Below are 57,671 nucleotides of genomic sequence, written 5' to 3' on the forward strand. Positions count from 1 at the left end.
GACAATGCTCCCGCCAACACAGCCCTTCTCAATCGCCTCGCCAGAAACATCCTTCAGGCCGCCGATGCTGCCAAAGTTCCCATCAACCATCGCATCAAGAAATGCGCCTGGAACGACGACTATCTCATCAATGCCATCACTCATATGCGATAGCCCTGCCTTACAGGGGGAGAAGGGAAGATCGCGTTCGTTCACGCCTTGGCCGCCTCTTCGATCTTGGCGACGTCGATCTTGGTCATCTGCATCATCGCCTGCATCACGCGGCCGGCCTTTTCCCTGTCGGGGTCCAACAGCAGTTTGGGCAGCTGCTCGGGAACGACCTGCCAGGAGAGGCCGAATTTGTCCTTCAGCCAGCTGCACTGGCTGGGCTCGCCACCGCCCGCGATGAGCCTGTCCCAGAAATAGTCGACCTCTTCCTGCGTCTTGCAGTCGATGGAGAGCGAGACCGCCTCGGTGAACTTGAATTGCGGGCCGCCGTTGAGGGCCTGGAACGGAACGCCGTCGAGCTCGAATGAGACCATCAGCACCTTGCCCTCACGATCGCCGCTGCCCTTGGGCCAGCGCATCACGCTCAGCACCTTCGAATTCTTGAAGATGGAAACGTAGTGGTTCATGGCCTCCTCGGCCTGGTCGTCGAACCACAGGCAGGTGGTGATCTTTTGCATTCTCTTGCTCCTCGGGCTGGTTTGTTTGCTTTCGAAACGGCCGGCTGGTGATTGATGCCCCGCTCCTGCCGTCTGCCCAAGGACGCTCGAGTAAAACACGATCCGACAGCACCTCTGACTTTTTGCGGTCTGGACCGGCTGCGTCTTTGGCTGGCCGTTCGTTCCGCTACCTGGCGCAGCGCAAAATTGTGGCCAGACCAGAGCGTGGCGTCTATAAGGCCTGCGGCTCAATTCCGGTTTTCCGCACCTTTGGGTGCGACGCAGACAGCAAGGACAGTTCAATGCCCGCCTACCGTTCCCGCACCACCACCCATGGCCGCAACATGGCCGGCGCCCGCGGCCTGTGGCGCGCCACCGGGATGAAGGATTCGGATTTCGGCAAGCCGATCATCGCCGTGGTCAATTCCTTCACCCAGTTCGTGCCGGGCCACGTCCATCTCAAGGACCTCGGCCAGCTGGTTGCCCGCGAGATCGAGAAGGCCGGCGGCGTCGCCAAAGAATTCAACACCATCGCCGTCGACGACGGCATCGCCATGGGCCATGACGGCATGCTGTATTCGCTGCCGTCGCGCGAATTGATCGCCGATTCCGTCGAATACATGGTCAACGCGCATTGCGCAGACGCCATGGTCTGCATCTCGAATTGCGACAAGATCACGCCGGGCATGCTGATGGCGTCGCTGCGCCTCAACATCCCGACTGTCTTCGTCTCCGGCGGACCGATGGAGGCCGGCAAGGTGGTGCTCGCCGGCAAGAGCCAGGCGCTCGACCTAGTCGACGCCATGGTCGCCGCCGCCGACGACAAGATCTCCGACGAGGACGTCAAGATCATCGAGCGCTCGGCCTGCCCGACCTGCGGCTCGTGCTCGGGCATGTTCACCGCCAATTCGATGAACTGCCTGACCGAGGCGCTCGGCCTCTCGCTACCCGGCAACGGCTCGACGTTGGCGACGCACGCCGACCGCAAGCGCCTGTTCGTCGAGGCCGGCCATCTGATCGTGGATCTCGCCCAGCGCTATTACGAGCAGGACGACGACACCGCGCTGCCGCGCAGCATCGCCTCGAAGGGCGCCTTCGAGAACGCCATGACGCTCGACATCGCCATGGGCGGTTCGACCAACACCGTGCTGCACATCCTTGCCGCAGCACATGAGGGCGAGGTCGACTTCACCATGGAGGACATCGACCGGCTGTCGCGGCGGGTACCGGTGCTTTGCAAGGTGGCTCCGGCCAAGGCCGACGTCCACATGGAGGATGTCCACCGCGCCGGCGGCATCATGGCGATCCTCGGCCAGCTGGATAGCGCCGGGCTGATCAACCGCGACCTGCCGACGGTGCACACCGCGAGCCTCGGCGAAGCGCTCGACCACTGGGATATCTCGCGCACCACCAGCCAGAATGTCCGCGATTTCTTCCTGGCGGCACCCGGCGGCGTGCCGACGCAAGTCGCGTTCAGCCAGGACCGCCGCTGGGATGATCTCGATCTCGACCGCGAGAAAGGTGTCATCCGCTCGGCCGAACATCCTTTCTCAAGGGATGGTGGCCTCGCCGTGCTGAAAGGCAATCTCGCATTCGACGGCTGCATCGTGAAGACTGCCGGCGTCGATGAATCGATCCTGAAATTCACCGGTCCGGCAAGAGTGTTCGAAAGCCAGGACGCCAGCGTCAAGGCGATCCTGTCGAACGAGGTCAAGGCCGGCGATGTCGTCGTCATCCGCTATGAAGGGCCGCGCGGCGGCCCCGGCATGCAGGAAATGCTCTATCCGACCAGCTATCTTAAATCGAAGGGTCTCGGCAAAGCCTGCGCACTGATCACCGACGGGCGTTTTTCCGGCGGCACCTCCGGCCTGTCGATCGGCCACGTCTCGCCGGAAGCGGCGGAAGGCGGGCTGATCGGGCTGGTCAGGGAAGGCGACACGATCGAGATCGACATCCCCAACCGCACCATCCGGCTGGCTGTCGACGACGCGGAACTCATCGCCCGTCGCGCGGCGATGGAGGCGAAGGGAACAGCCGCTTGGAAGCCCGAGGAAAAGCGCAAGCGCAAGGTAACGACGGCCTTGCGCGCCTATGCAGCAATGGCAACCAGTGCTGCCAAGGGTGCGGTGCGGTACGTGCCGGAATAGGCATCATTCTTCAACGAGGTGGCGATAAATGGATTTCGACCTTGTGGTGCGCGGCGGGACGCTGCCCGACGGCAGGATCGCCGATATCGGCATCGTCGGCGAGACGATCGCGGCGATCGAGCCTGAGCTCAACATCAGCGCCGGCACGGCGATCGATGCCCATGGCAATCTGGTCTCGCCGCCTTTCGTCGATCCGCATTTCCATATGGACGCCACGCTTTCGCTCGGCATTCCCCGCATCAATGTCTCGGGCACGTTGCTCGAAGGCATTTCTCTGTGGGGCGAGCTGAAGCCGCTTCTGACCCACGAGGCGGTGCGCGACCGTGCGCTTGCCTATTGCGACTGGGCGGTGTCGATGGGCCTGCTCGCCATCCGCACCCATGTCGATGTCTGCGACGATCGCCTGCTGGCGGTGGAAGCGCTGCTCGACGTGAAGAAGACGGTTGCGCCGTATATCGACCTGCAATTGGTCGCCTTCCCGCAGGACGGGTTTTACCGCTCGCCGACGGCGCGCGACAACACCACCCGCGCGCTCGACATGGGCGTCGATGTCGTCGGCGGCATCCCGCATTTCGAGCGCACCATGGCCGACGGTACGCGCTCCGTCACCGAGCTCTGCGAGATCGCGGCCGAGCGCGGCCTGATGGTCGACCTGCATTGCGACGAGACCGACGATCCGCTGTCGCGCCACGTCGAGCAGCTTGCCTATGAGACGCAGCGGCTTGGATTGCAGGGCAGAGTGGCCGGCTCGCACCTCACCTCGATGCATTCGATGGATAATTACTACGTCTCGAAGCTGTTGCCGCTGATCGCCGAGGCCGGCGTTTCGGCGATCCCCAATCCGCTGATCAACATCATGCTGCAGGGCCGCCACGACACCTTTCCCAAGCGCCGCGGCTTGACGCGGGTCAAGGAAATGCTGGCGCACGGGATCCGCGTCGGCTGGGGCCAGGATTGCGTGCTCGACCCCTGGTATTCGCTGGGCACCGCAGACATGCTCGACGTCGCCTTCATGGGCCTGCATGTCGCGCAGATGTCGAGCCCAGCCGAGATGGCGCGCTGTTTCGACATGGTCACCAACGTCAATGCCGCCATCATGGGTCTCGACCACCTTGGCCTGGCCATCGGCAAGCGCGCCAGCCTGGTCGTTCTCGATGCCGGCAACCCGCTCGAGGCGCTGCGCCTGCGCCCCGAGCGGCTCTGCGTCATTGCCAAAGGCAAGGTGGTGGCCGAGCGGAGCCGGCAGGACACGCGGCTTTCGATCGCCGGAAGGCCGGGCACCGTGAATCGGCGCCACGCTTAGACCAGCCGATTTCCGGCGCTGGTCTTACCGAATTCTCGATTTTCGCCTCGTCACGGCCGCTGCTAGCGACTACGACGCGGGTCACCGTAGCCACGGCGAGGAACCGGTAACGGAATGGCGCAGCCCGCAGCCCAGAACTCGACGATCAGGAACGTGCTGCTGGCCGGCATCCTGCTGATGCTCGCCGGCGATTTCCTGTTTGCCTTGAACGACGCGATGGGCAAGTGGCTGGTCGCCAGTTTTTCCGTCGGCCAGGTCGTGCTGATCCGCTCGATCGGCGCCTTTTTCATACTCGGGCCGATGATTGCACATCAGGGTGCGGCCAAGCTGTTTCGCATGGAGCGGCCGGAGCTGCAGCTGCTGCGCGTGGTGATGACGACGCTCGACACGGCGCTGTTCTACGCGGCGGTCGTCTATCTGCCGCTCGCCGACGTGATGAGCTTCTACATGGCCGGGCCGATCTATGTCGCGGCGCTGTCGCACTTCTTGCTTGGCGAAAGGGTCGGCTGGCGCCGCTGGGCGGCTATCCTGGTCGGTTTCTGCGGCGTGCTGATCATGCTGAAGCCGTCTTCGGCCGCGTTCTCGCTGTCGTCGATGTTCGCGCTCGCCGGCAGCATTTCCTTTGCCTTCGCCATCATCCTCAACCGGCGACTGCGCGGCACCAGCGACACCTCGCTGGTCACCTGGCAAACCATCGGCACGCTGCTGGTCGGCGCTGCGTTGACCATCGGCAGTTGGAAGACGCCGTCCTCGCTCGATTTCGGCGCCATGCTGCTTCTCGGCATTGTCTCCTGCGGCGCGCATCTGATGATCACCAGGGCATTGAAGCTTGCGCCTGCCTCGACCTTGGCGCCGCTGCATTACAGCCTGCTGTTGTGGGCAGTGGTCTTCGGCTCGGCCTTCTTCGGCGATGTGCCTGGGCCACGCATCCTGGTCGGCTCGGCCATTGTCGTGCTGGCCGGCCTGTTCATCTTCCACCGCCAGAAGGTGGTCGACACGGTGCCGCCCGAAAACGTGCCGAAGGGTGTGAACTAACCCTGGCGCACCGCCGCGAGATGCCGTGAAAATTCGGGCGTCTCCATCAGTGCCTTGCAGCGCGCGAAGCGGCCGTCGGCGTAGGCGCGGAAATCGTCGACCGGATTGCCGTTGGCAAGCTGGATCAAGCCCCACAGCGTCCACAACAGGTCGCACATCGCCTTGTAGATGACGATGCGGGCGCGCTCCGCCGGTCTCGGCTCGCCGCCGAAATAGGCCAGCATCATCTCCTCGTCCTGCGCGGCGTCGAATTGCCCTTCGACGCTGAGGTCGCCGAGATCCCAGAGCGGATCGTTCATCCCGGAATATTCCCAGTCGACGATCCACATCCTGTCGCCCGTATCGAGAAAGTTTTCGCAGAGCGGATCGCAGTGGCAGGCGACGATTGGCAGAGGATGAGCCGCAAGTGCCGAGCGCACGGTTTCCGCTTCGCGGACCCCATCGTGGTAGCCGGCAGGCAGGGCGACGTCCTTGGTCGACAGCACTTTCAGATAATCATCGATCATCGCAAACAGTTCAAAGCGGAAGGGGAACACCGCGCCGGATGTGTGCAGTTTGCGAAAGGCCTTGCCGGCGCGTGCCGGGCTGCCCGGTCGGGTCTTGAATTTTTCCGGCGACATCGTCTCGGCGCTGGCGATGAAGCGGGTCACCAGCACGCCGGTCTCGGCATCGACATGCAGCACTTCCGGGCTGACGCCGGCCTTCGCCGCTTCCCGCGCCGCCACTGCCTCGTTGGCGCGGTTGATGTATTCCTCGGTACCCTTGCCGGGGATACGCAGGCAGAAATCCTTACCCCTGAAGACGAGGTTGGTCAGGCCGCCGAGCCGTTCCAGCGGGCCGTCATAACCGGCCAGCATCGGAATGGCCGCAAGTGCGGCGCGTGCCTGGTCGTCCGCCATGGCTTTCGCTCCTTTCCAGTCTTTATTGTCGCGACGACGGTTCCACAGTTTTCGCCGTTTGGCTATGATCGCGTCGCAGATCGATACCAGGCGACGGAAAGCGATGACGGACAGCAAACAGCAGAGCGCGCTCGCCGCAGCCTATGCGGCGAAGCGACCGGAAGACGTCGCGGCGCTCTACGACAGCTGGGCCGGCACCTATGACGCCGACATGTCGGCGGCCGGCTATCGCCATCCGACCATCTGCCTTGTCTTGCTGGCCCGCCATCTGCCGCGCGGCGCCGCTCCTCTCCTCGATGCTGGCGCAGGCACCGGGCTCATCGGCGAATGGCTTGCCATCACCGGTTATCCGCAGGTCGAGGCGCTCGACATTTCGGAAGGCATGCTGGCGCAAGCCGCGCGCAAAGGCGTCTATTCGGCCCTTCATTGCCTGGCGCTTGGCGCGCCGCTGCCTTTCGTGGACGATGCCTATGCCGGGATCATCTCAGCCGGCGTCTTCACGTCCGGCCATGTCGGGGCCGAGGGTCTGGACGAGCTGATCCGCATCTGCCGGCCGGGCGGGGTGATCGTGCTGACGGTGAAGAACACGCTGTGGGATGCGGGTTTTGCCGCGCGGATCGCCGAGCTCGAGGCGCAAGGCACCGTCACCCGCGCCGAGGAGACGCCGCCCTATGTCTCGATGCCAGGCGAGGCCGATACGGTGCCCAGCCGGGGGCTGGTGCTCATCGTGAACTGAGGCTGAAACCGGAAGGCTCTAGGCCTTCACCTTTGCTCCCGCCGGATCGTAAAGCGGCTCGAGGTGGATTTTAGCCGGCGTCCGTTCCATCGCCACCACCAGCTCGTAATCGCCGGAGGTGAGGAAATCATCGCCGACGCCATCGGCATTGCGCACATAGCCGTAGCCGATGTTCTTGCCGACGGTGTAGCCATAGCCGCCGCTGGTGAGATAACCGACGGCCTCGCCATTGCGCAGGATGGTCTCACGCCCGAGCAGCACGATATCCGGATCATCGACTGTGAAGCCGGCAAAACGTTTCCTGAGCGCCGCGCCGTCGAGCTTTTCAAGCGCCCGCCGGCCGAGGAAATCGGTGTTCTTCCTGAGCTTCACCGCCCAGCCGAGGCCGGCCTCCTGCGGCGTGTCGTTGGGCGTGATATCGGCGCCCCAGGCGCGGTAACCTTTTTCCAGCCGCAGCGATTCTAGCGCCCGATAGCCGACCGGGCGAATGTTGTGGACAGCGCCCGCCGTCATCAGCGCGTCGAAAACCTCGCCCGTCGCCGCGATCGGCGCATGCAGCTCCCAGCCGAGCTCGCCGACATAGGTGACGCGCAGTGCCCGAATGACGTGGCCGGCAATGGCGATCTCGCGAACATGGCCGAACGGAAAGGCGGCGTTCGAGACGTCAGCATCGGTCACCGCTGACAGCACGTCGCGGGCGCGCGGCCCCATCAGCGACAATGTGCCGAACTCCTCGGTGACGTCGGTCAGCGTCACGTCGAACTCGCTGCCGATATGATCGGCAATCCAGGAGAAATCATGCGTGCGGAAACCGGTGCCGGTGACGATGTAGAATTTCTCCTCATCGAGCCTCGCCACGGTCAAATCGGCCTCGATACCGCCGCGCGTGTTGAGGAGCTGCGTGTAGGTCAGCCGGCCGACCGGCTTGGCAACGTCGTTGGCGCAGATCCAGTCCAGCGCCTTCAGCGCGTCGGCACCGGTCATTTCGTATTTGGCGAAAGACGACTGGTCGAAAATGCCGATCTTTTCGCGCACGTGGCGGTGCTCGTCGCCGACGGGTGAAAACCAGTTCTGCCGGCCCATCGAATAGAGGTCCTTCGGCTCGATGCCTTCCGGCGCGAACCAGTTCGGCCGCTCCCAGCCAAGTTTCGAGCCGAACACGGCGCGATGTTTTTGCAGCCGTTCGTATAAAGGCGAAACGATGCGTGGCCGGCCGCTGACATATTCCTCGTGCGGGAAGCCGATCGTGTAGTGCTTGCCGTAGGCTTCCAGCGTGCGGTCTCGGACCCATTGCCGGTCGCGGTGCAGATCGGAAAAGCGGCGGATGTCGACCACCCACAGATCGAGCGGCGCCTCGCCGTCGACCACCCATTGCGCCAGCACCCAGCCGGCGCCGCCGCCGGATGCAATGCCGAAGGCGTTGAAGCCGGCGCCGACGAACATATTGGGGCATTCCGGCGCCACACCGAGGATGAAATTGCCGTCCGGCGTAAAGCTCTCCGGACCGTTGATCATCTGCTTGACGCCGACATTGGTGAGCGCCGGGACACGCTCGATCGCCTGGCTCATATGCTGCTCGAAATGATCGTAATCATCGTCGAACAGCCGGAACTCCCAATCGTCCGGCACATCGCCGCCGGGCAGACCGGTCGTCCAGGCCTGCGGGTTCGGCTCGTAGCCGCCCATCACCAACCCGCCGACCTCCTCCTTGAAATAGGTGCGGCGATCGGGGTCGCGAATCGTCGGCGCATCGGTCGCCAAGCCGTCGATCCTCCCGGTGATGATGTACTGGTGCTTCACCGGCTGCAGCGGCACGTTTATGCCGGCGAGCGCACCCACCTGCCGCGCCCATTGCCCGGCGCAGTTCACCACCTTGTCGCAGGCGATATCGCCCTTGCTGGTCTTCACCGCGGTGATGCGGCCGTCTCTCATTTCGAAGCCGGTGACCCGCACCTCCTCGAACAATTTTGCGCCGTGCATGCGCGCGCCCTTGGCCAGCGACTGGGTGATGTCGGAAGGGCTTGCCTGACCGTCGCTGGGCAGCCAAGAAGCGCCGACGAGGTCGCCGGTTTCCAGCAGCGGCCACATTTCCTTGACCTCGGTCGGCGACAGCAGATGCATGTCCATGCCGAAGCTCTTTGCCGTCGTTGCCAGCCGCTTATACTCAGTCCAGCGGTCGGCATTGGTGGCAAGCCGCAGGCAGCCGGTCATCTTCCAGCCGGTGGCAAGGCCGGTTTCGGCTTGCAGCCCTTTGTATAGATCGACCGAATATTTGAGCACCCGCGTGATCGACGCCGACGAGCGCAGCTGGCCGACCAGCCCGGCAGCATGCCAGGTCGAGCCCGAGGTCAGCTTGCCCTGTTCGAGCAGCACGATTTCGGCCTTGTGGTCGCGCGCCAGATGATAGGCCGTCGAACAGCCGATGATGCCACCGCCGATGACGACGATGCCGGCCTGGGCGGGCAAGGTCATGGCCGCATCCCGTATTATGTCCTGTAGTTTTCCAGGGCGGCTTCGAGCCGCGCCAGGTTTTCGTCGGCGTAGGCGGCGTAGTCGACGCCGGGCGCATCGAGGTAGAGCTCGGAAACCATGCCCCACATCGCCTCGCGCAGCAGCGACGCGCATTGCATGGCGGCGTGCGAGCGCCGTATCGCTTCGTCCGGCTCCTTCATGAAGTAGGCGGTCAGGAAGGCGAAGGATTCCTCGTCGCTCATGCCGGCATTGGAAGCCGCGCCGGCAAGGTCGAACATCGCGGTGTTGAAGCCGGCATATTCGAAATCGATGAGCCATAGCCTGTGACCGTCATCGATTATGTTAGCCGGCAGAAGATCGTTGTGGCCGAAGACGATCGGCAGCAGTTTTTGCGCGCGCTCGAGCTCGTCCGCCAGCGTCAGCAGGCGTGGCAATTCGCCCAGCTTGCGGCTGCCGCCTTCCTCCAGCGTGCGCGCATAGTCGCGAATGACGTGGAATACCCAGAACATGAAGCCGGCGCCGGAGACATGACCGGGCATCTCCCGGTGGAAACCGCGCAGCAACGCGGCGACGCGGCCGAGATCGGCGCGCACGTCTTGCGCGACATAGGCCTTGGCGCCGAGATACTCCGTCACCATGACGCCGGGTCCGGTGTAGCGGACGGCCGGAGCGAAGCCTGCCGCGTGTGCTGCCCGCGCGGTCATCATCTCGCGCTCGCGAAAGACATGGTGGAACGGATAGTCCTGCCCGATGCGCACGACGTGCCGCCCGGCCGCGTCCTTGACCAGGTAATTGGCATTGCTCAACCCGCCCGGCAGCGGCGCAATGTCGATGCTGCCGGTCCAGCAAGGCAGCGCGCGGATGCGGTCTTCGACAGTCACGATCTCGTCCAACATTGGGTCAATTTTCCACGCATGTCATGGCTGGCCAGCGATGACAATCGGACGGAGGAATGGAGGCAACGCGAAGATCTCGTCGGTGCAGATCTCGGGATCGGTATCCCGCACCGCACCGACGAGCCCCTTTGTGCCGGGTTCTTCGACGCCGGCATCCGCCCCCGCGGATCCTAATTTTCGGTTCCCTCGCACCCGAGGATTTCCCAGGCGTTCAGGCAAGCAATTTTTCGTGCGGCTCAGCCGTCGGCCTCCGTTCCGAGCCTGTCACAGCGATAATGTCGCGCCAGGCTGGAGACGTTGTCAACGCGAAATTGTGGTGTTTTCTGCTTTTTTGCCCGAATTTTGCGAAATATCTTGGAGTAAGTGGCATTTATGCTGTAGAAACGGTCAATGGTGCAACAATTCGACCGGTTGGAACCGATGGGCCACTCGAAGCGGCATGGCGAAATCCTGCGCCTCCTCAAGGAGGAAGGCACCGTCACCATTGCCAGCCTGGCTGACCGGCTGGGCGTCTCGCTGGAGACGGTACGCCGCGATGTCAAGCCACTGACCAGCGATGGTTCCATCCTCAAGATGCATGGCGCCGTCGGCCTGCCGTCGATTGCCGGCGAAGCGCCGTTCGAGCGGCGCATGCGTGAGAACGCCGATGCCAAGCGGGCAATTGCCCGCATGGTCGCTGCCACCATCCGCGACGGCGAGTCGATGATGCTCGACACCGGCACGACCACGAGCTTCCTGGCCCGCGAGCTGCTCGGCCACCGGCGGCTGACGGTCGTCACCAATTCCTCCGACATCGCCCGCACGCTGGCCACCGTCAACGGCAACAAGGTCTATATGGCCGGCGGCGAGCTGCGCAGCGATTCCGGTGCTGCTTTCGGCGTCTCAGCCATCGAATTCGTCAGCCGCTTCTCCGTCAGCCACGCGGTGATTTCGACCGGCGCGGTCGATGCCATCACGGGTGTCATGGACTATGACCTCGAAGAGGCTGAGTTCGCCCGCATGGTGCTGTCGCGCGGCCAGCGTTCGCTTGTCGTCACCGACCACAGCAAATTCGGCCGGCAGGGTCTGGTTCAGGTCTGCGGCTTCGACGGCTTTTCCGAACTCGCGACCGACCGTCTGCCGCCGCATGACATCGCCGCCGCCCTTGCCCAGGCCGGCGCGCGGCTCAGCATTGCGGATGGCGGAAGCGAGGACTGAGCTCTATCGGGAGAACGGCACCAGCACCCACTTCCCAGCGCCGCCTCTGCCGTGTTTAGTCCGGCCATGGCTTTCACCATCCGCCAATTGCAGTTCTTCATCGCCGTCGCCGAGCAAGGCACGGTGTCGGGCGCCGCCCAGAATCTGTCGATCTCGCAATCCTCGGTCACCGAGGCGATCAAGGAGCTGGAGCACGATCTCGGCGTCGAGCTGTTCGAGCGCCACCCGCGCGGGCTGAACATCACCCACAAGGGCCACCAGTTCCTGCGCCATGCGAGGAAGATCCTTGCCGACGTTTCCGATGCGCGCCGCGCCTTCTTCGGCGAACAGATCGCGGCAAGCGGGCGGCTGCAACTTGGCGTCACCTCGCTGGTCGCCGGCTATGTGCTGTCCGATCTTCTTGCCCGCTACCGCCGCGCCTATCCGGGTGTCGAGGTCTCGGCGATCGAGGACAATGGCGACTATCTCGAGCACCTGTTGATCGGCGGCAAGCTCGACATTGCGGTCATGGTCACCTCGAACCTGCGCGACCGCACCGCGCTGCAGTCCGAAATCCTCGAAGTCTCGGCCTACCGGCTGTGGCTGCCGCTCGGCCATCCGTTGGCCGGTGCCGACATCATCGGCATCGGCGATATCGCCTCGGAACCGCTGATCATGCTGACCGTCGACGAGATCGAGGAGAATACCGGAAAGCTGCTGACGGCGATCGGCGCCAAACCGCACGTCGCATTCCGCACCCGCTCGGTCGAAGCGGTGCGCAGTCTCGTCGCCACCGGCGCCGGCGTGGCGCTGCTGCCGGACCTCGTCTACCGGCCATGGTCGCTGGAAGGCGACCGCATCGAATCGCGCGATATTTCGGGATCGTTGCCGGTCGTCCAAGTCGGCATGGTCTGGCGGCGCGGCTCCGGCCTGCCGCAGGCGGCGCGCGACTTCATCGGACTTGCCCAGTCGCAGCGCATGGTGCGCCAACGGCCCGAGAAGATCGGCCGGTGATGTATCGGAAAAACCGATATCGGCTTTCTGATAAATGAATTTGCGAAACCGGAAATTTCGCAGCACTTTTGAGCCAGGGAACAAAGCTGCCGCAGGAGCACGGCCCCTTAGAGCCGCGCTCCAACGTTTGAACGGGCGCATGACCTTTTCCGAAAACCGAAACCGGTTTCGAGGTCATGCAAAATGGGAGATCGACGATGAATTCATTGCTGAAATCATGCACTGCCTTGACGGTCGCGCTGACCTTCTCCGGCCAGGCCATCGCCCAGGTCAAGGAGCTGGGCAAGGGTGAAGGCGAGGTCAATATCGTCGCCTGGCCGGGCTATATCGAGCGCGGCGAAACCGACAAGGGCTATGATTGGGTCACCTCGTTCGAGAAGGAAACCGGCTGCAAGGTCAACGTCAAGACCGCCAACACCTCCGACGAGATGGTTTCGTTGATGAACGAAGGCGGTTTCGACCTTGTCACTGCCTCCGGCGACGCCTCGCTGCGCCTGGTTGCGGGCAAGCGCGTCCAGCCGATCAACACCGACCTCATCCCGAGCTGGAAGACGGTCGACGACCGGCTGAAGGATGCGCCCTGGTTCACCGTCGGCGGTGTCCATTACGGCGTGCCGTACCAATGGGGGCCGAATGTGCTGATGTACAACACCGAAGTGTTCAAGGAGGTGCCGAAGAGCTGGAACATCGTGTTCGAGGAAATGAAGCTACCCGACGGCAAGTCGAACAAGGGCCGCGTCCAGGCCTATGACGGGCCGATCCACATTGCTGATGCCGCCAACTACCTGATGGCCCACAAGCCGGAGCTCGGCATCAAGGATCCGTACGAACTGACTGAGGACCAGTACAAGGCTGCGCTCGACCTGCTGCGCGTCCAGCGTACGCTGGTCGGACGCTACTGGCATGACGCTGCCATCCAGGTCGACGATTTCCAGAACGAAGGCGTCGTCGCCTCCGGTTCATGGCCCTATCAGGTCAACACGCTGATCGCGGCCAAGAAGCCGGTCGCCTCGACCATTCCCGAGGAGGGCGTCACCGGCTGGGCCGACACCACCATGATGGAGGCCGATGCGGCCCACCCGAACTGCGCCTACATGTGGATTGAGCATTCGCTGTCGCCGAAAGTGCAGGGCGACGTCTCCGCCTGGTTCGGCTCGCTGCCGGTGGTGCCCGCCGCCTGCAAGGGCAACGAACTGCTCGGCGAAGAGGGCTGCAAGACCAACGGCTACGACAATTTCGACAAGATCAAGTTCTGGAAGACGCCGGTCTCGAAATGCGCCACCCAGAACGACCAGTGCGTGCCCTATTACCGCTGGGTGTCGGACTATATCGGCGTCATCGGCGGACGGTGAGTTCGTCTCACCTACGAAGCTCGGCGCTGCCCCTCACCCTTACCCTCTCCCCGTGAAGAACGGGGGGTCGCCAGCGTTGGAGCGCCTCCCTTCTCCCCGTCCACTACGGGAGAAGGTACCGGCAGGCGGATGAGGGGCAGCGCTACCCTGAATTTGATGAGCCTGACAGATCAGGACAACCCATGACCCCCGCCGTTTCTTTCCAAAAAGTCTCCCGCCATTTCGGCAGCGTGCGTGCCGTCGACGCGGTCGATCTCGACATCGTGCCGGGCGAGTTCTTCGCCATGCTCGGGCCTTCCGGCTCGGGCAAGACGACGTGCCTGCGCCTCATCGCCGGGTTCGAGCAGCCGACGGGGGGCTCGATCTCGATCTTCGGCGAACGCGCCGAGGGCGTGCCGCCCTATCGCCGCAACGTCAACACCGTGTTCCAGGATTATGCGCTGTTCCCGCATCTCAACGTGCTCGACAACGTCGCCTATGGGCTGATGGTCAAGGGCGTCGGCAGACCGGAGCGGCAAAAGGCGGCGGAAGAAGCGCTGGCGCTGGTGCGGCTTCCCGGCTACGGCGCGCGTCGCCCTGGCCAGCTTTCCGGCGGCCAGCGCCAGCGCGTCGCGCTCGCCCGTGCGCTGGTCAACCAGCCCAAGGTGCTGTTGCTCGACGAGCCGCTCGGCGCGCTCGACCTCAAGCTTCGCGAGAACATGCAGGAGGAGTTGAAATCGCTGCAGAAGGCGCTCGGCATCACCTTCGTGTTCGTCACCCATGACCAGGGCGAGGCGCTGTCGATGGCCGATCGCGTCGCCGTCTTCAACGACGGCAAGATCATGCAGATCGGCACGCCGGAAGACATCTACCAGCGCCCCAAGACCCGCTTCGTCGCCGATTTCGTCGGCTCGTCCAACGTACTGCCGCCGGATTTCGTCCAGCGCTATGCCGGCCAGCATCGCTGGGGCAGCCTGCGCCCTGAATCCATTCGCATCGGCCGGGCGGCCAAGGGCGACGGCGTTGCGGCTCGCCTGGTGTCGACCAACTATCTCGGCGCGACGATAAGACTGGCGCTCGATGCCGAAGGCTTGCGGCTGCATGCCATCGTGCCGGCGGGTGCTGCCTTGCCCCGGGAAGGCGAGGCGGTGGTGCTCACCTTCAACCGCGAGCATTTGCATCTGATGGACGAGCTGGGATGAGCCTGGACGCCGCCATGCCGCGGGCCACGACCCCCGCCATCCTGCCGGGAAGCGGCGGCCTGCGCGGCGCGCTCTCCGACCTCTTCTGGCGCCGGCCCCAACTCCTGCTTCTGCTCATGCTGCTGCCGCCGGTTCTTTGGCTCGGCATCGTCTATATCGGCTCGCTGTTCGCGCTGCTTTTGCAGAGCTTCTTCTCGATCGACGAGTTCTCCGGCCTCATCAACCGCGAGTTCACGCTGAAGACTTATGGCGACCTGCTGCAGGCCGCCAATCTCGACATCATCCTGCGCACGGTAACGATGGCGGCGCTGGTGACGTTTGCGTCGGCGGTCATTGCCTTTCCCATCGCCTATTACGCGGCGCGCTATGCGCGCGGCCGTTGGAAGGCGTTGTTTTATCTCGGCGTCATGCTGCCGCTGTGGTCGAGCTACCTGGTCAAGATCTATGCCTGGAAGCTGATCCTCGCCAAGGAAGGCATCCTGACGTGGCTGCTGACCAAATTGCATCTTCTGTGGCTGCTTGATGCCTGGCTGTCGCTGCCGATCGTCGGCGGCAACTCGCTGTCGGTATCGTCCACCGGCACCTTCATCGTCTTTGTCTATGTCTGGCTGCCGTTCATGATCCTGCCGGTGCAGGCGGCCCTCGAGCGCGTGCCGGGCAATCTGGTCGAGGCTTCTTCCGATCTCGGCGCGTCACCCGGCCAGACCTTCCGCAACGTGCTGTTCCCGCTGGCATTGCCGGGTATCGTCGCCGGTTCGATCTTCACCTTCTCGCTGACGCTCGGCGACTACATCATTCCGCAGATCATCGGCACCTCGCGGCTGTTCATCGGCCAGGCCGTCTATTCGCAGCAGGGCACCGCCGGCAACATCCCGCTCGCCGCCGCCTTCACTGTGGTGCCGATCGTCATCATGGGCTTCTATCTCTGGGGCGCCAAGCGCATGGGGGCCTTCGATGCGCTCTGACCGCGGCCAATCCGCGCCGATCGGCCTGAAGCTCGCTGCCACCGGGGGCCTGCTTTTCCTGCACCTGCCGATTCTGCTGATCTTCGTCTATGCCTTCACCACCGAGGAGAAGAGCTTCGTCTGGCCGCCGCCGGGCCTGACCACGCAATGGTTCGCCGTCACCTGGAACCGCCCCGACGTCTGGCAGGCGCTGTCGCTGTCTGTACGGGTCGCGGCGATCTCGACCGCCATCGCGCTGGTCCTCGGCACGCTCTGCGCCGCCGCCGTGTCCCGCACAAAATTCTTTGGCCGCGAAACCATATCGCTGCTGGTCATCCTGCCGATCGCGTTGCCCGGCATCATCACCGGCATTGCGCTGCGCTCGGCCTTCGCGCTGGCCGAAATCCCGTTCTCGTTCTGGACGATCGTCCTCGGCCACGCCACCTTCTGCGTGGTCGTCGTCTACAACAATGCGGTCGCCCGTTTCCGCCGCACGTCCGGCTCGATGATCGAGGCGTCGATGGATCTCGGCGCCGACGGTTTCCAGACCTTTCGGCATGTCGTGCTGCCCAACATCGCAACCGCGCTGCTGGCCGGCGGCATGCTTGCCTTTGCGCTGTCCTTCGACGAGGTCATCGTCACCACCTTCACCGCCGGCCAGCAGCAGACGGTGCCGATCTGGATGCTCGAAGAGTTGATCCGTCCGCGCCAGCGTCCGGTCACCAATGTCGTGGCCATGGTGGTGGTGCTGGTGACGCTGCTTCCCATCCTCGCTGCCTATTACCTGACCCGCGACGGCGACCAGATCGCCGGTTCGGGCAAATGATCTCGTTCATAAGGGAGAGACTTCCATGGACACGCAGATGCTGATCGGCTCGAAATTCGAAAAAGGCACCGAGACCGAGGAACCGATCCTCAACCCGAAGACCGGGGCGAGCATCCTCAATCTGCCCGAGGCCAGCCCGGCGCAGATCGAGGCGGCGGTGCTTGCCGCCGAAAAAGCCTTCGTCACCTGGTCCCGCACAACGCCGGCGCAGCGCGCCGGCTATCTCCTGAAGATCGCCGATCGCATCGAGGCCGCGGCACAGGATTTCGCGGCGCTCGAGGCGCTGAACTGCGGCAAGCCGATCAATGCCGTGCTTAATGACGAGATCCCGGCGATCGTCGACTGCTATCGCTTCTTTGCCGGTGCGGTCCGCTCGATGCCCGGCCAGGTCGCCGGCGAATACATTCCCGGCCACACCTCGATGGTCCGCCGCGACGCCATCGGCGTTGTCGCGTCGATTGCGCCGTGGAACTATCCGCTGATGATGATGGCCTGGAAGCTGGCGCCGGCGATTGCCGGCGGCAACACCGTCGTCTTCAAGCCGTCGGAACAGACGCCGCTGACCGCGCTGAAGCTTGCGAAAATCCTTGCCGAGATCCTGCCGGAAGGCGTCGTCAACGTCGTGCTCGGCCGCGGCGACAGTGTCGGCAACACGCTGATCAACCACCCGAAGGTCAACATGATCTCGATCACCGGCGACGTCGCCACTGGCAAGAAGGTGCTGCAGGCCGCCGCCAAATCGGTCAAGCGCACACATCTCGAGCTCGGTGGCAAGGCGCCCGTCATCGTCTTCGACGACGCCGATCTCGGTGCAGTGGTCAACGGTCTGCGCGCCTTCGGCTATTACAATGCCGGCCAGGACTGCACCGCCGCCTGCCGCATCTATGCCGGCAAGAAGATCTACGACAAGCTTGTCGCCGACCTCTCCGCTGCGGTCTCGACCATCAAGTATGATCGCCCCGACGATACCGAGAACGAGATCGGCCCGCTGATTTCGCGTCGCCAGCGTGATCGCGTCTCGAGCTTCGTCGAGCGCGCGTCTGAGCTCAAGCACATCGAGATCACCACGGGCGGCAAGCCGGGCGAGGGCTCCGGCTTCTTCTACCAGCCGACCGTCGTCGCCGGCGCGCTGCAGGAAGACGAGATCGTGCGCCGCGAAGTGTTCGGCCCGGTGGTTTCGGTCACCCGTTTTTCCGAAGTCGACGAGGCGGTGAACTGGGCCAATGACTCTGACTATGGCCTGGCGTCATCGGTGTGGACCAAGGACGTTTCGCGCGCCATGGCGACGGCCGCCCGCCTGCAATATGGCTGCACCTGGATTAACACCCACTTCATGCTGACAAACGAGATGCCGCATGGCGGGTTGAAACAATCCGGCTACGGCAAGGACATGTCGCTCTATGCGCTGGAGGATTACACAGCCGTCCGCCACGTCATGATTGCGCACGGGTAGGGTCCAGATGCGGGAGAAGGTGGCCTGAAGGCCGGAAGTGGCGGCGCGACTATTCTTCCGCCTCGTCCGTCCCGTCCGCCGCCGGCGCCACCAGCAGCACGGTGGCGCCGAGGAGCGCGGCGATGAAGGAGCCGGCGAGGATGCCGACCTTGACCGCGTCCTGCAGAGCGACGTCGCTGGCGAAGGCGAGCAGGCCGATGAACAGGCTCATGGTGAAGCCGATGCCGCAGAGCAGCGAAATGCCGATCATGTGCAGCCAGCCGGCATTGACCGGCAGATCGGCGAAGCCGACCCGGATGGCAAGCGCAGAAGACCCGAACACGCCGACCAGCTTGCCGGCGACGAGGCCGGCGGCGACGCCGAGCGTCAGCGGCTCGGCCAGGGCGGCAGCGCTGAGACCGCCGAGTGAGACGCCGGCGTTGGCAAAGCCGAAAATCGGGATGACGAAAAAGGCGACGACTTTGTGCAGGCCGTGTTCGAGCCGGTGCAGCGGCGAATGGTCGAGATCGTGGCCGCTGCCCGGCGATATCTTCAATGGAATGGTGAGGGCCAGCGCGACGCCGGCAAGCGTCGCATGGACGCCCGATTTGAGCACCAAAACCCACAGAACGATGCCGAGCAAGACGTACGGCAGCAACGTCAGCACCCGCATGCGGTTGAGCACCACCAGCAGCGCGATGACGGCGAAGGCGGCGCCGAGATAGGCGAGGGACAGCCCGCTGGTATAAAACACCGCGATGATGAGCACGGCGCCGAGATCGTCGATGATGGCGAGCGCGGTGAGGAATATCTTCAGCGAGCCCGGCACGCGGCCGCCAAGCAGCGACAGCACGCCGAGCGCAAAGGCGATATCGGTGGCGGTCGGGATCGCCCAGCCGGACAGAGCGGCTTCATTGTTGCGGTTGATGGCGACGTAGACCAGTGCCGGCACCGCCATGCCGCCGGCGGCGGCGATGCCGGGCAGCACGCGGCGCGGCCAGGTCGAGAGCTGGCCGTCGAGCATCTCGCGCTTGATCTCGAGGCCGACCAGCAGGAAGAACACCGCCATCAGGCCGTCATTGATCCAGTGCGAGACGCTGAGCGGTCCGAGATAGGCGTGGAGGGCGGAGAAATAAGCCTCGCCCAGCGGCGAATTGGCGACGATCAGGGCCAGGGCCGCCGCAGCCATCAGGATGAGGCCGCCGGCCGCCTCGCTGTCGAGGAATTCGCGCAGCATGGAGACCAGCCGCTTTTCGTCCTGCATGTCGCCTCCGTCGTATCAGCGGCAAGGTCCGACACCGCCAAGCGATGATGCGCAAACAGCGCTGGCCGGGCAAGCCTGCAGTCAGAGCCTTTTAGCGCGGCGCGCGCTTGGCGAGGATACGCTGCAGCGTGCGGCGATGCATGTTCAGCCGGCGCGCGGTTTCCGAGACGTTGCGGTCGCACATTTCATAGACGCGCTGGATGTGCTCCCAGCGTACCCGGTCGGCCGACATCGGATTTTCGGGCGGTGCTGCGCGTTCGCCCGCCGTGCGGGTCAGGGCTGCAAAGATGTCGTCGGCGTCGGCCGGCTTCGACAGATAGTCGACGGCGCCGAGCTTCACCGCCGTCACCGCGGTGGCGATGTTGCCGTAGCCAGTGAGGATGATGGCGCGGGCATCGTCGCGCTTCTCGCGGATCGCGGCGACGACGTCGAGGCCGTTGCCGTCGGCCAGCCGCATGTCGACCACCGCATAGGCCGGCGGATTGGCGCGCGCCTTGGCAACCGCTTCCTCGACGCTCTCTGCCGTCTCGACGACAAAACCCCTGGTTTCCATGGCGCGGGCAAGCCGCGTCAGGAACGGCTTGTCGTCGTCGACGATCAGCAGCGAGGTGTCCTCGCCTTCGACCATTGCGCCAATCGTTTCGTCAGTACTCATCGTGCTGAAAATCCTGCTGCCTGATTTTTACGCAAATATAGTTTCGCAACGCTATTGTCCAATTTAGGCCGTGTCGAACATGGTGGCCGAAGCCTGCTCGGGATTGAGGAAGACGCTGCGCGGCCACGATATCTGCACGATAGCGCCCTCGCCGGGCTCGCTCGAATTGCGGAAATCGAGCGTCGCGCCGGAGCGTTCGAGCAAGGTCTTGGCGATGAATAGGCCGAGGCCGAGGCCGCCGCCGGCTTCGGTGCCTTGTCGCGTTGACATATAGGGTTCGCCGATGCGGTCGATGATCTCGGGCGGAAAGCCCGGCCCGTCGTCGATGATCGTGAAGCTGACAACGGCCTCGTTCCAGCTCCAGCGCACGGTGACATTCTTGCGGGCGAAGTCGACGGCGTTCTCGACCAGATTGCCGAGGCCGTAGATGACGCCGGGATTGCGCCGGCCCACCGGTTCCGGGCCGATGCGCTCGCCCGGCCGAAGCTTGATCGAAATGCCGAAATCGCGGTGCGGCGCCGTCACCTCCTCGACCAGCGAGGTCAGCGGCAGGCGCGAGAGGTGCACCTCGCTCTCGGAGGAAAGGCTGGTCAGGCGCTTCAGGATTTCGCGGCAGCGCTCGCTCTGCGAACGCAGCAGCTTCACGTCCTCGCCATATTTCGGATCTTGGCCAAGCGCCTTCTCCATCTCCTTGGCGACAAGCGCGATCGTGGCGAGCGGCGTGCCGAGCTCGTGCGCGGCGGCGGCGGCGAGGCCGTCGAGGGCCGAGAGATGCTGCTCTCGCTGCAGCACCAGTTCGGTGGCGGCAAGCGCGTTGGCAAGCAGCCGCGCCTCCTCGGCCACCCGGAAGGCATAGATCGCGGTAAAGGCGATGGAGCAGAACACCGCCATCCACATGCCGGCGACATAGATGAACGGCATCGCCAATGGCGCGCCCTCATGCCAGGGCAGCGGCAGGTGGTAAAAGACCAGCAGCGTCGCCGCCACGATCACCAGCGCGCCGAGCATGGCGGTCAGCCGTAGCGGCAGCGACGTCGCCGAGACGACGACGGGCACGGTCATCAGCAGCGAAAACGGATTGGTGAGGCCGCCGGTCATGTAGAGCAGGCCGGCAAGCTGCAGGCTGTCGAAGGTTAGGATGGCAAAGGCCGAGAGCGGCGTAAGCCGATGCGCCGCCGGATAGCGGAAGGTCAGCAAAAGGTTCATCCAGGCCGAACAAGCGATCAGCGCAAAACACATGCTGACCGGCAGCGGAAATTTCAGCCCGTAAGCGACGACAAGCACGGTCAGGCTCTGGCCGACGATGGCAAGCCAGCGCAACCTGATCAGCGTGTTGAGGCGCAGCCGCTGGCTTTGCTGGAAGTCGGGTGCGTGCAGGATGTTTATCATGGCCAATGATTATAGAGGGGAAACAGCCGGAGGTCTTTTCCGAAAAAGCGCCGAAGCTGGCCTTCCGTTCGGGATAACAGTCCGGGAATCATTAGGTACCGCGCGGTTTGGCGCGGCTCGTGGCGGCGGCGAGAAGCGGGTTCTCCGGCCAGACATGCCTGGGATAGCGGCCGCGCATGTCTGTCCGCACATCGGCCCAGGAGCCGCGCCAGAACCCGGGCAGGTCGCGCGTCGTCTGGATCGGCTGGCGCGCCGGTGACAGCAATTCGAGCGTCAGCGGCACAGTGCCGTTGGCGATCGCGGGATGCCGGTCGAGGCCGAACAGCTCCTGCACGCGGATTGCCAGTACCGGCCATTCGCCGTCATAGCGGATCGGCAGCCGACTGCCCGACGGCGCGTCGAAATGGGTCGGCGCCAATGTGTCGATCTTGCGCTGCAATTCGTGCGGTACCAGCGTCATCAGGCCTTGCGAAAGCACGCTGGGATCGATCGCGGCAAAGGATGCGGCACCGGAAAGGAACGGCAGCAGCCAGTCGTCGAGGCGCTCGACGAGCGCCGCATCGGAGACATCGGGCCATGGCGCACCGAGGCCGCGATGCAGCCAGCCGAGCCGCTGCCGCAACGTCTCCGCTTCCCTGCTCCACGGCAGCAGCGACAGGCCGTGTTCGCGCAAGGCGTCGAGAATGGCGCTGTCTGCGTCGGCACCGGTCGGCGCCGGCAGCATGCGTTCGGACAACGTGATGGCGCCGAGCCGAACCGTTTCGCGCACCCGCACCGCGCGCCTATCGCGGTCGAAGCTCACCTCGCGGCGAGTCTCGATCTTTTCCGCCAGCGCGGTGCGGATGTCGGCCTCGTCGAGCGCCGCCGCCGCGGTGATGCGGGCGTTCTGCGCCTTACCCTGCAGATCGGCGACGACGAGCCAGGTCTCGCCGGCCAGCGGGTCGGAGGCGTCGAGCATGGCGCCGGAGCCGTTGGCAAGCACGAAGCGGCCACGCTCGCCGCGCGCTTTAGCGACCCGGTCCGGCCAGGCATGGATGAGGAGAGCGCCGGCGGTGCTGCCCTCCCCCTTGAGGGGAGGGTCGATCCGCGTAGCGGACCGGGGTGGGGTCGGTTCGGGCACGCCATCGGCGACCCCGCCGCGTCTCCCTCGTCTCGCTGCGCTCGGCTCGCTCGCCGACCCTCCCGTCGAGGGGGAGGGTGAAGCCTGCTTTGCCAACCTCTCGGCCAGCTGCCGGGCAGCGGTGGCACGCGGCGATCTTTCGGCATGAAAGCGCATCAGCCGCCGTTCGAGATCGGCACCATCGCCGCCAAGGCCGCGCTCGGTGAGCAGCATGGCCAGCATCGCCGCCTCGAGCGCCTGGCCGGTCCTTGCCGCCTCGGCGACCATGTGGGCGAGCCGGACCGGCAGAGCCAGCTTGCGCATCGCGGCACCGGCCTCCGTCAAGCGCCCTGCCGCATCGACGGCATCGAGCGCGCGCAGCAGCGCCCTTGCCTCGTTGAGCGCCGGAGCCGGCGGGGGGTCGAGGAAGGACAGGCTCGTCGGATCGGCAACGCCGAACGCCGCGCAATCGAGCAACAGGCCGGAGAGATCGGCTTCGAGGATTTCCGGTGGCGTGAAGGCCGGCAGTGCCGCTGTCTGCTCGGCCCGCCACAGCCGGATAGCGACGCCCGGCTGTGTGCGCCCGGCCCGGCCGGCGCGCTGGTCGGCGGAAGCGCGGGAAGCACGCACCGTCTCCAGCCGCGTCAGGCCGCTGGCCGGCTCATAGCGCGGCAGCCGCGACAGGCCGGAATCGATGACGACGCGCACGCCGTCGATGGTGATGGAGGTTTCGGCGATCGACGTCGCCAGCACGACCTTGCGACGCCCGGGCGGCGCCGGCTTGATCGCTGCGTCCTGCGTCCTGTTGTCGAGCATGCCGTAGAGCGGCACGATGTCGGTGTCGGCGCCGACCTTGCCCGCCAGCCGCTCGGCGGTGCGCTCGATCTCGCGCTGGCCGGGCAGGAAGACAACCAGGCTGCCCTCCTCCCCGGCAAGCGCCGAGCGGATCACCCTGGCCATGGCATCCTCGATGGTGACGCCGGCCGGCCGCTCGTCATAGCGGATGTCGACCGGAAAGGCGCGGCCTGCGCTCTCGATCACCGGCGCGCCGGAAAGCAATTTTGCGACACGCGCGCCATCGAGCGTCGCTGACATGACCAGCAATCTGAGGTCGGGCCTCAGCGCACCCTGCACGTCGAGCGCCAGCGCCAGCCCGAAATCACCGTCGAGCGAACGTTCGTGGAACTCGTCGAACAACACCGCCGAGACACCAGGCAGCTCGGGATCGTCGAGGATCATGCGGGACAACACGCCTTCGGTGACGACGACGATCCTGGTCTTCGCGGAAGTCCGGTTTTCCATGCGCATGGCATAGCCGACGGTTTCACCGGGCTCTTCGCCAAGCAGTTCGGCCATGCGGCGGGCGGCAGCGCGGGCGGCGAGGCGGCGCGGCTCGAGCAGGATGATCTTTCCGGCGCCGAGCCATTGCGCATCGAGCAGCGTCAGCGGAACCAGCGTCGTCTTGCCGGCGCCGGGCGGAGCCACCAGCACGGCGCTGTTACCATGGCTCAGCGCTTCATTGAGCGCCGGCAAGACCGCGGAGACCGGCAGGTCCGGCAAAGGTTTTGTCGTCATTGTCCTATGATGTGCAGCCAGTTGGCAGCGATCGCATATCAGCGGTGGCGGTCGCCGCGCAAGCTTGGTACCAGCTCAAAGTCGGGTCCGCGCAAACGGGTTCCAGCGCACCGTGCCGAGCCGCACCTCCTCGCGCACCATCGTCAGCAGACCGGAACCGCCGACCACGGCAAGCCCGACCAGCGACAGAAAATCCGGATATTCCCTGAAGAACAGCGCGCCTAGAACCACCGCCCAGACGAACTGCGAATAATGCGTTGGCGCGATGCGGTTGGCCGGCGCGTATTTGACCGCCAGCAGATGCAGCAACTGACCGCCGGCGGTAAAGGCGCCGGCCAGCACCAGCCACGCCCATTGCCTGCCATCCGGCAGCGAGAACGAGGTAGCCGCCGCACCGACGCCGTTGAAGAGCAGGCCGTAGCCGATCAGCACGCCGAGCATCGTCGTGCGCTTTTCCTGCGCGGCGAGCGAACGCATCAGGATGACATTGGTGGCGGCCAGGAAGGCGATGATGAACGCCGCCAGATGACCAAGATGCAACTCGCGAAACCCAGGCCTGACGACCAGCATCACCCCGGCAAAGCCAGCGACGACCGCCAGCCACCGCCATGGGCCGACCTTCTCTTTGAGGACGAGCGTGGCCAGGATGGTGACGAACAGCGGCGCCAGGAAGATCAGCGCATAGACTTCCGCCAGCGGGATGGTGGTGAAGGCGTAGACGCTGAGCACGCCGGAGGCGATGCCGGCCCAGGCGCGGGCCTGTACCGCCCAAGGCCGTGTCGTGCGCCAGAAATCGCGCCAACGCTCGCCTGGCGGCCTGGCAAAGAGCAGAAAGCAGCCGGCAAACAATGTCGAGAAGAAGCCGATCTCGAAGACGTTGAACTGCCCGCCCAGGCTTTTGACAACCGCGTCGCTGCACGAATAGCTTGCATAGGCGATGAGAGCGAGCAGAATTCCGTTGGGCACGTTTTCCATTTCCGGGAGGGATGAGAGTGAAGATATTGGCGCTTGGCGCGCATCCGGACGACATCGAGATCTTCATGTTCGGTACGATGGCCGCCTATGCCGCGCAAGGCGCAGAACTCTTTTTTGCCGTAGCCACGGATGGCGCCAGGGGCGGCTACGGCGATCCGGCCGCGCTTGCCCGCACGCGCCGCAAAGAGGCGACGGCGGCGGCCGGTCTGCTTGGCGTGACGCCGCGCTTCATCGATTTTCCCGATGGCGCGCTGGTGGCGGACGCCGCCCTGATCGCGGCGCTGAAAGCACTGATCGGCGAGATAGGGCCGGATCTGGCGATCACCCATGCGCCGAACGACTATCATGGCGACCACCGCGCGCTATCGGATAGCGTGCGCATCGCAGCGTCATTCTCGGTGCCGGTGCTGCATGCCGACACGCTCGGCGGCACCGGGTTTTCGCCAACGCACTACGTCGATATCTCCAGGCATTTCGATCTCAAGGCGGAGGCGATCCGGGCGCACCAATCGCAGGATCCCGAGCGTTTCGTCGACGCGGCGCGCACGCAGAACGCCTTTCGCGCCGGCCAGTGCAACGGCCCAGCCGGATCGTTCGCCGAGGCCTTCCGCTTCGAGCCGGTCTTCCCCTTCGCCGATATCCGCGCGCTGCTGCCGCCGGCCCCAGTGATCCGTCCGGTGGCGGTCAGCAACAAGACGGTGACCTAGGCAGGTCGCCGCAACTTCTCACGTTGCTTTCCTATCCAGCATGCTGCGGTGCAGCAACGAATTCGCTTGCCTTGTTTAGTAAAAATTGCATCACTAAACAAATTACTAAACATCCGACGTGTTGCCGCGCCGTTGTGTTTAGGCCCCGGAGGAGGGGTTTAGCGGGCTCTTGAAACCGTCATCCGGACGCGTTTCGCAAATGGGAGGAAGGCATGAAATCGACCTTGAAACTGGCGTTGGGACTGGCATCGACACTCCTCGCGTCGACAGCCGTTTCGAACGTCGCGCAGGCAGAAGATCTGACGCTTTGCTGGGCAGCCTGGGACCCGGCTAACGCGCTCGTGGAATTGTCCAAGGACTTCACCAAGGAAACCGGAATCGGCATGAAATTCGAATTCGTGCCGTGGACCAACTATGCCGACCGCTTTCTCAACGAGCTGAATTCGCACGGCAAGCTGTGCGACATGATCATCGGCGACAGCCAGTGGATCGGCGGCGCCGCCGAGAACGGCCATTACGTCAAGCTGAACGACTTCTTCGACAAGGAGAAGATCAGCATGGACGATTTCGTGCCGGCGACTGTCGTCGGCTACTCGGAATGGCCGAAGAACTCGCCGAATTACTGGGCGCTGCCGGCTATGGGCGACGTCGTCGGCTGGACCTATCGCAAGGACTGGTTCTCCAAGCCGGAACTGCAGAAGGAATTCAAGGAGAAATACGGTTGGGATCTCGGCCCGCCGACAACCTTCGACCAGCTGAGGCAGATCGCCGAATTCTTCCAAAAGCGCGAGATCGACGGCAAGACCGTCTATGGCGCGTCGATCTACACCGAGCGCGGCTCGGAAGGTATCACCATGGGTGCCATGGACGTCCTCTACAGCTTCGGCTTCCAGTATGAAAATCCGAAAAAGCCCTACGAGATGGAAGGTTTCGTCAACTCCGATAAATCGGTGAAGGGCTTGGAGTTCTACAAGGCGCTCTATGATTGCTGCACCCCTCCCGGCGCCTCGAACAGCTACATGGGCGAAGGCGTCGACGCCTTCAAATCCGGCCAGGTGGCGATGCACATGAACTTCGCCTTCACCTGGCCAGGCCTGCAGAAGGACGAAAATGTCGGCGGCGACAAGATCGGCTATTTCGTCAATCCCAAGGGTCCCGACGGCGACCAGTTCGCCCAGCTCGGCGGCCAGGGCATCTCGGTGGTCTCCTATTCCGACAAGCAGGAAGCCGCGCTCAAATACATCAAATGGTTCGCCAACAAGGACGTGCAGTCCAAATGGTGGTCGCTCGGCGGCTATTCCTGCCTCAACGCGGTCGTCAAGGACCCGGGCTTCCCGGCCAGCCAGCCTTATGCGCAGACCTTCCTCGACTCTATGGCCATCGTGAAGGATTTCTGGGCCGAGCCGAGCTACGCACCGCTGCTGCAGGCATCGCAGAAGCGCTTCCACGACTATGTCGTTGCCGGGCAAGGCTCGGCCAAGGACGCGCTCGACGGCCTCGTCAAGGACTGGACCGAGGTTTTCCAGGACGATGGCAAGATGTAATCGGATGTAACCGGCTCCTCCCGAGCCCATGACCGAACCGTCCCGTGCCGCCCTTGGCACGGGACACAGTTCAGATAAATTCCATTGTCGAGACGATCCAAGTGACCGAAGCAGGACTGACCATGCTCAATCGGACGGCGGACAGCGTTGCCCGGGCTACGCCTGAGCCGTTGGCCCGCAAGGTCCGGGGCATCAGCGACAAGGGCCTCGCCTGGCTGTTCATCTCGCCGACGATCCTGTTGCTTCTCGCCATCAATATCTTCCCGCTGTTCTGGGCGATCTACCTGTCCTTCACCAACTTTCGCGCCAATCGCCCCAACGAGGTGGTGAAGAACCTTGGGCTGGCCAACTACAAGCGCATCCTCGCTGACCAGGACATCTGGATCGCCATGCAGACGACGGCGCATTTCGTGTTCTGGACCATCCTGCTGCAGACGCTGATCGGCTTTACGCTGGCTTGGCTGATCGACCGCAAGTTTCGTGGCCACGCCTTCTGGACGACCATCATCCTGGTGCCGATGATGCTGTCGCCGGCGGTGGTCGGTAATTTCTGGCGCTTCCTCTACGAGCCGCAGATCGGGCTGTTCGCCTACGCCGTTTCGTTCGTCACCGGCATTCCGGCAACCGAGATCAGCATGCTGTCCAACGTGTCGCTGGCGCCATGGTCGATCATCATCGTCGATACCTGGATGTGGACTCCCTACGTGATGCTGATCTGCCTCGCCGGCCTGCGCTCGATCCCCGAATACATCTACGAAGCGGCCGAGGTCGACCGCGCCTCCAACTGGCGGCAGTTCTGGTCGATCACGCTGCCGATGGCGCTGCCCTTCATCATGCTGGCGGTGCTGTTTCGCGGAATCGAGAACTTCAAGATGTTCGACATGGTCAATTTGCTGACCGGTGGCGGGCCGGGATCGACCACCGAAGTGGCCTCGATCACGCTGAAGCGGCAGGCCTTCGAAAGCTGGCGGACGGGCTATTCCTCGGCCTTCGCCATCATCCTGTTCGTCGCGGTGTTCGGCCTGGCGAACATCTACGTCAAGGCGCTCAACAAGGTGAAGCAGAGATGAGCCTGACGTCAGCCCATTCGGTCGTCGCGCCCTCGGCCACGTCAAAGCGCGTCGCCGGCACGATCATCGTCGCCTACGCGTTGATCTCGATCGTGCCGCTGCTGTGGATCTTCGCCACCAGCTTCAAGACGCCGCCGGATTCGATCGCCTATCCGCCGAAGATCCTGTTCCAGCCCAGCGTTGAGGGCTACTGCAACCTGTTCACGACGCGGACAAGGCAGACGCCGGAATACATCAACTCGCTGGGGCCGGCGACGGGCCTTTGCGACGAGACGGTGCGCAAGCGCAACATGGTGATCGCCGGCCCCTCGAACTTCATGCCGCGCTTCGTCAATTCGCTGATCATCGCCTTCGGCTCAACCTTTTGCGCAGTGTTCCTCGGCACGCTGTCGGCCTACGGTTTTTCGCGCTTCAAGGTGCCGCTCGCCGACGACCTTTTGTTCTTCATCCTGTCGACGCGGATGATGCCGCCGATCGCTGTCGCCATCCCAATCTACCTGATGTATCGCGAGCTTGGCCTGTCGGACACGGCTCTCGGCATGATCCTGCTCTATACGGCGGTTAACGTGTCGTTGGCAGTGTGGCTGCTAAAAGGCTTCATCGACGAGATCCCGCGCGAATATGAAGAAGCGGCGATGATCGACGGTTACACCAGGCTGCAGGCGTTCTGGCGCACGGTACTGCCGCAGGCGACCACCGGTATTGCCGCAACCGCCATCTTCTGTCTGATCTTTGCCTGGAACGAATATGCCTTCGCTGCGCTACTGACCTCGGGCACGGCGCAGACCGCGCCGCCCTTCATCCCGACCATCATCGGCGAAGGCGGCCAGGACTGGCCGGCGGTCGCGGCCGGCACAACGATCTTCCTGGTGCCGATCCTGGTCTTCACCATCCTGCTTCGCAAGCAATTGCTGCGCGGCATCACCTTCGGCGCGGTGCGCAAATGAACCTGACCGCAAAACGCAAATCGCGCTGGCCCGTTTGGGCCAGGCGCGGGCTGATGGAAAACGTCGCCACGGCGATCATCGCGATCGGCTTCCTGATGCTGTTCCAGCCCTTCGCGCTGGCGCTCTACACCTATTCCTTCATCACCATGCTGGCCGGCACGGCAATGTTCATCATCGTCTCGAAATTTCCGGAGTAGACGATGGCCGAGATCAGGGTCGAACATCTGAGGAAGGCATTCGGCGATTTCGTCGCCGTGCAGGATTCCAACTTCGTCGTCGAAGACGGCGAGTTCTTCGTCATGCTGGGGCCGTCGGGCTGCGGCAAGACGACGACGCTTCGTATGATCGCCGGGCTCGAACTGCCGACCGGCGGCAAGATCCTGCTTGACGGCGAGGACGTCACCATGCGGCGTGCCCGCGAGCGCGACATCGCCTTCGTCTTCCAGCTGTTCGCGCTCTATCCGCACATGAATGTGAGAAAGAACATCGGCTTTCCGTTGCTGGCGCAAGGCATGCCAGGTGCTGAAATCCGGGCCAGGGTGGAAGAGACGGCGAAGCTTTTGCGGATCGACCATCTGCTCAACAAATCCGTCTCCGGGCTTGCCGGCGGCGACCGCCAGCGCGTAGCGCTCGGCCGCGCCATCGTGCGGCGGCCAAAGTGTTTCCTGATGGACGAGCCGCTCGGCACGCTCGACACCGAATTCCGCGACCTGATGGTCCATGAGCTGCGCGACCTGCACAACCGCATCCACGCCACCACCGTCTATGTCACGCATGACCAGATGGAAGCGATGTCGATGGCCGACAAGATCGCGGTGATGAACCATGGCGTCATCGAGCAGTTCGGCACGCCGCGCGAAATCTACGACCGGCCGGCAACGATGTTCGTCGCCGACTTCATCGGCTCGCCGCCGATGAATTTCCTCGGCTTCGGCGGCGGCCTTTCAAAGGGCGCCAGGGAAATTGTTGTGCAAGGCGCGAAGGTGGCCGTGCCGGAGGTGCGGGAGGATATTGCGCCGGCTGAGATGGCGCTTGGCATCCGGCCGGAGCACATCCGTTTCGATGACGCTTCGAAGCTGCGCGGCGCCATTTACGGCACCGAGTATCTCGGTACCACGCAGATCGTGGCGGTGGAGACGGCAGACGGCATCATCAAGGCCAGGGTGCCGGCCGAAATCCGGCTCAATCCGGGCGATCATGTCGGCCTGGCGCTGAGCAGCGCGCGGCTGTCGCTGTTCGCAAAAGGATCCGGCCGTGCGGTGCGCACCGAAATCCATGAGTCGGCCTCCCAGGGGAGAGCGCATCATGGCTGACGTTCACATCAAAGGCGTGACCAAGGTTTTTGGCGAGCATGTCGCCGTCGACAATCTCGACCTGCATATCGCCGACGGGGAATTCGTCGTGCTGCTCGGGCCGACTGGCGCCGGCAAGACGACGACGCTCAGGCTGATCGCTGGGCTGGAGCGGCCCGAAGCGGGCTCGATCCATATTGCCGGCCACGACACGACGACGCTGTCGCCGGCCGAGCGCGACACCGCTTTCGTGTTCCAGCAATATTCGCTCTATCCGCATCTGTCGGTCTACGACAACCTCGCCTTTCCGCTACGCTCGCCGGCGCGCAAAATGCCGGAGGATCAGATCCGCCGCCGCGTCGAGGATGTGGCCAAGATGGTGCGCATCCACCACAAGCTGAATAATCGCTCGACCAAACTGTCGGGCGGCGAGATGCAGCGCGTCGCCATCGGCCGCGCTCTGGTGCGCAAACCGTCGATCTACCTGATGGACGAGCCGCTGTCGTCGCTCGACGCCAAGCTGCGCGCCGATCTCAGGCTCGAGCTGAAGCGCATCCAGGCCGAACTCGGCGCTACAATGCTCTACGTCACACACGACCAGATCGAAGCGATGACCATGGCCGACCGCATCGGCATCCTCGCCGACGGCGTGCTGGTGCAGATCGGTTCGCCGCGCACGATCTATTCTGAGCCGGCAAACCTTCACGTCGCGGCAAGGCTAGGCCAACCGGCCATCAATTTGTTGCCGGTCGGACTGCTGCCGGATGGCGGCGCGCCGGCGGGAACCAAGACGATCGGAGCGCGCACCGAACATCTTTCGATCGAGAAGGCGGCGAACGGCCATGCCGACGGCGTCGTCGATTGGGTCGAGCATCTCGGCGACCAGAACCATCTGCACGTGACGGTGGGGACCAAGAAGCTGGTGACGCTGACTGACCCCGACACCGACCTGGCGCAGGGCGACAAGATCATGATCCGCTATCGCTCGCCGCTGTATTTCGGCGCCGATGGGCGACGGCTGATGTGAGCGCTGCGCGAGTGTTTTCCTGGCACCTTTCAACCGGCAATTTCGGGCACCGGACTGGACCAATTCGATGAAGCATTTTTTCAATCGCAGGGATACGATCGTAACTGAGGCACTGGACGGCTTTCTCGGCACGACCGGCGCCGGCGATCTCGCTCGCCTCGACGGCTATCCCGAAATCAAGGTCGTCCTCCGTGCGGACTGGGATAAGAGCAAGGTCAGCATCATCTCCGGCGGCGGGGCCGGGCACGAACCCGCGCATGCCGGCTTCGTCGGCGTGGGCATGCTGACGGCGGCAGTATCAGGCGAGATCTTTGCTTCGCCGAGCGTGGAAGCAGTATTGGCCGCCATCCGCGCGGTAACCGGTCCCGCCGGGTGCCTGCTGATCGTCAAGAACTACACCGGTGATCGCCTCAACTTCGGCTTGGCAGCCGAGAAGGCGCGCGCCGAAGGCTTCCGCGTCGAGATGGTGATCGTCGCCGACGACATTGCCCTGCCGGATATTGCCCAGCCGCGTGGCGTTGCCGGCACCTTGTTCGTGCACAAGATCGCCGGCCACCTGTCGGAAGCCGGCAACGATCTGGCGACGGTTGCCGCTACGGCGCGGGCCGCGGCGGTGGACATCGTTTCACTCGGCATATCGCTGTCGTCCTGCTCGATCCCCGGCCAGAGCCATGACGAAAGATTTGGCGCCGACGACGCCGAACTCGGCCTCGGCATTCATGGCGAACCGGGCGTTGAGCGGATTGCGGTGCAAAGTGCCGAAAGGCTGGTTGCGATCATGTCGGAGCGCCTTGCCGCGCGGCTCGATCCCGCCAGTGACTACGCCTTGCTGATCAACAATCTCGGTTCGGTGCCGCCGCTGGAAATGTTGCTTGTCACCAATGCGGTGTTGGCTTCACCGCTGGCACGAAAGGTGACGCTGACGATCGGGCCCGGGCAGCTTATGACGGCGCTCAACATGAACGGCTTTTCCCTGTCGCTGATCCGGCTCGATGCGCCTCGCGAAGTAGCCTTGCGGGCGCCGGTCGGCCCTCACGCCTGGCTGCCGGCAAGAGCCGTTCGCCCAGTGAGCGTCGTGCCGGTGGCCAAAGCCACCGGCCCGAACAACGCGTCAAAAGCCAGCCAGGATGCACGCACCGAGCAGTTGGTTGTCGCGGTCTGCGAACGGCTGATCTCGCTTGAAGGCGCGTTGAACGGACTGGATGCCAAGGCGGGAGACGGCGACACCGGATCGACTGTGGCGGCCGGTGCGCGGAGCGTGCTTAGCCGCCTTGAGACACTGCCGCTCGCCGACGCTGCCGCAACGCTCGCCACCGTCGGCGACATACTGAGTACCAGCATGGGCGGCTCCAGTGGCGTGCTGCTGTCGATCTTCTTAACCGCCGCCGCGCAGGCGTCGAAATCTGGCGAAACGCTTCCCAAGGCGCTTCTCGTCGGCCTGGATCGGATGTCCTTCCATGGCGGAGCGAGGGTCGGCGATCGCACGATGATCGATGCCCTGGAACCCGCCTTGAGGGCGTTGGATAGCGGCAGTCTGGAGGACGCGGCGGTCGCGGCGCGACGCGGCGCCGAGGCCACCGCGGCCATGCGCAAGGCCAAGGCCGGGCGGTCCGCCTATATTGGCAGCCAGCTCGACGGCGTGGTCGACCCCGGCGCCTTTGCCATCGCCGAGGTCTTCACTGCCCTCGCTGCGTTGCTCGAACCCGCTTGACTGGGGAAAAGAATGCTTCAATTGCCGGATATGCAATTTTCTCGTACTGCCGGCAGCGCGGAGGCCAGGAGCATGGGTGATATGGCGGTAGCGGATCTTTCCAGGCTAATCGAGGCGGCGGCAAACACCATCGCCGCCCATGCCGAAGAGCTGACCGGGCTCGACCAGGCGATCGGCGACGGCGACCATGGGCTCAACATGAAACGCGGCTTCGAGGCCGTGCGGGCCGAGGCCGGCGCGTTCGCGGCAAAGCCATTGCCCGAGGCGCTGAAGGCGATCGGCACCAAGCTGGTGATGACGGTCGGCGGAGCCTCCGGTCCCCTGTTCGGCACGCTGTTCATGGCGCTCGGCAAGGAGATTTCCGCCGCGCCGGGTCGCGCCGATCTGGCAGCGGCCTTCGGCAAGGCAATCGAAGCGGTAGCCGCCAGAGGCAAGTCGCAGGCCGGGCAAAAGACCATGCTCGACGTACTGCAGCCGGTGCATGAAGCGCTGGTGCAGGGAAAGACAGCAGGGGAAATCGTCGACATCGCCGACAATGCAGCCGACGCGACCGTGCCGATGAAGGCGTTGCGTGGGCGCGCCTCCTTCCTTGGCGACCGTTCGATCGGTCATATGGATGCCGGCGCACGCTCGACCGCGCTTCTGGTGCGGGCCGTCGCCGAAGCAATCGAGGCGCGCGCATGAGCAATGTCGGCATCGTCATCGTATCGCATTCGCCGCTGGTCGCCGAAGGCACCGCAGACATGGTGCGGCAGATGGTCGGCGACGAAGTGCCGCTTGCATGGTGCGGCGGAAACGGCCATGGCGGGCTGGGAACCAATGTCGAGGCGATCATGGGCGCCATCGACAAGGCGTGGTCGGAGGCGGGTGTCGCGATCCTCGTCGATCTCGGCGGTGCCGAGACCAATAGCGAGATGGCGGTAGAGATGATCGGCGAACCACGCGCCCAGAAGATCATCGTCTGCAATGCGCCGATCGTCGAAGGCGCGGTGATGGCGGCGACCGAGGCTTCCGGCGGCGCCTCGCTCAAGGAAGTGGTGGCGACGGCGCACGAACTGTCGCCGTCGTGAGTGAACGGGAACTTTGACAAGCATGTCCGCAGCAGCCGAAGCCAGCGTCCTGATCACCCATGAGGTGGGACTGCATGCGCGTCCTTCGGTGAAGTTCACCAAGCTTGCCAAGACGTTTTCGGCCGACGTCGAGATTGCGCTCGCCGCCAACGGGCCATGGTTCGACGCCAAGAGCATCGTCAAGGTGATGGCTGCGAAAGCGCCGAAAGGCACTGTCCTGCATATCAGGGCCAGAGGCGACGGCGCCGGCGAGGCCGTCGGGGCACTGGTCGAGCTGGTGCGGCGCGATTTCGACGAAGGCAAGGACCATGCCCGAACCGCTTAGGCTGCAGGGCATTTCGGCATCGGCCGGCTATGCCGAGGGGCCGCTGTTCGACCTCGACCAGGCTGCTGTGCGTTATGTCCGCAAGGCGACTGCCGCGGACGAGAAAGCGGCGCTTGAGGCCGCCATCTCCATTGCCGCAGGCCGGCTCGCGATATTGATCGAAACCAGCGACAGCGAGGCGGCCGGGATCCTCGAATTCCAGCTCGCCATGCTGGAGGACGACGCGCTGACCGGCCCGGCTTTTTCGCACATCGCCGAGGGCATGGCTGCTGATGTGGCTTGGCGAACAGCGCTCGACGCCGAGATCGCCGGCTACGAAACATCCGAGCAGGACTATTTCCGGGCGCGCGCGGCCGATATGCGCGATATACGCGACCAGGTGCTACGCGCGCTGACCGGGGGCGGCGACATTGCCGCGCCGGCGGGTGCGATCTTGTATGGCGAGGATATCGCACCGACGCGCTTCCTCGAGACCGACTGGAGTGCCGGCGGCGGCATCGCGCTTAAGGCCGGAAGCGCCGCAAGTCATGTCGCAATGCTGGCACGCTCGCGCGGCGTGCCCATGGTGGTGGGGCTTGGGCTCGTGGGGCGTGGGGTAGCCGGGCCTGGTGCTTCGCCGGCTCACCTTGCCGGAATCGCACTGCTCGATGCCGAACATGGCGGCATCGTGTTGGGGCCTTCGAAAGCGGAGATCGACGCGTTCCGGCGATCGTCGTCGTCTTTCGCGGCGCATCGCGGCAAAGCGGCAGCCTATCTGACAAGGCCGGCGGCAACGAAGACCGGCATAGCGATCGGGGTGCAGGTGAATATCGCCGATCCGTCCGATGTAGACAGCATCGATGTCGCGACGTGCGACGGTGTCGGGCTGATGCGGACCGAATTCCTGTTCGGCAAGACGCTGCCGGACGAGGAGACGCAATATCACGCCTACCGCAAAGTGCTGGAATGGGCCAGCGACAGGCCGGTAACAATCCGTACCGTCGATGCCGGCGGCGATAAGCCTGTGCCGGGCCTGACCGTCGAGGAAGGTAATCCATTCCTTGGCCTGCGCGGGATCAGGCTGTCGCTGGCGCGCCCAGAGGTCTTTCGCGTGCAGATCCGCGCCTTGCTCCGCGCCGCCATGCACGGCAATCTGAAGGTGATGTTCCCGATGATCGCCGTTCCGGAAGAGTATGAACGCGCCACCGCGCTGTTCGCTGAGGAGCAGGCTGACCTTTTGGCGCGCGGCATCGCGCAAAAAATGCCGCCACTTGGCATCATGGTCGAGGTGCCTTCGGTGGCGATTGCGCCGGAGGCATTCGCCAGGGCCGCCTTCTTCTCGATCGGCTCGAACGATTTGACCCAATACGTGATGGCCGCCGCTCGCGATAACATTTCGGTCGCACATCTGAATTCCGTCAGGCACCCGGCCGTACTCCGGCTGATCGCGTCGGTTGCCGCCTTCGGGCGCGAGCATAATATCCCGGTCAGCCTGTGTGGCGATGCCGGCGGCGACCCCGCCTCGATCCCGGCGCTGCTCGAAGCCGGCCTGCGTGACCTCTCCGTCGCTCCCGCCCAACTCGCGATGGCCAAGGCGGCCATCGCGGACGTTTGGATCTAGGCCCGGCATGTCAGACAAGGCGTCGCAATCCGGCCCCGAAGAGGCGATCCGCGCCTACAAGACGATCCTGTCGCAGGTGATCGATCAGCGCCCGTCCGGCATGCGCCAGCGCCTCGCCGACGCGCTGGGCAAGCATCGCAGCTTCGTCACGCAGATTTCCAGCCCGGCCTATTCGACGCCGATCCCGTCGAAGCATTTGCCGGCTATCTTCTCCGTCTGCCATTTCAGCCCGGCCGAACGCGATCATTTCCTCGAAGCCTACCATCGGGCGCATCCGGGAAAGATGTCGCTGGCTGCAGGCATGCGCAAGACACGCCATGTCTCGCTGATCGTTCCCGATTTCGGCGACGACAAGCAGAACGCGGCGCTCGACCGGGCGGTCAATGATTTCATCCAGAAGATCACCAGCATCGCCGGCAAGGGCAGCTGACGCTGGGCTATTTCGGGAGGACAGCCATGAAGAAATTTCTGAATTCCGTCGACACGGTGCTGACCGAGAGCCTCGACGGCTTCGTTGCCGCGCATGCCGATATCCTGGCGCTTGGCGAGGAGCACAAATTTGTCCGCCGCAAGGTGCTCAAGCCGGGCAAGGTGGCGTTGATCTCCGGCGGCGGCTCGGGTCACGAACCGCTGCATGGCGGGTTCGTCGGGCACGGCATGCTGGATGCCGCCTGCCCCGGCCAGGTGTTCACCTCGCCGACGCCGGACCAGATGATGGCGGCGGCTGAAGCCGTCAATACGGGCGCCGGCTGCCTGTTCATCGTCAAGAACTACGAGGGCGACGTAATGAATTTCGACATGGCCGCTGAAATGTCGGAAGGCGTGATGCAAATCGTGACCAATGACGACGTCGCGGTCGAAAACTCGTCCTACACCACCGGCCGGCGCGGCGTCGCCGGTACGCTGGTGGTCGAGAAAATCGTCGGCGCGGCGGCCGAACAAGGCATGCCACTGGAGTCTTTGAAGGCGCTGGGCGAGCGCGTCAACGGCGCAACGCGCTCGATGGGCGTGGCGCTGACCAGTTGCACCGTGCCGGCGGCGGGCAAGCCGACCTTCGACATCGGCGACGGCGAGATGGAGTTCGGGGTCGGCATCCATGGCGAGCCCGGAAGGCGGCGCGACACGTTGAAGAGCGCCGACGCTATCGTCGAGGAGATCTGTACCGCGATCCTCGGCGATCTGGGCGACGGCGCCAAAGGCCGGGCGCTGCTCTTCGTCAACGGCTTTGGCGGCACGCCGCTGATGGAGCTTTATCTGATGTACAACAGCGCCCGCAAAACCTTCGAGAAGCACGGCGTGACGGTGACCCGGTCGCTGGTTGGGTCCTATGTGACTTCGCTCGACATGGCCGGCTGCTCGATCACGCTGAGCATGTTCGACGCCGAGACGGCAGTGTTTTGGGATGCGCCTGTGCACACCGCCGCGCTGCGCTGGGGCATGTAGCGGCGGAGAATGCCCCAGAAATAGTCGGTGATAAGACCGACAGCAGCAGCGTGGTGCATCGCCAGACTGTTGTCCTCCTCACCCTAGGTAAGATAAGGGACTCAGCGGGCTTGCGGAGTTGGGGCATGCGTTACAATTGGGATCGGGCGCCGACAGGTTTCGAGCGTCATGGGAAAATGCTGGCAGCCGCCTTGCTGATCGCCGGCGGGGTTGGCCTCATGCTCGCTGCGCTGCCGCTTTAGGAATCAACTCGAGTAGCAGATTATTTCTCAGCGGGTTGTCTCAACGCGCCTGCCCTGTCACGGCTATGAAACGGCGGTCACGCCCTTCAAATCCCTGGCTGAAACGCTGCACGAGTACGACAAGCACGCCTGCTTTGCGGTCGGGGGTGAATGCGTAAGATTCCGACAGGCTGTAAGAAGTCGGGCAATTCCTCGAACCCGGCACCGCCCTGTCCTCATGCAGCAGCTTGATCGGCTTGCCGTCCTGACCCTGCAGCGTCAGGCGAAAGCCGAGCGCCTTGCCGGTCGTTTCGCCTTGCTGCGTCCTGTCGAAACTCGAGGAACAATCCGCCGTGCTGTCGGCAAGGATCTGGTCGAGCTGAATGGTCGAGATGCCAAGCTCGTCATAAGTCGGCCAAAGCCATTTCTGCGAAACCTGCTCGAGGCGCGCAATGTCGTTGTAGGCGACCATGTCGTCGGGAAAAGTGAATTTGTCGAAGCCCGTCCGCTCGCCGCGCAGTGCGATGGCATATTTGGCCAGCAAGGGCGCTGCCAGCTCGGCGGCCTGTGCCCTCGCCTGCGCAAGTGTCAGCGTCGAATCCTCCGTCTCGTCAACGATGAGGATCGGCTTGCCGCCGACGAACTCATCGGTGCGGGTGTCGATGATTTCGATCTCCGACCAGCCCGAATCCGAAGCACCGGCATCGAGCGTGCCGTACTGCTCGAAGGCGAAATAGTTGCCGTCGGGCGAAAAGCCGATGATGCGCCGTGCCGCCGCATCGCCGGCCTGAGCAGCTGAAGCGAGTGCGAACGCCAGCGTCGCAACGACGGCAAATCCAAGCTCGTATCGCAGTTTCATCGCGCCCTGCCCCCAATGTCGAAAATTCGGCCGTATCAGCCCCGCAGGCCACGACGACCCTGCATTTGCGGCCGAATTAGACCGACGGCAAACGAAAAGCACAAATACATGGTTACAGAAAGCAGCATACGCTATTTCAAGGACAGCAAACATTCCTGGGGAGGAAGCTGGATGGCGTCACGCTACCACGAGGTCTATGATGGCTGGAAACGCGACCCGGAAAAATTCTGGGCCGATGCCGCCGGCGCAATCGACTGGTTCTCGCCCTTCGAGACCGTGTTCGATGCCAATGCCGGCGTCTATGGCCGGTGGTTCAATGGTGCCTCGTGCAACACCTGCTTCAATGCCGTCGATCGTCATGTGGCGGACGGCCGCGCCGACCAAATAGCGCTTATTCATGACAGCGCGATTTCGGGCACAATCAGGAAATTCACCTATGCCGAGTTGAAGCGCGAGGTGGTCGCACTGACCTCGGTACTCAAGAATCGCGGCATCCAAAAAGGCGATCGCGTCATCATCTACATGCCGATGGTGCCGGAAGCAGCCTTCGCCATGCTTGCCTGCGCGCGGATCGGCGCCGTGCATTCAGTGGTCTTCGGCGGTTTTGCCTCACATGAGCTCGCCACGCGCATCGACGATGCCAAGCCGAAGCTGATCATCTCGGCGTCCTGCGGCCTGGAGCCCGCGCGTGTCGTTGCCTATAAGCCGCTGCTCGACAAGGCGATCGAGATGTCGCGGCACAAGCCCGAAGCCTGCCTCATCCTGCAGCGCGACCAATTGCGCTGCGAGCTCAGGGAAAACTACGACATCGACTATGCCGACGCTGTGGCGCGGGAGCGGGCCGCGGGTGCCAATGTCGACTGCGTTCCGGTGCTTGCCACCGATCCGCTCTACATCATCTACACGTCCGGCACGACCGGCCAGCCAAAGGGCATCGTGCGCGACAATGGCGGCCACATGGTCGCGTTGAAATGGTCGATGGAAAACGAGTTCGGTGTGAAACCCGGCGAAGTGTTCTGGGCGGCTTCGGACGTCGGCTGGGTGGTCGGCCATTCCTACATCGTCTACGGCCCGCTGCTGCATGGCTGCACGACGGTGCTGTTCGAAGGCAAGCCGGTCGGCACGCCCGATGCCGGCACCTATTGGCGTGTGATCGCCGAGCATGGCGTGGTCGCACTTTTCACCGCGCCAACCGCCTTCCGCGCCATCAAGGGACAGGACCCGAGGGGCGAGTTCGTCCCGAAACACGATCTGTCCCGGTTCCGCACGCTGTTCCTTGCCGGCGAGCGCGCCGATGCGGAAACCATCAAATGGGCCGAGCAGAAATTGAACGTGCCGGTGATCGACCACTGGTGGCAGACCGAGACCGGTTCGCCGATGACCATCAATCCCGCCGGACTGGGCCTGCTGCCTGTCAAATACGGCTCGCCCGGCATGCCGATGCCCGGCTACGACATTCGCGTGCTCGACGATGCCGGGCATGCGGTCAAGCGCGGCACACTGGGCAACGTTGTGGTCAAACTGCCATTACCGCCCGGCTGTCTGCCGACGCTGTGGAATGCCGACGAGCGGTTTCGCCAAGCCTATCTCGAGGAGTTCCCCGGCTTCTACAAAACGGCGGATGCCGGCATGATGGACGAGGACGGCTATCTCTATGTCATGGCCCGCACCGACGACATCATCAACGTCGCCGGCCACCGGCTGTCGACCGGCGCCATGGAGGAGGTGTTGGCCGCGCATCCCGACGTTGCCGAATGCGCCGTCGTCGGCATCGCCGATGCGATGAAAGGCCAGGTTCCGCTCGGCTTCGTCGTGCTGAATGCCGGCGTCGACCGCGACGCGGGCATCATCGAAAACGAGGTGGTCGCGCTGGTGCGCGAACGGATCGGCCCGGTCGCCGCCTTCAAGACGGTGGTGACGATCAAGCGCCTGCCGAAGACGCGCTCCGGCAAGATCCTGCGCGGCACCATGCAGAAGATCGCCGACAAGGAGGCATGGGCCATGCCGGCAACGATCGACGACCCGGCCATCCTCGACGAGATCACCGCCGCGCTGAACGGCCGTGGCATCGGCGTGTAGGAGGCCGAAGCCGAGTTGCGTCCGAAGCTCCGGTATGGAACGACCGGCGCCAGACATGGTATCCAGGCGCTGCGTCTTCATGTTGTTTCGGAATCGAGACGCCCCCACAGCCATGCGAGACGCCATTCGTGACCCTGTTCCAACGATCGAGAAAGCCCCCGACGGCGGCGCGCCAGCGGCTCGAGATGGATCTGCAGGACACGGTCGTCTATGCGATCGGCGACGTGCATGGCTGCTATAAGGAGCTTCGCTCCCTGGAGCAGAACATCCTGGTCGATTCTGCGTCTTTCGAAATGCGCAAGCTCATCATCATGCTCGGCGACTACGTCGATCGTGGCCCCCAGTCGGCGCGCGTGCTCGATCATCTGCTGGCGCCGCCACTCCAAGGCTTCCAGCGCATCTGCCTTGCCGGCAACCACGAAGTCGTGATGCTGAACTACCTCGACGGGATCATTTCGAGAGAGTCGTGGCTGGCGATAGGTGGCCTGCAAACGCTGTTTTCCTACGGCGTTGATCCGTCGCGCATGGCCGATCTCTACGGTTCAAGCGAGGAGGTCGACCGGCGCATTCGGGAGATCATTCCAGCCGGCCATGTCAGCTTCATGCGTGCGCTGCCGGTCATGGTCTATTCGGCCAAATTCGTGTTCGTACACGCCGGCATCAGGCCCGGCATCGAGCTGGCCGCGCAAGACGAGGACGACCTGCTCAACATCCGCTCGGAGTTCTTCGAAGCCGCGCATCTTCTCGAACGTTATGTCGTGCACGGGCATACGCCGGTCGACATTCCGAAGCTCGAGGGACGCCGGCTTGGCATAGACACCGGCGCCTTCCAAACCGGCCAGCTGGCCGCCCTCAGGATCGTCGACAACCGCGCGAGGCTGATATTTTCCTAGAGCGGGAAGGTCTCAAGCCGCCTGCTCATGAGTGGGTGTAAAGCGCTGGGTTTGTCTTGCTCGCTCGGACGCCAGCAGCGTCGCATATCCCAACCGTGATGGCTTAAAACACTGCGAGGTACTTCAGCAGCGAAATGATGCCAATAATGATCACGACAATCTGGGCAATCTGACGAGTGCGACCATCAAGCGGCAACCGATTGACCAGATACAGCACCAGAATTATGACAAGGAAAGTGATCAGAATGCTGATCAACGGAGTGCCGGCCATTGTCCCTCACTGTATGAAACGTAGAAAAAAGCCAGCACACCGCATCGTGTGAAGATTGCCCATGCTTGTTCGAGCCGTAGCACCTGACAAGTGATTCGAACAGCCTGGCTGGCGGTGTCGAAGGCTGTCTGGCACGCCACAGAACCTTAACCTCCTTAAATCGTTTAAATCCGAGAAGGGATATCAACCATTCCTTCAAAGGAGATTTATGAACAAGATATGTGGCGACGGTCGACTACAAGCCGTGGATGAAGCGGAAATTCAACCGCAATCGCAATTTTTCGCGCAACGATGGCGTAAACTGGATCGGTCATCGCGGCTATCGTGAATACCGTCGCGGTTATCGCCGTCATGGTGACTACTGGTTTCCTCTGGCGGCCTTCGCTGCCGGCGCGGTGATCAGCGGCGTGATCATTAACAACAACCAGAACCCGGTCGATCGCGGCGATTCGCATGTACAGTGGTGCTACGACCGATACCGGAGCTATCGAGCTTCAGACGATACATTCCAGCCTAGCTATGGCCCTCGGCAGCAGTGTAATTCGCCGTACTGAAATGTAAGGTTTTTGACCGCATCAACAACCTCGCATCGCGCGGGGTTTTCGTAGCGGCGCCAAGGCGGCGATAGAAAAGCGAAAGTAGCGTGGATCTCGGCTTGAGTGTCTATTCCAGACGGAATTCGACAGCGTGCGCTTCAGCCTCGGCAATGAGGCCGCCGTCGACGGCGGCTTCGAACGCTTTGGCAAAATACTGATCATCGGAAGTCTGGTGATCCTGGCCCGAAAGATCGATCGGATACGCGCCGATCACCCGGCCCGTAATTTTCTCGATTACTGTCACGGTCCGCTGCATTGGTTTCTTCTTCAATTAAACGGAACCTATAGCACAGAGAATAGGAACATCAGCGACAGCCGCTAGCGAGCGGCTTCGAAAAATTCGAGCTACACCACCTGATGGGATGATCTTCAAGGCGCAATTCGGACAACCGCTTGAAGCGTACGCCAGGCGACCAAGCTATGCTGCTTTCGGCATCCGCGACGTGAATGTCGCTCTGGTAATGGCAATCGTCGTGCCAGTATTGCCCGTGACCGTGTCAATGCGTGCTTCAAGCTGTTTGACAAGCGCCTCGACGATCGCTGTCCCCAGTCCCGCACCTGGAATGTCGCGAACGGGTTTGCCCCACCCGTTGTCCGATACGGTCAACTTCCAATCCTCCGCATCGGTCTCATAGGTCACCAAGATCAGCGCATCGACCTTTTCTGTCGAGAATGCATACTTGATGGCGTTGAGAACGAGCTCGGTAACGATCAGGCCAAGGCTGACCGCCTTCTGGGAATCTATCCTTCCATTTTCCGCCATAACGTTTACAGCAATAGCCTGTGCTTCCCCGATCATCGAAGCGGCCAAACTGCTGCAAAGCTTGGACAGATAAGAACCAACCTCGATTTCGTCGGCACCGGTTGAGGCATGGAGATGCCGCTGCACTTCTGCTACCGACAGCACGCGTTGATGGGCATCCTTCAGGTGCTGCCGCGTTTCATCTGAGGTGACGGACCGAGCCTTCAGCAGCAAAATGCTGGCGATGATCTGCAAGCTGTTGGCGACCCGGTGCTCCATTTCGCGCAGCAGCACATCCTTCTGCCGCAGCAGGTCTTCGGTGCGGCCGAGAAGTTCTTCCTTTTCCCTTTCTATGGCGCGGCGCGCCGTGATGTCATTGAAGGCGAGCAGGATGGTCGCGGCTGAACTGTGGTCGTAAAGGACCTTCCGCGCGTTGAGCAGCATCGTGCGCCGGCCGATATCGGGGAAATCATGCTCGACCTCGAAGCCGTCCATGGCGGTCTTCTCGGGAATGATCGTCTCCAAGAGCAGGTGAAGCGCTGGAATGTCCCACTGGCCGTCGCCCAGCGCGTAGAGCAGCGAGCCGTGCGTCTGCTCGGGGTCGACCCTGAAGGTCTGATAGAAGGAGTGGTTGGCCGCCAGCACGCGAAAGTTCTCATCGAGAACGAGGTTCGACCATCGTATTGACGATGGCCTGCGCCAGCGTCTGCGCGTCTTCGATATTCGCAATGGGATGGAACATAGGCTTCGAGGCCAATCCAGGGGCTGTTTCCCCTTGATTTTCTTTCTACCGGGTCGCCAAGCACCTGTCGCGAATTGAATCGGCCTGACACGAGTGAGCGGCCGGTCCGTGCGCACAATTGTTTTAGGAATGGCCTTAGGACACCCGAGGCACTAACACCGGCTCGATGATTCCAGCACTCGACCTCCCGGAAAATACTCTCGAGCTCGACGATGATGCGCTGTTGGATGTCGTGCAGCGGCAGACGGTGCGCTATTTCTGGGAAGGCGCGCATCCCGTCAGCGGTCTTGCCCGCGACCGGCAAAAGACCACAGGTGATCCTGCCAACGATCTGGTGACGATCGGGGGGGCCGGTTTTGGCATTGCAGCCATCATCGTTGCGGTCGAGCGGGGATGGATCGACCGCACCGCGGCTTTGCTGCGATTGCACGGCATGCTCGATTTCCTGGAGAACTCCCCGCGCTACCACGGCGTTTTTCCGCATTTTATCAACGGGCGAACTGGTGCGACGATCCCGTTTCGTCGCAAGGACGACGGCGCTGATCTCGTCGAAACCACCTTCCTGTTTCAGGGTCTGATTTGCGCCCGTGAGTATTTCGCCGGGATGACAACTGGCGAAGTGCGCCTGCGCCAGCGCGTGGACGCGCTGTTGCTACAGGCCGAATGGAACTGGTTTACACGCGGCGCTCGGCAACTCATCTGGCATTGGAGCCCTAATTTTGGCTGGGCGATGGACAGCCCGATCAGGGGTTGGAACGAATGCCTGCTCACTTTCGTGCTGGCGGCGGGATCGGCGCGCCACCCTATTGATCCGGGAATCTATCACGAGGGTTTTGCTGTAGGACTTGGCTTTCGAAACGGGCGCGACCATGACGGGATCGTGCTGCCGTTGGGAATGAATTCTGGTGGCCCGCTCTTCTTTTCGCACTATTCTTTCTGCGGGCTCGATCCCCGGGGCCTAAGTGACCGCTACGCCGATTACTGGCAACAGAACGTCAGTCATACGCAGATCAATTATCGGCATTGCGTTCGCAATCCCCATAGCCATTTGGGATATGGACCGGACTGCTGGGGTCTGACCGCGAGCCATGGGCCGCGAGGATACGTCGCGCATGCACCCGACAGGGACTTTGGCGTGATCACTCCGTCTGCTGCCCTGTCGAGCTTTCCCTATGCCCCGGCGGAGGCGATGCGCGCACTGCGTGGCTTCCTGGGCAAGCCTCGAAAACGCATATGGGGCCGCTTCGGCTTTGTTGACGCGTTTTGCGAAAGCCGCAACTGGTACTCCCGAACCTATCTGGCGATCAATCAGGGGCCGATCATCGCGATGATCGAGAACCATCGTACAGGGCTGTTGTGGCGGCTTTTCATGAGGGCGCCGGAAGTGCGCAGAGGCTTGGAGAGGCTTAGCTTCATCAGCAAGCATCTCAGAATGTCAACACCCTAATAGATCTTTGCGACGCCGGGTGATTCCGCTTCGGTGCAAAAATGCTCGAAACGCGCGGACCGCACTCAGGCAGCCGCCTTTGTGCGCGCTTCTGATTTTTCCAGATAATAGCTCGAATATTTGTCGAAGAATTTTTCCGAGCCGCCGATCGCGCCATACTTGGCGAGTTTCTTCAGCTCGACCTTGTTCAGGACCGCGCCAATGATCTTCTTCGCGATATAGGGTTCCGAGCTGAGCATCGATTGCACCATCGCACGCGGCGTGCGTCCCCACTCGGTGACCAGCACGAAGCCGTCGACAAGCGGAGCGAAGGCCTTGGCGTCGACGACAGGCCCGAGCGGCGGCAGATCGACGATGATGTACTCGAAGGTTTCCTTGGCGTTGTCGATGAAGCGCCGCATGCCGGCCGAAGACAGAAGCTCGCTGGTATGCGAAAACTGGCCACGCAGGACGGCCGGGATGATCACCAGTTTGGTCTGCCGGTCGATCTTGCCGACCGACTGCCAGGTCTGCCCGCTCACCACCGCTTCCATCAAGCCCTGCTCGGCCTCCATGCCGAGGCTGCGGCTGAGGCCGGGATTGCGCAAGTCGCCGTCGATCAGCAGCGTTTTCGATCCGTTGGCGGCAAGCAGCCCGGCAAGATTGGCCGCCACCGTCGACTTGCCTTCGCCCGGAAGCACCGAGACCACGCCGATGACCCGGCTGCCCTGGCCTTCTATCACGACGTCAAAGGCGATCTTTGCGTTGCGCAGCGTCTCGGAGAACATCGATGCCGGTGCATCAACGGTTACCCGCATGCGCGCACGTTTTTCGGCTGCCGACAATGTTTTGGAGGGCTGGGATTTGGACGACTTGGCGGTCTTGGATTCAACGACTTTGACGTCAGGCTGACCGCCATTGCGCTGGTCATCCTTGCCAGCCTTGCCGATGACCGGGAGATAGCCGAGGAATTTGAGGCCGACACGGTCGCGCACATCCTCGCCGGTCCTGAAGAAGCGTTCCCTGAATTCATTCAGACCACCAACCCCTGCCCCCATCATTATGCCAAGCGCCAGCGAAAGCCCCAGCACGATGGCCGTTCGCGGGGTTGCGGCCGACTGTGGCATCGTCGCGTCCGAGATGACCCGGATCTTGCCGACTGGGAAGGATTGCTGTTGGGCGGCCTCCTCATAGCGGTTCAGGAATGTCTGGTAGAGTGTCGAGAGCGCCGTCGCCTTCTGGTCCAGTTCACGCAGCTTGACCTGCGACTGGTTGTCGATGGAGCTCTTGCCTGCCGCCAGGGCGACATTTGCGCGGAGCGCGGTTTCGCGCGCCAGAGCGACCTCGTATTCGTTGCGGTAGCTTTCGGTCAGTTGCTTCAGCTCGCCGAAAATCTGCGCCGATATGTCGGCCTTCTCCTTGGCGAGCGCGACGGCCTGCGGATGTTGCGGGCCGAAATTGGCTTCGACGTCCTGCTGCCGCTTGGCGACTGTGAGATAGCGGTTCTTCAGCGTCGTGATGACGGAGCTGCTCGGCTGGTCGTTCGATATCGCGGCGTCCTTGAACGCATTGTCCGACCCGCTTTCGACGATCGACTTGTACTGCTGATAGCGGGCGCCGGCACGTGCGGTATCGGCCTGTGCGACGATCAGCTGAGTGTTGAGATCGGACAGTTGCTTGTCGCTGATCAGCTGGCCGTCATTGACGGCCAATCCATGTTCGGCCCTGAACTTTTCGACCGCCAGTGCGGCCGCCTGGGAGCTCTCACGAAGCTCGGTCAGCCGGCCCTGCAGCCAGACAGCCGCCCGCTCGGTCGCGTCGAAGCTGGCATCAAGCTGATCGGCGAGATAGGCGTCGGCATAGGCCTTGGTGATGGCGGTCGCAAGCGCCGGATCCGTCGCCTGAAAGGAGATGCTGATGACAAAGCTTCGGCCGATCCGCTCGGCATCGAGTTGGTTCTGCAGTTTGAAGATTGCGTAGTCGCGGGACGACGACGATGCGGTGATCGCGTCACGCGTCGCGGCATCAAGCTGAGTGACATCGGTTGTGCTCGCGGCGCGCTTGGGGCGGACAGACTGGATGATACCGCGTACAAAGCTTGCGACCTTAGACAGGGCCGATGTCGGAGGGTTCATGAAAGCGTCGTTCTGATCGAGCTTCAGCTTGTCGACGACCACCCCCGCCAGCCTGGCCGACTGTAGAATTTCGATCTGGCTCAGAACGGCGGAGTCGGTCTGCATGCTGACCGACGCCGCCGAAATATCGTCGACGACCTTGTTCAATCCTTCGTCGATCAGCACGCTGCTCGTCGCCACATAGGTAGGAGGCGTGGTCTGCAAATAGAGCACGCCGAGAAAGAGACCGATGATGGCGCAGGCGGCAACCACTTTCGCCTGCCGCGCGGCCATGCCAAGCAGACGCTCGATGTCGATGAAGTCTTCGGCGTTTGCCGCACTCGAAGTCGGCAATGGCGTCCTCTTGTCGACAGGAAAATTGGCATAGTTCATCTTCGGTCCAATTCTAGTTTGCAGGCGCTACCGCCTCGAAGATCGGCACATAGGGTGCAAACCTTGCGCCGGACAGTGCGCGTTACGCGCGGCGCAACGGCCTGTCCTGCGTCATCAGCCGCACCCACAATGCCTCGAAAAAATGGACATTATGCGGCTTCTTCCCGACGCTGATGCGACCGGACGAATTCCTGCAGCATCTCGAAGATCGGACCCTTCATGTCCTCACGCGCCAGCGCGAAAGCGACATTGGCCTGGATGAAGCCCTCCTTCGAACCGCAGTCGAACATGCGGCCGTTGAAAGGCTGGGCGAAGAAGGCCTGCGTCTGTGCGAGACGCACCATTGCGTCGGTCAGTTGGATCTCGTTGCCGGCGCCGCGTTGCTGGCTGCCCAGCAGCGAGAATATCTCGGGCTGCAGGATGTAGCGGCCGTTGATGTAGAAGTTCGACGGCGCGTTGGCCGGTGCCGGCTTTTCGACCATGGCCGTCACCTCGAAGCCGGTGTCGACATCCGCGCCGCGCCCGACAATGCCGTATTTGTTGGTCTCGGTCGGATCGCAACGCTCGACGGCGATAACGTTTGCGCCAGTCTGCGCATAAAGATCGGCGACTTCGGCAAGACACCCTCGCCCGCCAAAGGACACCATATCCGGCAACAGCAACGCGAAAGGTTCGTCGCCGATGACCTCTCGCGCGCACCAGACGGCGTGGCCGAGGCCTTGCGGCGACTGCTGACGGATGAAGCTCGTCGCGCCGGCGACGGGAAGCAGGCTCTCGAGTGATTCGAGCTGCGCCTTCTTGCCGCTCTGCTCCAGGGTTCCGATCAGTTCAGGATGCAGATCGAAATAGTCCTCGATCACCGCCTTGTTGCGGCCGGTGACGAAGACGATGTGCTCGATGCCGGCCTCGAATGCCTCGTCCACCGCATATTGCACCACAGGCTTGTCGACCACCGGCAGCATTTCCTTCGGCATGGATTTGGTCGCCGGCAGGAACCGCGTTCCAAGCCCCGCCACCGGTATGACTGCCTTCCTGACTTTTTTCATTGCATGTTCCTTCTGAGGAGATCGATTTCAACCCTGTCGCAGGCGGCGAAATTTGTCTTCATTCGCCTGCAGCCCTTTACCTCCCCGCCACCACGGCAAACTGTGCCGCTACCCTTCGCAGCCGGACGGCGATCGGCATGCTCATATGCCGAACCGCCGCCGGATCGCTGAGCGCCGTCCATATCGCCTTGAGCGGGGACCGCGCCTTGATGTGCTGAACCAGCGACAGGAATGATGCCGCCCGCCGCAGGCTGCGAGCGCGCCTGGCGAACGCCGCCGCGGCCGCAGCATCCATGGAATGGGTCGCGGCGAAGGTGGCATCGGCCCGGCGCATCGCCTCGACGTGATGAAGTTCGAGCACCCGGGAGATGGAACCGGTGCGAATGTGGTAAATATAGCCCGTCGTCGGCTCGACCACGCATTTGCCGCCTTTGGCCAGAGCACTGGCCAGGAGGATGTAGTCTTCGCCAATGATCAGGCTTTCATCGTAACGAAGCCCGTTCTCGTTCAGGAACCGGCGCTGGAAGATCGGCTTGAGATAGCCGAGATTGAACCTCGATTCGAAGAGGACATTGCCGCCGATGTAATCCGCCAGCGAGATTTCACTGAGCCCTTCCAGATAGTCGGCCGGGAACATCGTCTCTTCCGCAACGCCGTCCTCCCGAACGACCTGCAGATTATCGACCGCGATCTCGGCGCCGGCTTTTTCCGCGCGTTCGATCATGGTGCAGATTCGCCCGGGATAGACCGCGTCGTCGGAATCGAGAACCGCTACCCACCTGCCGCGGGCAAGCTCAAGGCCGGCATTCCTGGCGCCGCCAGGCCCACGGTTTTGCTCAAGCGCGACAACGCGTACGATGTCTTCGGGGTAGGATCTCGCCAGGTCGAGCGTCCGGTCGCGCGACTTGTCGTCGACGACGATGACCTCGAGGCTGACATTGCGCTGGGCGACGGCGCTGGCAATCGCCCGATCGATGGTCGCCTCGGCATTGTAGGCGGCAATCACGAAGCTCACGTCAGGCTGCACGCTTGCCCCCTTGCTGCGGCGAAGACAGGCCGTATTGGCGGATTTCACGAACCCCGACGAGGCCGCTGACGACGCCGACATGCATAATGCCGCGAAGGACGCTGCGGTTCCGTCGGACGGGGTCGATGGCGACCGGAATTGCCGACAGGAAACTATAGCCGGCCTTTGCCGCGGCAATGCCGACCTGCTTGAGCCGGGCAAGGCCGCGCGCGTTGCGCCCCAGGAGGTGGCCATGCGTCTGTCCGACGCGGAACCGGCGGCGGCCGAGCCAGTCGAATGCCGCCCTGGCAGGCGGCACGACTTCATCGACCCAAGCCTCTGGCGAAAAGGCGATACTGCCGCCGGCCTTGACCATCTGGTCGAAGAATTCCGTATCTTCGCCGCCGGTCTGGCCACGTGCCAGGCTGAAGCGCCGGCCGCGCAGGCTCTCAGCGCCAATTCTGAGCAGGACGTTGCAGGTGTAGCCGGTGCGGATCTCGCCGCGCACCCAGACCGGCGAGGTCGAGTGGAAATCGCCTTTGCGCATCCAGTCGGGCGCATCCGGCAGGTAACGGGCTTGCACCGGCCCGAGCACGGCCGCAGCACCAGTTGCTTCCACCGCCGCCACCAGTTCGGCAAGCCAGCCAGCGGTGGCCGTCTCGTCGTCGTCGATAAAGGCGACGAAATCCGCCGCACTGGCATCGAGGCAAGCGTTGCGCGCGATCGAAATGTTGCGGGCCGGGGCGTGCCGGTAGGTCACCGGCAGCTTCAACTCCCCCGCTAGCTTGGCGACCAGCGTTTCGGCCGTCGGCGTATCGTCGTTGTCCGCGATGATGACACCGACATCGAATCCCGCGGGCATATCCATGGCTGCTACGGAGCGGAGCGTGTCGACAAGCTCCGGCCGGCGAAATGTGCAGACGCAAATATCGATGCTTCGATTTTTCTTGACCGGGTCCATCACGCTACCCCGCGCTGCGGTCGCGGTGCTAGCAGCTGCAGCCAGAAGCCGACCGACCAGCCGAAATGCATGACCATTGCCGAGACCCCGGCAAGCGCAATGTCGGGTTTGCGCTGACTGACCGCGGTCCAGAAGCCGTAGCCAAGGCAGACCGAGACCCATAGCAAAAGCGGCACGGCCGCCAGCCAGTGGACGAAGGAAAAGGCGGCGAGAAGAACCACGGGAAACACCAGAAGCGGCACCATCTGCCGGATCTTCGGGATCATGCGGTGCTTGAGAACGTTCTTCGCCCGGCCGCGGCCATAGCCGAGATACTGAAAATAGAGGCCCTTCAGCGAGGAGCGCGGGTAGTAGACCATTTGTGTCTTACCGGTCATCCAGATCCGGTAACCGGCCTGACGGAGCCGATAGTCGAGTTCGGCATCCTCATTGTGGCTGAACGTCTCGTCATAGCCGCCGACCGCGGTGAAGGCCGATATCCGGATCAGCGCATGGTGGCCATGATCGACCCATTCCCCCGCCGAAAGGTGCCGATGCTTGGAGCCGCCGGTGCCGAGCCTGGAATTCTGGGCCGCGGCCGCCGCCTTCTGCACCATGCCGCTGCCACTGGTCAGCATCGAGACGACGACCGAATCCGCCCCGGTGGCCTGCGCTTCTTCGACCAGCCGGTCGCAATAGTCGGCGGGATAGCCGCCATGCGCGTCGATGCGAATGAGATAGTCGACGCCCTCCCCGAACCTGGCAACGGCGAGATTGATCGCCGCGCTCTGCAAGCGCTTTTCATTGTGGAGCAGGACCACCCGCTGATCTTTTGCGGCGATATCCGCGACGATCGTCCTGGTGCCGTCCGTACTGCCGCCATCGGCAACGATGATCACGGCGCCCAGCCTCTTGGCCGCAGGGCGGAGCTCTCGAAGCAACGCGCCGATATGGGGCGCTTCGTTCAGGCACGGAACCACGATCATGCAGGATGGGAGCGTTTCGGTTTGCGTCATCGGCCGTCCTTCTATGCCAATGCTTCGGCAGCATATGGACCGGGCGCCGCGGCAAGGCCGCGGAGTTTTTCGACGAGCGCCCGGCAATCGGCGCGGTCGTAGCTCCAGGTGCGCGGATTGCGGGCGAGAACACGTGCCCTCAATGTCTCGAACCGATGCTGCTCCATGGTGCCGAGGGCAGCTTCGAGCGCCTCGGGCGTGGCTTCTGGCAAAAGAACGCCGATGCCTTGCCGATCGAGGAACCGGCCGGTCTCGGTGTTGCCCATCGAGATCGGCACGGCTCCGAAGCGGCAGCCCTCATAGAGACGGTTGGGCAGCAGCCATTCGGAATTCAGGCCCTGCTCAAAAAAGTCGATGGCCCAGGAAAAGTGAACCTCGCGGTAGATCGCCGCCATATCCTCCGGATTGCGATAGGGTCCGCCAAACGAGAGCCAGGGTTCCGATTCAACAAAACCGTGGAAATCGGGAAATTCGGACAACGCCGGGCGGCCTCTGAGGACGATTTCGAAGCGGCCGTCGAGGCGGCGCGAAAATTCGGCCAGAAGCTCCAGGGAGCGGCGGCAGCGGAGCGCCCCGAACCAGCCGATTCGCCAAGGCGGCGCAACAGGATTCTCCTCCGTCATGCGGTCATCCAGGGAAGCCGCGGCTGGCTCGAAATACTTGTTTTCGAGCAGTTCGACCGGCGCGGCAATCTGTCCGAACGGCTTGAAATAATTGGCGATGAAGGCCGGAGAGCTGGTCACCAGAAGCTTCACATCCCTGGCCAGGAAGCGTTCTGCGCCGCGCATCGCCCAGCCCAGCGGATCGTCGCGAAGCAGCAGACGATGGATGTCGAGGCACTCGTAGACAATCGGCACCGTTGCCTGGAAAGCCGACCTGGCCCGCCGGGCAAGCGCCAGCATTTCCAAATTGCGCGCGATAATGAGGTCGGGCCGTTGCATTGAACCCAGCTTGGAGCCGGTCGAGACCACCGCCTTCATGATCGCCGCCAGACGCTGGGCGAATCGGCCATCACGCGTCGGGCCGAGATCGATCGGCTGCAAGCCCTCGACATCAGCAACCGCGCTTGCCGTTCGACGAAAGCCCGCCAGCGTAACCTGGGCGCCGCCTGCCTTGAGCATTATGATCCGCCGGCGCACTGCCGGGTCGGAGACGTCGTGTACCAAGTACAAGACATGCAGCATGAAAACTCGACCGCTGTTGGCCCGCCCGCGACAATGCTAGTACAGCTCTTGCTGCATCGCAACATTTTTGGTTGCAGCGTAGCAAAGATCCACATTTTTTGTTGCACTGCAAAATCGATGGGTTAATCTCGCTCTGCTTGGGCCGCATGGACCGCGCGTTGGCCCTGCCATTGGGCTGCGCGCCAATAATCACGACGCGAGGACCATCCTTGGCGTGCAGCATTTTCGGCCAACCCGCACCTCGGCATCCGTCGACCGAACCGCGGGACTACTCACGAAATGAGGTCATTCAATGAAGATCGCGGTTGAAAACACCGTCTGCCTGAATACCGGAGACGCAGCGATTCTCCTGGCGATTCGCCATGTTTTCAAGACGATCGTGCAGGACGATATCCAGTTCTACGTCTTCGACAGCCAGCCGGAGGTGACGGCGAGGCTCTACACGAAGAAGGAGTATCCAGATCTCGAATTCCACAAGCTGCTGTCGGAATCGCTGTTCCGCTACAAATACGGCAGTGGGCTGAAGAACCTGTTCAAGCCGATCTACAATCGGCTCGTACTCAATGCCCTGCGGCGGTTCGGCATCCGCGGCGTTCTCGGGCGTTTGTTCAGCTCAAGCAATCGCCGTGGTCTCGAGATCTACAAAGACGCCGACCTCGTGGTCACGACAGGCGGAACCTATCTCGTCGAGACCTACAATCTGGAACGGCGCCTCAATCAATTCCGGATCGACGCGATTCTGGGCAAGGACCCGGTCTTCTTCACGCAATCGCTCGGCCCGTTCAACAAAAGTTACAATCGCCAGGAGTTGAGCCCGATCTTCGACCGGAGCCCGCTCATCCTGCTGCGCGATGAACGTTCGAGAGGCCACATTGTGGACATGGTGAAAGACCCCGGCAAATGCCACGTCGTGGCCGACGCCGTCTTTGCGCTGGCCGATACCGACAGGATCGGAAGTTTTCTGGCCTCCGGCCAGTCGGCGACTGTCACCGGCCGCGTCGCCATTTCCGTCCGTCACTGGAACTATGTCAGCGACGGCGAGGGCGGCATGCGCCGCTACATCGACTCGATCCGCGAGATTGCGACCATCCTGGTCAGGGACCACGCCAAGCAGGTGACCTTCGTCTCTACCTGCCAGGGCGTGCCGGAATACGCCCATGACGATTCCAAGACGGCGCGGGCGATCGTTGCCGAACTCGATCCGGAGATCGCCAAGCATGTGAGCGTGGACGCTTCGTTCCACACGCCGGAGCAACTGATGGCCCTGGTGAAAGGCTTCGACTTCGTCGTCGCGACGCGCATGCACATGATGATCATGTCGCTCTGCGTCGGCACGCCGGTGCTGCCGATCGCCTATGAATTCAAGACCAAGGAACTCGCCAAGCGGATCGGCGTCGCCGACCTGCTGCTCGACATCGACACGGTAACGCCCGAGGAAGCGAGCGAGAAGCTCGGCAGACTTACCGCCAATCTCGACCTCTATCGCAGGACGAGCCTTCAGGCAGTGCTTGAGGAGCATGCGTCGGCGATGTCGGCAGGTGAGCTTTTGAGGCCGGTGATCGCCGGCCTAGCGGGCGTTGCGCATGGCGCTGGAAAGCGTGGTGAACAGGGCGCTGCGCGACTGGCGAAGGGCAAGCATGAGGACCAGTCCGATCGAATAATTGAGGGCAACCGCCAGGACCATCGCGAGCAGGTCTGACTGGCCGGTCAGCGATACGGGCAACTCCCGGTAGACGGACCAGGCAAGCAGCGACGACATGATGAAAAGCCCCTGCATGATCAGGAAGTCGGCTGCGGTCACCGGACCGACCCGATGGACAAGAACGGCAAGCACCGGGACGCGCAGCATATAGCCGCTGATCGCGTAGGCCGCGGCGACACCGACGGCGCCCCAGTGCAGGCCGATGATGAAGGCGGCGACCGTCGTCAGCGACGAGTAGATGCCCCAGTGGAACATGGTCTTGGTCTTGCCCTGGCAGATGAAGATCCATCCGGTGGTGCTCGAGACGGACTGGATCAGGCTGGCGATGCCCAGCCAGGCGAAGATCGGCGCCACCGCTGTCCAGCGCTCGCCGAAGAGAAGCCCGACGACCTGGTCCGACGTCAGCGTCAGCGCCGCGATGCCGGGCATGGTGATGGCCGCCAGCATCCAATTGGTCCGCACATAGATGTCGCGAAACCGCGCCTTGTCCTCATGGATGCGGCTCAGCAGCGGCACCATCACGCGTGTCAGCGGCTGGTTGATGTTCTGCAGCGGAAACAGCAGGAGCTTATAGGCGCGGTCATAGTAGCCGAGTTCGATCGCGCCCGAATATTTTCCGATCAGGATGTTGTCGAGATTGCGCGAGAAGAAGTTGGCCAGATTGAAGCCGGTCAGATTGGCGCCGAAGGACAATATGTCGGTATCGACCTTCAGGTCCGGCCGCGACGGCGTCCAGCGCGCCACCTGCCATGCCGCGGCCAGCGCGACAACAGCCGAAACCGCCGGGCCGATGACCAGCGACCAGTAGCCCAGTCCCGCATAGGCGGCGATTGCGGTAGTCGCAAGTCCGGCAGCGGCGGTTATCACATCGTTCAGCGCGAGCTGGCCAAAGCGCAAATGACGGTTCATCAGCGCCAGCGGCACCGCGGCGAGGCTGCCAAGAAGCAGCGGCAAGGCAGAGCCGATGGTGATCCCGACCATGCGTTGATCGCCGTAGAAGGCGGCGATGGCGGGCGCCAGGCATGCCACCACCACGGCACTGCCCAGCCCAACCAGCGCACTGATCCAGAATACCTGGTTGAGCTGTTCGGTGCTGATGTCCTTGCGCTGGACCACAGCCTGCTGCAGGCCTAGGTTTTGAAGCAATCCGACAAAGGCCACGATCGGCCCGACGGAAGCCACGAGACCAAAATCCTCGGGGACCAGCAGACGCGCAAGCACGATGACCGAGAGAAACTGGATCGCCATCTTGAAGCCTTGCGCGCCGATCGTCACCACGCCGCCGCGCAGAGCGACGCGACCGAACTGGGGGGGCGGGTTGGCGTTCATGCCGGGCGCCTGGCTTCGGCGAGTTGAGCAACGATCTGCGCAAAACGTTCGTTGAGCAGGTCCGCGTTGAAATCCTGCTCGATCTTGCGGCGCGCCGCACGTGCGATGCGCTCGCATTTGTCCGGGTTCTCGGCCACCCAGACAAGCTTGCGGGCCAACGCCGCAACGTCTCGCTCCGGTGCGAGGAAGCCTGTCTCCTGATCCTCGATCAACTCGGGGATGCCCGAGTGATAGGTGCTGACAACAATCAGCCCGGCGGCCATAGCTTCCATCAGCGCCACCGGAATACCCTCGAGATCGCCGTCCTGTGCAGCAACGCTGGGCAGCAGGAATACGTGGGCATCGCGCAGGCGCTGCTTGACCTCGGCGTGCGGGCGCGGCCCGAGGAAAGTCACCCGGTCGGCAACGCCGAGATTTGCGGCGAGCTTCTTCAACTCTTCCAGCAATTCGCCGCCGCCAATCACCGTATAGACCCAGTTGCGCCGCGGAAGGCCGGCGAGGGCGCGCAGGGCGAATTCGATGCCCTTCTTTTCGGTCAGCCGGCAGACCGAGATGAAGGACAGCGTGTCCCGGTCCCAGGAACGCCAATGATAGCTGATCTCGCCCGGCCGCACGCCCATATGGTGAACCATGACTTGCGCGGCAGGCGCGCCGACGCCGATCAGGGCGTCGCGGAAAAACGCGTTCACCGGCAGCTGGAGAACGCCCTTTTCGAAAACAACCTTGTAGCGCGTGAGCGTGTCGTCATGCAGCGGTTCGCCGACATCGCGGCCGTGGAATATGGTTACCAAAGGAGCGGAAATCCGGCCTCGTTTCATGGCGCGGGCAACGCGCATGCCGTTATTGCCGAAATGCGCGACGATCACATCGGCGTTCTGCAATTTGCGCGCAAAGGCGATGTCGATAACGGTCGAGAGCTTATCCCAGAACCTGCCCGACCATCTCCTCAGCGTCGGGCGAAAGCGCCCCAGTCCGCCCCACCAGCAGACGACCTTGCCAGGCAGCGCCTGCCAGCGGCGATCGTCGATGTTGCTGTCCTTGCCGAACGACGTCTCGTTGCAGACGACGCCGACTTGCATGCCGCGCTCGAGGCACCCTTCTATCTGGTCGAGGACGAAGGTCTCCGACAAAGAGGGGAACTTATCAACTACGAAGCAAATCTTCATCGAATGGACGATCTTTCGAGGCCGGTCGGCGATCTGCTCGCGCGGATGAGGGCTGAAGCCCGTCGCCGCCGTGCGAGGCGCCCCAAGCGTCTGGTGTTGTGCGTGCCGTTGTCCCAAAGCAGCTCCCACCCCGGTCAGGCGCGAGAGCCGGCTTTTGGGCAACGTGTATGGTTTTGGACGAAATGCATCAGGCGGC

General features: G+C 63.1%; 50 protein-coding genes and 3 pseudogenes (1 of these 53 running past the window's edge). 30 read left to right on the forward strand and 23 right to left on the reverse strand.

Annotated features, from left to right (window positions below):
* On the reverse strand, positions 1-195 hold a 195-nt coding region (locus NKI01_RS21790), incomplete at its 3' end, for a hypothetical protein (protein ID WP_352964569.1).
* Positions 192-665 carry a VOC family protein gene (locus NKI01_RS21795; RefSeq protein WP_023717939.1) on the reverse strand — a complete coding sequence of 158 codons (474 nt, stop codon included), beginning with the start codon at positions 663-665 and terminating at the stop codon, positions 192-194. The genes NKI01_RS21790 and NKI01_RS21795, both read right to left, overlap by 4 nt.
* 281 nt (positions 666-946) lie before the next feature.
* Between NKI01_RS21795 and ilvD the strand changes: the two genes are divergently transcribed.
* The 3 genes from ilvD to NKI01_RS21810 all read left to right on the forward strand — a co-directional run bounded on the left by ilvD (position 947) and on the right by NKI01_RS21810 (position 5,129).
* Entirely contained in the window at positions 947-2,791 is a 1,845-nt protein-coding gene (gene ilvD / locus NKI01_RS21800) for a dihydroxy-acid dehydratase (protein WP_352483996.1), read from the forward strand.
* A 28-nt stretch (positions 2,792-2,819) separates the two neighbouring features.
* A complete protein-coding gene (locus NKI01_RS21805; protein ID WP_352964572.1) occupies positions 2,820-4,094 on the forward strand; it encodes an amidohydrolase family protein in 1,275 nt (424 codons plus the stop codon).
* Positions 4,095-4,208: 114 nt separating this feature from the next.
* Complete coding sequence (locus tag NKI01_RS21810; protein WP_352483994.1) at positions 4,209-5,129, forward strand: DMT family transporter; 921 nt, start codon at positions 4,209-4,211, stop codon at positions 5,127-5,129.
* On the opposite strand, the gene NKI01_RS21815 is transcribed toward NKI01_RS21810, so the two are convergent.
* Entirely contained in the window at positions 5,126-6,028 is a 903-nt protein-coding gene (locus tag NKI01_RS21815; protein WP_352483993.1) for a phosphotransferase, read from the reverse strand. The two genes, NKI01_RS21810 and NKI01_RS21815, sit on opposite strands and share 4 nt — an antisense overlap.
* A gap of 103 nt (positions 6,029-6,131) precedes the next feature.
* Between NKI01_RS21815 and NKI01_RS21820 the strand changes: the two genes are divergently transcribed.
* Positions 6,132-6,764 carry a class I SAM-dependent DNA methyltransferase gene (locus tag NKI01_RS21820; protein ID WP_352964575.1) on the forward strand — a complete coding sequence of 211 codons (633 nt, stop codon included), beginning with the start codon at positions 6,132-6,134 and terminating at the stop codon, positions 6,762-6,764.
* A gap of 18 nt (positions 6,765-6,782) precedes the next feature.
* On the opposite strand, the gene NKI01_RS21825 is transcribed toward NKI01_RS21820, so the two are convergent.
* Together NKI01_RS21825 and NKI01_RS21830 are read right to left on the reverse strand one after the other, a co-directional pair.
* The gene (locus tag NKI01_RS21825) at positions 6,783-9,236 is read right to left on the reverse strand and encodes a GcvT family protein (protein WP_352483992.1); all 2,454 of its coding nucleotides are present in this window, start codon (positions 9,234-9,236) and stop codon (positions 6,783-6,785) included.
* Positions 9,237-9,250: 14 nt separating this feature from the next.
* On the reverse strand, positions 9,251-10,117 hold the full coding sequence (locus NKI01_RS21830) for a phosphotransferase (protein WP_352964611.1): 867 nt from the start codon (positions 10,115-10,117) through the stop codon (positions 9,251-9,253).
* A gap of 435 nt (positions 10,118-10,552) precedes the next feature.
* Between NKI01_RS21830 and NKI01_RS21835 the strand changes: the two genes are divergently transcribed.
* From NKI01_RS21835 to NKI01_RS21865, 7 genes are all read left to right on the forward strand, one after another.
* Entirely contained in the window at positions 10,553-11,329 is a 777-nt protein-coding gene (locus tag NKI01_RS21835) for a DeoR/GlpR family DNA-binding transcription regulator (RefSeq protein WP_352964613.1), read from the forward strand.
* Between the two features lie 66 nt (positions 11,330-11,395).
* Complete coding sequence (locus NKI01_RS21840; RefSeq protein WP_023717947.1) at positions 11,396-12,322, forward strand: LysR family transcriptional regulator; 927 nt, start codon at positions 11,396-11,398, stop codon at positions 12,320-12,322.
* Positions 12,323-12,519: 197 nt separating this feature from the next.
* Positions 12,520-13,674: an ABC transporter substrate-binding protein gene (locus tag NKI01_RS21845; RefSeq protein WP_352483991.1), complete on the forward strand. Its 1,155-nt coding sequence runs from the start codon at positions 12,520-12,522 to the stop codon at positions 13,672-13,674.
* Positions 13,675-13,856: 182 nt separating this feature from the next.
* Entirely contained in the window at positions 13,857-14,855 is a 999-nt protein-coding gene (locus tag NKI01_RS21850; protein WP_352964577.1) for an ABC transporter ATP-binding protein, read from the forward strand.
* 14 nt (positions 14,856-14,869) lie between these two features.
* Positions 14,870-15,820, forward strand: coding sequence for an ABC transporter permease (locus NKI01_RS21855; RefSeq protein WP_352484000.1), 951 nt, complete (start codon positions 14,870-14,872; stop codon positions 15,818-15,820).
* Positions 15,810-16,625 (forward strand): ABC transporter permease, encoded by an 816-nt coding sequence (locus NKI01_RS21860; RefSeq protein ID WP_352483989.1) that lies wholly within the window; start codon positions 15,810-15,812, stop codon positions 16,623-16,625. Before NKI01_RS21855 ends, NKI01_RS21860 begins: the two co-directional genes overlap by 11 nt.
* 25 nt (positions 16,626-16,650) lie before the next feature.
* Positions 16,651-18,078, forward strand: coding sequence for a gamma-aminobutyraldehyde dehydrogenase (locus NKI01_RS21865; protein WP_352483988.1), 1,428 nt, complete (start codon positions 16,651-16,653; stop codon positions 18,076-18,078).
* A 49-nt stretch (positions 18,079-18,127) separates the two neighbouring features.
* On the opposite strand, the gene nhaA is transcribed toward NKI01_RS21865, so the two are convergent.
* The 5 genes from nhaA to NKI01_RS21890 form a co-directional block, all read right to left on the reverse strand.
* Positions 18,128-19,321 carry a Na+/H+ antiporter NhaA gene (nhaA, locus tag NKI01_RS21870; protein WP_352964580.1) on the reverse strand — a complete coding sequence of 398 codons (1,194 nt, stop codon included), beginning with the start codon at positions 19,319-19,321 and terminating at the stop codon, positions 18,128-18,130.
* A gap of 91 nt (positions 19,322-19,412) precedes the next feature.
* Positions 19,413-19,976, reverse strand: coding sequence for an ActR/PrrA/RegA family redox response regulator transcription factor (locus NKI01_RS21875; RefSeq protein WP_352964582.1), 564 nt, complete (start codon positions 19,974-19,976; stop codon positions 19,413-19,415).
* Between the two features lie 63 nt (positions 19,977-20,039).
* Positions 20,040-21,365 (reverse strand): ActS/PrrB/RegB family redox-sensitive histidine kinase, encoded by a 1,326-nt coding sequence (locus NKI01_RS21880; protein WP_352847852.1) that lies wholly within the window; start codon positions 21,363-21,365, stop codon positions 20,040-20,042.
* A gap of 91 nt (positions 21,366-21,456) precedes the next feature.
* Complete coding sequence (hrpB, locus tag NKI01_RS21885; RefSeq protein ID WP_352964585.1) at positions 21,457-24,039, reverse strand: ATP-dependent helicase HrpB; 2,583 nt, start codon at positions 24,037-24,039, stop codon at positions 21,457-21,459.
* Positions 24,040-24,114: 75 nt separating this feature from the next.
* Positions 24,115-25,005, reverse strand: coding sequence for a DMT family transporter (locus tag NKI01_RS21890; protein ID WP_352964588.1), 891 nt, complete (start codon positions 25,003-25,005; stop codon positions 24,115-24,117).
* A gap of 26 nt (positions 25,006-25,031) precedes the next feature.
* Between NKI01_RS21890 and NKI01_RS21895 the strand changes: the two genes are divergently transcribed.
* From NKI01_RS21895 to dhaK, 14 genes are all read left to right on the forward strand, one after another.
* Positions 25,032-25,721 carry a PIG-L deacetylase family protein gene (locus NKI01_RS21895; RefSeq protein ID WP_352483983.1) on the forward strand — a complete coding sequence of 230 codons (690 nt, stop codon included), beginning with the start codon at positions 25,032-25,034 and terminating at the stop codon, positions 25,719-25,721.
* Between the two features lie 212 nt (positions 25,722-25,933).
* Positions 25,934-27,265 (forward strand): ABC transporter substrate-binding protein, encoded by a 1,332-nt coding sequence (locus NKI01_RS21900; RefSeq protein ID WP_023717957.1) that lies wholly within the window; start codon positions 25,934-25,936, stop codon positions 27,263-27,265.
* A gap of 122 nt (positions 27,266-27,387) precedes the next feature.
* Positions 27,388-28,335, forward strand: a complete 948-nt coding sequence (locus NKI01_RS21905; RefSeq protein ID WP_031211681.1) for a carbohydrate ABC transporter permease — start codon at positions 27,388-27,390, stop codon at positions 28,333-28,335.
* On the forward strand, positions 28,332-29,282 hold the full coding sequence (locus tag NKI01_RS21910; RefSeq protein ID WP_023717959.1) for a carbohydrate ABC transporter permease: 951 nt from the start codon (positions 28,332-28,334) through the stop codon (positions 29,280-29,282). Before NKI01_RS21905 ends, NKI01_RS21910 begins: the two co-directional genes overlap by 4 nt.
* Positions 29,279-29,479 (forward strand): hypothetical protein, encoded by a 201-nt coding sequence (locus NKI01_RS21915; RefSeq protein WP_023717960.1) that lies wholly within the window; start codon positions 29,279-29,281, stop codon positions 29,477-29,479. Before NKI01_RS21910 ends, NKI01_RS21915 begins: the two co-directional genes overlap by 4 nt.
* Before the next feature lie 3 nt (positions 29,480-29,482).
* On the forward strand, positions 29,483-30,595 hold the full coding sequence (locus NKI01_RS21920) for an ABC transporter ATP-binding protein (protein WP_352548911.1): 1,113 nt from the start codon (positions 29,483-29,485) through the stop codon (positions 30,593-30,595).
* A complete protein-coding gene (locus NKI01_RS21925; protein ID WP_023717962.1) occupies positions 30,588-31,601 on the forward strand; it encodes an ABC transporter ATP-binding protein in 1,014 nt (337 codons plus the stop codon). The genes NKI01_RS21920 and NKI01_RS21925 overlap by 8 nt, the downstream gene beginning before the upstream one ends.
* Before the next feature lie 67 nt (positions 31,602-31,668).
* Positions 31,669-33,312, forward strand: coding sequence for a dihydroxyacetone kinase subunit DhaK (locus tag NKI01_RS21930; protein ID WP_352548913.1), 1,644 nt, complete (start codon positions 31,669-31,671; stop codon positions 33,310-33,312).
* 81 nt (positions 33,313-33,393) lie between these two features.
* Complete coding sequence (gene dhaL / locus NKI01_RS21935) at positions 33,394-33,996, forward strand: dihydroxyacetone kinase subunit DhaL (protein ID WP_352548915.1); 603 nt, start codon at positions 33,394-33,396, stop codon at positions 33,994-33,996.
* On the forward strand, positions 33,993-34,382 hold the full coding sequence (dhaM, locus tag NKI01_RS21940; protein WP_172220312.1) for a dihydroxyacetone kinase phosphoryl donor subunit DhaM: 390 nt from the start codon (positions 33,993-33,995) through the stop codon (positions 34,380-34,382). The genes dhaL and dhaM overlap by 4 nt, the downstream gene beginning before the upstream one ends.
* Before the next feature lie 22 nt (positions 34,383-34,404).
* Entirely contained in the window at positions 34,405-34,707 is a 303-nt protein-coding gene (locus tag NKI01_RS21945; RefSeq protein ID WP_023717966.1) for an HPr family phosphocarrier protein, read from the forward strand.
* A complete protein-coding gene (gene ptsP, locus NKI01_RS21950) occupies positions 34,691-36,307 on the forward strand; it encodes a phosphoenolpyruvate--protein phosphotransferase (RefSeq protein ID WP_352495749.1) in 1,617 nt (538 codons plus the stop codon). Before NKI01_RS21945 ends, ptsP begins: the two co-directional genes overlap by 17 nt.
* 7 nt (positions 36,308-36,314) lie before the next feature.
* Positions 36,315-36,737 carry a hypothetical protein gene (locus NKI01_RS21955; protein WP_023717968.1) on the forward strand — a complete coding sequence of 141 codons (423 nt, stop codon included), beginning with the start codon at positions 36,315-36,317 and terminating at the stop codon, positions 36,735-36,737.
* A 26-nt stretch (positions 36,738-36,763) separates the two neighbouring features.
* A complete protein-coding gene (gene dhaK / locus NKI01_RS21960) occupies positions 36,764-37,750 on the forward strand; it encodes a dihydroxyacetone kinase subunit DhaK (protein WP_352483976.1) in 987 nt (328 codons plus the stop codon).
* A 282-nt stretch (positions 37,751-38,032) separates the two neighbouring features.
* On the opposite strand, the gene NKI01_RS21965 is transcribed toward dhaK, so the two are convergent.
* The gene (locus NKI01_RS21965) at positions 38,033-38,830 is read right to left on the reverse strand and encodes a DUF2259 domain-containing protein (RefSeq protein ID WP_352790630.1); all 798 of its coding nucleotides are present in this window, start codon (positions 38,828-38,830) and stop codon (positions 38,033-38,035) included.
* Between the two features lie 171 nt (positions 38,831-39,001).
* On the opposite strand from NKI01_RS21965, the gene NKI01_RS21970 reads away from it, so the two are divergent.
* Positions 39,002-40,909 (forward strand): propionyl-CoA synthetase, encoded by a 1,908-nt coding sequence (locus NKI01_RS21970; RefSeq protein WP_352591609.1) that lies wholly within the window; start codon positions 39,002-39,004, stop codon positions 40,907-40,909.
* Positions 40,910-41,037: 128 nt separating this feature from the next.
* A complete protein-coding gene (locus tag NKI01_RS21975) occupies positions 41,038-41,802 on the forward strand; it encodes a metallophosphoesterase family protein (RefSeq protein WP_352495745.1) in 765 nt (254 codons plus the stop codon).
* 103 nt (positions 41,803-41,905) lie between these two features.
* On the opposite strand, the gene NKI01_RS21980 is transcribed toward NKI01_RS21975, so the two are convergent.
* On the reverse strand, positions 41,906-42,073 hold the full coding sequence (locus tag NKI01_RS21980) for a Thivi_2564 family membrane protein (RefSeq protein ID WP_023717974.1): 168 nt from the start codon (positions 42,071-42,073) through the stop codon (positions 41,906-41,908).
* Positions 42,074-42,294: 221 nt separating this feature from the next.
* Here NKI01_RS21980 and NKI01_RS21985 point away from each other — a divergent pair.
* Positions 42,295-42,627 (forward strand): annotated as a pseudogene (locus NKI01_RS21985) (BA14K family protein); the annotation flags it as partial.
* A 109-nt stretch (positions 42,628-42,736) separates the two neighbouring features.
* On the opposite strand, the gene NKI01_RS21990 reads toward NKI01_RS21985, so the two are convergent.
* Both NKI01_RS21990 and NKI01_RS21995 read right to left on the reverse strand, forming a co-directional pair.
* Complete coding sequence (locus NKI01_RS21990) at positions 42,737-42,925, reverse strand: hypothetical protein (RefSeq protein WP_352495744.1); 189 nt, start codon at positions 42,923-42,925, stop codon at positions 42,737-42,739.
* A gap of 162 nt (positions 42,926-43,087) precedes the next feature.
* Positions 43,088-44,153, reverse strand: a pseudogene (locus NKI01_RS21995) (sensor histidine kinase).
* Positions 44,154-44,319: 166 nt separating this feature from the next.
* On the opposite strand from NKI01_RS21995, the gene NKI01_RS22000 reads away from it, so the two are divergent.
* Complete coding sequence (locus NKI01_RS22000; RefSeq protein WP_352964592.1) at positions 44,320-45,600, forward strand: glucoamylase family protein; 1,281 nt, start codon at positions 44,320-44,322, stop codon at positions 45,598-45,600.
* 65 nt (positions 45,601-45,665) lie between these two features.
* Here NKI01_RS22000 and NKI01_RS22005 read toward each other — a convergent pair whose 3' ends face one another.
* The 6 genes from NKI01_RS22005 to NKI01_RS22030 form a co-directional block, all read right to left on the reverse strand.
* Positions 45,666-48,086, reverse strand: a complete 2,421-nt coding sequence (locus NKI01_RS22005) for a polysaccharide biosynthesis tyrosine autokinase (protein WP_352591603.1) — start codon at positions 48,084-48,086, stop codon at positions 45,666-45,668.
* A 149-nt stretch (positions 48,087-48,235) separates the two neighbouring features.
* A complete protein-coding gene (galU, locus tag NKI01_RS22010; RefSeq protein ID WP_352964595.1) occupies positions 48,236-49,132 on the reverse strand; it encodes a UTP--glucose-1-phosphate uridylyltransferase GalU in 897 nt (298 codons plus the stop codon).
* A 76-nt stretch (positions 49,133-49,208) separates the two neighbouring features.
* Positions 49,209-50,159, reverse strand: a complete 951-nt coding sequence (locus NKI01_RS22015; protein ID WP_023717979.1) for a glycosyltransferase family 2 protein — start codon at positions 50,157-50,159, stop codon at positions 49,209-49,211.
* Positions 50,149-51,099 (reverse strand): glycosyltransferase family 2 protein, encoded by a 951-nt coding sequence (locus NKI01_RS22020; protein ID WP_023717980.1) that lies wholly within the window; start codon positions 51,097-51,099, stop codon positions 50,149-50,151. Before NKI01_RS22020 ends, NKI01_RS22015 begins: the two co-directional genes overlap by 11 nt.
* Complete coding sequence (locus tag NKI01_RS22025) at positions 51,099-52,094, reverse strand: glycosyltransferase family 2 protein (RefSeq protein ID WP_352483973.1); 996 nt, start codon at positions 52,092-52,094, stop codon at positions 51,099-51,101. The genes NKI01_RS22020 and NKI01_RS22025 overlap by 1 nt, the downstream gene beginning before the upstream one ends.
* An 11-nt stretch (positions 52,095-52,105) precedes the next feature.
* Positions 52,106-53,278 (reverse strand): glycosyltransferase family protein, encoded by a 1,173-nt coding sequence (locus NKI01_RS22030; protein ID WP_023717982.1) that lies wholly within the window; start codon positions 53,276-53,278, stop codon positions 52,106-52,108.
* 292 nt (positions 53,279-53,570) lie between these two features.
* Here NKI01_RS22030 and NKI01_RS22035 point away from each other — a divergent pair.
* Positions 53,571-54,623 (forward strand): annotated as a pseudogene (locus NKI01_RS22035) (polysaccharide pyruvyl transferase family protein); the annotation flags it as partial.
* Between the two features lie 222 nt (positions 54,624-54,845).
* On the opposite strand, the gene NKI01_RS22040 reads toward NKI01_RS22035, so the two are convergent.
* The 3 genes from NKI01_RS22040 to NKI01_RS22050 form a co-directional block, all read right to left on the reverse strand.
* On the reverse strand, positions 54,846-56,309 hold the full coding sequence (locus NKI01_RS22040) for a lipopolysaccharide biosynthesis protein (protein ID WP_352964597.1): 1,464 nt from the start codon (positions 56,307-56,309) through the stop codon (positions 54,846-54,848).
* Positions 56,306-57,475: a glycosyltransferase gene (locus tag NKI01_RS22045; protein ID WP_352483999.1), complete on the reverse strand. Its 1,170-nt coding sequence runs from the start codon at positions 57,473-57,475 to the stop codon at positions 56,306-56,308. Before NKI01_RS22045 ends, NKI01_RS22040 begins: the two co-directional genes overlap by 4 nt.
* A 187-nt stretch (positions 57,476-57,662) precedes the next feature.
* Positions 57,663-57,671: the final stretch of a glycosyltransferase gene (locus NKI01_RS22050; RefSeq protein ID WP_023717986.1), read on the reverse strand. The gene runs 1,071 nt beyond the window's last position; only the last 9 of its 1,080 coding nucleotides appear in the window; the start codon falls outside the window, past its right edge — the gene reads right to left on this strand; the stop codon is at positions 57,663-57,665.

It is taken from the genome of Mesorhizobium sp. M0815 (genome assembly GCF_040319995.1).
GTDB lineage: Bacteria > Pseudomonadota > Alphaproteobacteria > Rhizobiales > Rhizobiaceae > Mesorhizobium.

Bases quoted from the DNA above. Each gene is read 5' to 3' on its own strand.
- NKI01_RS21795 (WP_023717939.1), bottom strand. From the start codon at position 665: ATGCAAAAGATCACCACCTGCCTGTGGTTCGACGACCAGGCCGAGGAG.
- ilvD (WP_352483996.1), top strand. From the start codon at position 947: ATGCCCGCCTACCGTTCCCGCACCACCACCCATGGCCGCAACATGGCC.
- NKI01_RS21805 (WP_352964572.1), top strand. From the start codon at position 2,820: ATGGATTTCGACCTTGTGGTGCGCGGCGGGACGCTGCCCGACGGCAGG.
- NKI01_RS21810 (WP_352483994.1), top strand. From the start codon at position 4,209: ATGGCGCAGCCCGCAGCCCAGAACTCGACGATCAGGAACGTGCTGCTG.
- NKI01_RS21815 (WP_352483993.1), bottom strand. From the start codon at position 6,028: ATGGCGGACGACCAGGCACGCGCCGCACTTGCGGCCATTCCGATGCTG.
- NKI01_RS21820 (WP_352964575.1), top strand. From the start codon at position 6,132: ATGACGGACAGCAAACAGCAGAGCGCGCTCGCCGCAGCCTATGCGGCG.
- NKI01_RS21825 (WP_352483992.1), bottom strand. From the start codon at position 9,236: ATGACCTTGCCCGCCCAGGCCGGCATCGTCGTCATCGGCGGTGGCATC.
- NKI01_RS21835 (WP_352964613.1), top strand. From the start codon at position 10,553: ATGGGCCACTCGAAGCGGCATGGCGAAATCCTGCGCCTCCTCAAGGAG.
- NKI01_RS21840 (WP_023717947.1), top strand. From the start codon at position 11,396: ATGGCTTTCACCATCCGCCAATTGCAGTTCTTCATCGCCGTCGCCGAG.
- NKI01_RS21845 (WP_352483991.1), top strand. From the start codon at position 12,520: ATGAATTCATTGCTGAAATCATGCACTGCCTTGACGGTCGCGCTGACC.
- NKI01_RS21850 (WP_352964577.1), top strand. From the start codon at position 13,857: ATGACCCCCGCCGTTTCTTTCCAAAAAGTCTCCCGCCATTTCGGCAGC.
- NKI01_RS21855 (WP_352484000.1), top strand. From the start codon at position 14,870: ATGCCGCGGGCCACGACCCCCGCCATCCTGCCGGGAAGCGGCGGCCTG.
- NKI01_RS21860 (WP_352483989.1), top strand. From the start codon at position 15,810: ATGCGCTCTGACCGCGGCCAATCCGCGCCGATCGGCCTGAAGCTCGCT.
- NKI01_RS21865 (WP_352483988.1), top strand. From the start codon at position 16,651: ATGGACACGCAGATGCTGATCGGCTCGAAATTCGAAAAAGGCACCGAG.
- nhaA (WP_352964580.1), bottom strand. From the start codon at position 19,321: ATGCAGGACGAAAAGCGGCTGGTCTCCATGCTGCGCGAATTCCTCGAC.
- NKI01_RS21875 (WP_352964582.1), bottom strand. From the start codon at position 19,976: ATGAGTACTGACGAAACGATTGGCGCAATGGTCGAAGGCGAGGACACC.
- NKI01_RS21880 (WP_352847852.1), bottom strand. From the start codon at position 21,365: ATGATAAACATCCTGCACGCACCCGACTTCCAGCAAAGCCAGCGGCTG.
- hrpB (WP_352964585.1), bottom strand. From the start codon at position 24,039: ATGACGACAAAACCTTTGCCGGACCTGCCGGTCTCCGCGGTCTTGCCG.
- NKI01_RS21900 (WP_023717957.1), top strand. From the start codon at position 25,934: ATGAAATCGACCTTGAAACTGGCGTTGGGACTGGCATCGACACTCCTC.
- NKI01_RS21905 (WP_031211681.1), top strand. From the start codon at position 27,388: ATGCTCAATCGGACGGCGGACAGCGTTGCCCGGGCTACGCCTGAGCCG.
- NKI01_RS21910 (WP_023717959.1), top strand. From the start codon at position 28,332: ATGAGCCTGACGTCAGCCCATTCGGTCGTCGCGCCCTCGGCCACGTCA.
- NKI01_RS21915 (WP_023717960.1), top strand. From the start codon at position 29,279: ATGAACCTGACCGCAAAACGCAAATCGCGCTGGCCCGTTTGGGCCAGG.
- NKI01_RS21920 (WP_352548911.1), top strand. From the start codon at position 29,483: ATGGCCGAGATCAGGGTCGAACATCTGAGGAAGGCATTCGGCGATTTC.
- NKI01_RS21925 (WP_023717962.1), top strand. From the start codon at position 30,588: ATGGCTGACGTTCACATCAAAGGCGTGACCAAGGTTTTTGGCGAGCAT.
- NKI01_RS21930 (WP_352548913.1), top strand. From the start codon at position 31,669: ATGAAGCATTTTTTCAATCGCAGGGATACGATCGTAACTGAGGCACTG.
- dhaL (WP_352548915.1), top strand. From the start codon at position 33,394: ATGGCGGTAGCGGATCTTTCCAGGCTAATCGAGGCGGCGGCAAACACC.
- dhaM (WP_172220312.1), top strand. From the start codon at position 33,993: ATGAGCAATGTCGGCATCGTCATCGTATCGCATTCGCCGCTGGTCGCC.
- NKI01_RS21945 (WP_023717966.1), top strand. From the start codon at position 34,405: ATGTCCGCAGCAGCCGAAGCCAGCGTCCTGATCACCCATGAGGTGGGA.
- ptsP (WP_352495749.1), top strand. From the start codon at position 34,691: ATGCCCGAACCGCTTAGGCTGCAGGGCATTTCGGCATCGGCCGGCTAT.
- NKI01_RS21955 (WP_023717968.1), top strand. From the start codon at position 36,315: ATGTCAGACAAGGCGTCGCAATCCGGCCCCGAAGAGGCGATCCGCGCC.
- dhaK (WP_352483976.1), top strand. From the start codon at position 36,764: ATGAAGAAATTTCTGAATTCCGTCGACACGGTGCTGACCGAGAGCCTC.
- NKI01_RS21965 (WP_352790630.1), bottom strand. From the start codon at position 38,830: ATGAAACTGCGATACGAGCTTGGATTTGCCGTCGTTGCGACGCTGGCG.
- NKI01_RS21970 (WP_352591609.1), top strand. From the start codon at position 39,002: ATGGCGTCACGCTACCACGAGGTCTATGATGGCTGGAAACGCGACCCG.
- NKI01_RS21980 (WP_023717974.1), bottom strand. From the start codon at position 42,073: ATGGCCGGCACTCCGTTGATCAGCATTCTGATCACTTTCCTTGTCATA.
- NKI01_RS21990 (WP_352495744.1), bottom strand. From the start codon at position 42,925: ATGCAGCGGACCGTGACAGTAATCGAGAAAATTACGGGCCGGGTGATC.
- NKI01_RS22000 (WP_352964592.1), top strand. From the start codon at position 44,320: ATGATTCCAGCACTCGACCTCCCGGAAAATACTCTCGAGCTCGACGAT.
- NKI01_RS22005 (WP_352591603.1), bottom strand. From the start codon at position 48,086: ATGAACTATGCCAATTTTCCTGTCGACAAGAGGACGCCATTGCCGACT.
- galU (WP_352964595.1), bottom strand. From the start codon at position 49,132: ATGAAAAAAGTCAGGAAGGCAGTCATACCGGTGGCGGGGCTTGGAACG.
- NKI01_RS22020 (WP_023717980.1), bottom strand. From the start codon at position 51,099: ATGGACCCGGTCAAGAAAAATCGAAGCATCGATATTTGCGTCTGCACA.
- NKI01_RS22025 (WP_352483973.1), bottom strand. From the start codon at position 52,094: ATGACGCAAACCGAAACGCTCCCATCCTGCATGATCGTGGTTCCGTGC.
- NKI01_RS22030 (WP_023717982.1), bottom strand. From the start codon at position 53,278: ATGCTGCATGTCTTGTACTTGGTACACGACGTCTCCGACCCGGCAGTG.
- NKI01_RS22040 (WP_352964597.1), bottom strand. From the start codon at position 56,309: ATGAACGCCAACCCGCCCCCCCAGTTCGGTCGCGTCGCTCTGCGCGGC.
- NKI01_RS22045 (WP_352483999.1), bottom strand. From the start codon at position 57,475: ATGAAGATTTGCTTCGTAGTTGATAAGTTCCCCTCTTTGTCGGAGACC.